The sequence below is a fragment of the Pseudomonas sp. B611 genome, from assembly GCF_055407965.1.
Map to the genome: position 1 here is coordinate 112810 of NZ_JBUZST010000007.1, position 56831 is coordinate 169640.

The 56831-nt window shown below is 61.5% G+C and carries 50 protein-coding genes, 4 tRNA genes, 1 pseudogene and 1 riboswitch (2 of these 56 only partly in view); of the genes and pseudogenes, 39 read left to right on the forward strand and 16 right to left on the reverse strand.

Features of this window, described 5'->3' with window-relative positions:
* The 4 genes from ACZRMO_RS17310 to ACZRMO_RS17325 form a co-directional block, all read right to left on the reverse strand.
* A protein-coding gene (locus ACZRMO_RS17310) for a hypothetical protein (protein ID WP_463973612.1) crosses the window boundary here: on the reverse strand, positions 1 to 299 show its 5' portion. The gene continues 961 nt to the left of window position 1, outside the view; only the first 299 of its 1260 coding nucleotides appear in the window; it begins with the start codon at positions 297 to 299; the stop codon falls past the left edge of the window.
* 70 nt (positions 300 to 369) lie between these two features.
* On the reverse strand, positions 370 to 732 hold the full coding sequence (locus tag ACZRMO_RS17315) for a hypothetical protein (RefSeq protein ID WP_463973613.1): 363 nt from the start codon (positions 730 to 732) through the stop codon (positions 370 to 372).
* A gap of 97 nt (positions 733 to 829) precedes the next feature.
* On the reverse strand, positions 830 to 1291 hold the full coding sequence (locus ACZRMO_RS17320) for a hypothetical protein (protein ID WP_463973614.1): 462 nt from the start codon (positions 1289 to 1291) through the stop codon (positions 830 to 832).
* A 126-nt stretch (positions 1292 to 1417) separates the two neighbouring features.
* The gene (locus ACZRMO_RS17325) at positions 1418 to 2281 is read right to left on the reverse strand and encodes a LysR family transcriptional regulator (protein ID WP_463973615.1); all 864 of its coding nucleotides are present in this window, start codon (positions 2279 to 2281) and stop codon (positions 1418 to 1420) included.
* 112 nt (positions 2282 to 2393) lie between these two features.
* Between ACZRMO_RS17325 and ACZRMO_RS17330 the strand changes: the two genes are divergently transcribed.
* Together ACZRMO_RS17330 and ACZRMO_RS17335 are read left to right on the forward strand one after the other, a co-directional pair.
* Entirely contained in the window at positions 2394 to 3002 is a 609-nt protein-coding gene (locus tag ACZRMO_RS17330; RefSeq protein WP_463973616.1) for a LysE family translocator, read from the forward strand.
* A gap of 106 nt (positions 3003 to 3108) precedes the next feature.
* A complete protein-coding gene (locus ACZRMO_RS17335; protein ID WP_463973617.1) occupies positions 3109 to 4947 on the forward strand; it encodes an ATP-binding protein in 1839 nt (612 codons plus the stop codon).
* A 120-nt stretch (positions 4948 to 5067) separates the two neighbouring features.
* On the opposite strand, the gene ACZRMO_RS17340 is transcribed toward ACZRMO_RS17335, so the two are convergent.
* The gene (locus tag ACZRMO_RS17340; RefSeq protein ID WP_463973618.1) at positions 5068 to 5310 is read right to left on the reverse strand and encodes a DUF6124 family protein; all 243 of its coding nucleotides are present in this window, start codon (positions 5308 to 5310) and stop codon (positions 5068 to 5070) included.
* Between the two features lie 503 nt (positions 5311 to 5813).
* Between ACZRMO_RS17340 and ACZRMO_RS17345 the strand changes: the two genes are divergently transcribed.
* Positions 5814 to 6788, forward strand: a complete 975-nt coding sequence (locus ACZRMO_RS17345; RefSeq protein WP_463973619.1) for a hypothetical protein — start codon at positions 5814 to 5816, stop codon at positions 6786 to 6788.
* Positions 6779 to 7147, forward strand: coding sequence for a hypothetical protein (locus ACZRMO_RS17350; protein ID WP_463973620.1), 369 nt, complete (start codon positions 6779 to 6781; stop codon positions 7145 to 7147). Before ACZRMO_RS17345 ends, ACZRMO_RS17350 begins: the two co-directional genes overlap by 10 nt.
* 46 nt (positions 7148 to 7193) lie before the next feature.
* Here ACZRMO_RS17350 and ACZRMO_RS17355 read toward each other — a convergent pair whose 3' ends face one another.
* Positions 7194 to 8183, reverse strand: coding sequence for a zinc-dependent alcohol dehydrogenase family protein (locus tag ACZRMO_RS17355; protein ID WP_463973621.1), 990 nt, complete (start codon positions 8181 to 8183; stop codon positions 7194 to 7196).
* A gap of 103 nt (positions 8184 to 8286) precedes the next feature.
* Here ACZRMO_RS17355 and ACZRMO_RS17360 point away from each other — a divergent pair, with 103 nt between their 5' ends.
* From ACZRMO_RS17360 to ACZRMO_RS17385, 6 genes and pseudogenes are all read left to right on the forward strand, one after another.
* The gene (locus ACZRMO_RS17360; RefSeq protein ID WP_124525755.1) at positions 8287 to 9192 is read left to right on the forward strand and encodes a LysR family transcriptional regulator; all 906 of its coding nucleotides are present in this window, start codon (positions 8287 to 8289) and stop codon (positions 9190 to 9192) included.
* Between the two features lie 75 nt (positions 9193 to 9267).
* Positions 9268 to 9501, forward strand: coding sequence for a hypothetical protein (locus ACZRMO_RS17365; protein ID WP_124525754.1), 234 nt, complete (start codon positions 9268 to 9270; stop codon positions 9499 to 9501).
* A gap of 233 nt (positions 9502 to 9734) precedes the next feature.
* Positions 9735 to 10298: a nucleotidyltransferase family protein gene (locus ACZRMO_RS17370; RefSeq protein WP_463973622.1), complete on the forward strand. Its 564-nt coding sequence runs from the start codon at positions 9735 to 9737 to the stop codon at positions 10296 to 10298.
* A 238-nt stretch (positions 10299 to 10536) separates the two neighbouring features.
* Entirely contained in the window at positions 10537 to 10977 is a 441-nt protein-coding gene (gene tspO / locus ACZRMO_RS17375) for a tryptophan-rich sensory protein TspO (protein ID WP_463973623.1), read from the forward strand.
* A pseudogene (locus ACZRMO_RS17380) lies at positions 10977 to 11882 on the forward strand (alpha/beta hydrolase fold domain-containing protein); the annotation flags it as partial. The gene tspO and the pseudogene ACZRMO_RS17380, both read left to right, overlap by 1 nt.
* Positions 11883 to 11972: 90 nt before the next feature.
* Entirely contained in the window at positions 11973 to 12392 is a 420-nt protein-coding gene (locus ACZRMO_RS17385; protein WP_463973728.1) for a GNAT family N-acetyltransferase, read from the forward strand.
* A 140-nt stretch (positions 12393 to 12532) separates the two neighbouring features.
* Here ACZRMO_RS17385 and ACZRMO_RS17390 read toward each other — a convergent pair whose 3' ends face one another.
* From ACZRMO_RS17390 to ACZRMO_RS17405, 4 genes are all read right to left on the reverse strand, one after another.
* Positions 12533 to 13297, reverse strand: coding sequence for an ABC transporter ATP-binding protein (locus tag ACZRMO_RS17390; RefSeq protein ID WP_463973624.1), 765 nt, complete (start codon positions 13295 to 13297; stop codon positions 12533 to 12535).
* A complete protein-coding gene (locus ACZRMO_RS17395; RefSeq protein WP_257781838.1) occupies positions 13294 to 14298 on the reverse strand; it encodes a FecCD family ABC transporter permease in 1005 nt (334 codons plus the stop codon). Before ACZRMO_RS17395 ends, ACZRMO_RS17390 begins: the two co-directional genes overlap by 4 nt.
* Positions 14295 to 15305 (reverse strand): ABC transporter substrate-binding protein, encoded by a 1011-nt coding sequence (locus tag ACZRMO_RS17400; protein ID WP_463973625.1) that lies wholly within the window; start codon positions 15303 to 15305, stop codon positions 14295 to 14297. The genes ACZRMO_RS17395 and ACZRMO_RS17400 overlap by 4 nt, the downstream gene beginning before the upstream one ends.
* Positions 15306 to 15422: 117 nt before the next feature.
* Positions 15423 to 15616, reverse strand: a riboswitch (cobalamin riboswitch).
* Positions 15617 to 15821: 205 nt separating this feature from the next.
* Positions 15822 to 17204, reverse strand: a complete 1383-nt coding sequence (locus tag ACZRMO_RS17405; RefSeq protein ID WP_463973626.1) for an aldehyde dehydrogenase family protein — start codon at positions 17202 to 17204, stop codon at positions 15822 to 15824.
* A 245-nt stretch (positions 17205 to 17449) separates the two neighbouring features.
* On the opposite strand from ACZRMO_RS17405, the gene ptrR reads away from it, so the two are divergent.
* The gene (gene ptrR / locus ACZRMO_RS17410) at positions 17450 to 18322 is read left to right on the forward strand and encodes a putrescine utilization regulator PtrR (protein WP_124525747.1); all 873 of its coding nucleotides are present in this window, start codon (positions 17450 to 17452) and stop codon (positions 18320 to 18322) included.
* Positions 18323 to 18430: 108 nt separating this feature from the next.
* Here the strand turns inward: ptrR and ACZRMO_RS17415 are convergent, their stop codons facing one another.
* Together ACZRMO_RS17415 and ACZRMO_RS17420 are read right to left on the reverse strand one after the other, a co-directional pair.
* A complete protein-coding gene (locus tag ACZRMO_RS17415; RefSeq protein ID WP_071486333.1) occupies positions 18431 to 18640 on the reverse strand; it encodes a hypothetical protein in 210 nt (69 codons plus the stop codon).
* A 99-nt stretch (positions 18641 to 18739) separates the two neighbouring features.
* Positions 18740 to 19936: an amino acid aminotransferase gene (locus ACZRMO_RS17420; protein ID WP_463973627.1), complete on the reverse strand. Its 1197-nt coding sequence runs from the start codon at positions 19934 to 19936 to the stop codon at positions 18740 to 18742.
* Positions 19937 to 20279: 343 nt separating this feature from the next.
* Between ACZRMO_RS17420 and uvrB the strand changes: the two genes are divergently transcribed.
* Positions 20280 to 22295, forward strand: a complete 2016-nt coding sequence (uvrB, locus tag ACZRMO_RS17425) for an excinuclease ABC subunit UvrB (protein WP_463973628.1) — start codon at positions 20280 to 20282, stop codon at positions 22293 to 22295.
* Positions 22296 to 22415: 120 nt separating this feature from the next.
* On the opposite strand, the gene ACZRMO_RS17430 is transcribed toward uvrB, so the two are convergent.
* Together ACZRMO_RS17430 and ACZRMO_RS17435 are read right to left on the reverse strand one after the other, a co-directional pair.
* Complete coding sequence (locus tag ACZRMO_RS17430) at positions 22416 to 23966, reverse strand: MDR family MFS transporter (protein ID WP_017737874.1); 1551 nt, start codon at positions 23964 to 23966, stop codon at positions 22416 to 22418.
* Positions 23956 to 25002: an HlyD family secretion protein gene (locus tag ACZRMO_RS17435; protein WP_463973629.1), complete on the reverse strand. Its 1047-nt coding sequence runs from the start codon at positions 25000 to 25002 to the stop codon at positions 23956 to 23958. Before ACZRMO_RS17435 ends, ACZRMO_RS17430 begins: the two co-directional genes overlap by 11 nt.
* A 196-nt stretch (positions 25003 to 25198) precedes the next feature.
* Here ACZRMO_RS17435 and gltX point away from each other — a divergent pair, with 196 nt between their 5' ends.
* From gltX to ACZRMO_RS17495, 12 genes are all read left to right on the forward strand, one after another.
* Entirely contained in the window at positions 25199 to 26680 is a 1482-nt protein-coding gene (gltX, locus tag ACZRMO_RS17440) for a glutamate--tRNA ligase (RefSeq protein ID WP_017737872.1), read from the forward strand.
* 147 nt (positions 26681 to 26827) lie between these two features.
* Positions 26828 to 26903 (forward strand) — tRNA-Ala (locus ACZRMO_RS17445).
* A 78-nt stretch (positions 26904 to 26981) separates the two neighbouring features.
* A tRNA-Glu gene (locus tag ACZRMO_RS17450) sits at positions 26982 to 27057 on the forward strand.
* Positions 27058 to 27107: 50 nt separating this feature from the next.
* A tRNA-Ala gene (locus tag ACZRMO_RS17455) sits at positions 27108 to 27183 on the forward strand.
* A gap of 81 nt (positions 27184 to 27264) precedes the next feature.
* Positions 27265 to 27340 (forward strand) — tRNA-Glu (locus tag ACZRMO_RS17460).
* 183 nt (positions 27341 to 27523) lie between these two features.
* Positions 27524 to 28063: a TetR/AcrR family transcriptional regulator gene (locus ACZRMO_RS17465; protein WP_463973630.1), complete on the forward strand. Its 540-nt coding sequence runs from the start codon at positions 27524 to 27526 to the stop codon at positions 28061 to 28063.
* 15 nt (positions 28064 to 28078) lie between these two features.
* The gene (locus ACZRMO_RS17470; protein ID WP_463973631.1) at positions 28079 to 28912 is read left to right on the forward strand and encodes an alpha/beta fold hydrolase; all 834 of its coding nucleotides are present in this window, start codon (positions 28079 to 28081) and stop codon (positions 28910 to 28912) included.
* A gap of 38 nt (positions 28913 to 28950) precedes the next feature.
* Complete coding sequence (locus ACZRMO_RS17475) at positions 28951 to 29385, forward strand: acyl-CoA thioesterase (protein WP_463973632.1); 435 nt, start codon at positions 28951 to 28953, stop codon at positions 29383 to 29385.
* Between the two features lie 55 nt (positions 29386 to 29440).
* Positions 29441 to 30409, forward strand: a complete 969-nt coding sequence (locus tag ACZRMO_RS17480; RefSeq protein ID WP_463973633.1) for a tRNA dihydrouridine synthase — start codon at positions 29441 to 29443, stop codon at positions 30407 to 30409.
* A gap of 424 nt (positions 30410 to 30833) precedes the next feature.
* Positions 30834 to 32387 (forward strand): hypothetical protein, encoded by a 1554-nt coding sequence (locus ACZRMO_RS17485; RefSeq protein WP_463973634.1) that lies wholly within the window; start codon positions 30834 to 30836, stop codon positions 32385 to 32387.
* A gap of 219 nt (positions 32388 to 32606) precedes the next feature.
* Positions 32607 to 33431, forward strand: a complete 825-nt coding sequence (locus tag ACZRMO_RS17490) for a hypothetical protein (RefSeq protein ID WP_463973729.1) — start codon at positions 32607 to 32609, stop codon at positions 33429 to 33431.
* Between the two features lie 97 nt (positions 33432 to 33528).
* Positions 33529 to 34827, forward strand: a complete 1299-nt coding sequence (locus ACZRMO_RS17495) for a hypothetical protein (protein ID WP_463973635.1) — start codon at positions 33529 to 33531, stop codon at positions 34825 to 34827.
* Between the two features lie 3 nt (positions 34828 to 34830).
* Here ACZRMO_RS17495 and ACZRMO_RS17500 read toward each other — a convergent pair whose 3' ends face one another.
* On the reverse strand, positions 34831 to 38109 hold the full coding sequence (locus ACZRMO_RS17500; protein ID WP_463973636.1) for a sensor domain-containing protein: 3279 nt from the start codon (positions 38107 to 38109) through the stop codon (positions 34831 to 34833).
* A 66-nt stretch (positions 38110 to 38175) separates the two neighbouring features.
* Positions 38176 to 39066: a LysR family transcriptional regulator gene (locus ACZRMO_RS17505; protein WP_463973637.1), complete on the reverse strand. Its 891-nt coding sequence runs from the start codon at positions 39064 to 39066 to the stop codon at positions 38176 to 38178.
* 140 nt (positions 39067 to 39206) lie between these two features.
* On the opposite strand from ACZRMO_RS17505, the gene leuC reads away from it, so the two are divergent.
* From leuC to ACZRMO_RS17580, 15 genes are all read left to right on the forward strand, one after another.
* Positions 39207 to 40625: a 3-isopropylmalate dehydratase large subunit gene (gene leuC, locus ACZRMO_RS17510; protein ID WP_463973638.1), complete on the forward strand. Its 1419-nt coding sequence runs from the start codon at positions 39207 to 39209 to the stop codon at positions 40623 to 40625.
* A 10-nt stretch (positions 40626 to 40635) separates the two neighbouring features.
* Positions 40636 to 41280 carry a 3-isopropylmalate dehydratase small subunit gene (leuD, locus tag ACZRMO_RS17515; RefSeq protein ID WP_463973639.1) on the forward strand — a complete coding sequence of 215 codons (645 nt, stop codon included), beginning with the start codon at positions 40636 to 40638 and terminating at the stop codon, positions 41278 to 41280.
* A gap of 144 nt (positions 41281 to 41424) precedes the next feature.
* The gene (locus ACZRMO_RS17520) at positions 41425 to 42189 is read left to right on the forward strand and encodes a class I SAM-dependent methyltransferase (protein WP_463973640.1); all 765 of its coding nucleotides are present in this window, start codon (positions 41425 to 41427) and stop codon (positions 42187 to 42189) included.
* A 53-nt stretch (positions 42190 to 42242) separates the two neighbouring features.
* Positions 42243 to 43325 (forward strand): 3-isopropylmalate dehydrogenase, encoded by a 1083-nt coding sequence (gene leuB, locus ACZRMO_RS17525; protein WP_017737859.1) that lies wholly within the window; start codon positions 42243 to 42245, stop codon positions 43323 to 43325.
* A gap of 64 nt (positions 43326 to 43389) precedes the next feature.
* Complete coding sequence (asd, locus tag ACZRMO_RS17530; RefSeq protein WP_159958745.1) at positions 43390 to 44502, forward strand: aspartate-semialdehyde dehydrogenase; 1113 nt, start codon at positions 43390 to 43392, stop codon at positions 44500 to 44502.
* 231 nt (positions 44503 to 44733) lie between these two features.
* Positions 44734 to 45744: an aspartate-semialdehyde dehydrogenase gene (locus tag ACZRMO_RS17535; RefSeq protein ID WP_463973641.1), complete on the forward strand. Its 1011-nt coding sequence runs from the start codon at positions 44734 to 44736 to the stop codon at positions 45742 to 45744.
* Positions 45745 to 45906: 162 nt separating this feature from the next.
* Positions 45907 to 48465, forward strand: coding sequence for a FimV/HubP family polar landmark protein (locus ACZRMO_RS17540; protein ID WP_463973642.1), 2559 nt, complete (start codon positions 45907 to 45909; stop codon positions 48463 to 48465).
* A 349-nt stretch (positions 48466 to 48814) separates the two neighbouring features.
* The gene (gene truA / locus ACZRMO_RS17545) at positions 48815 to 49639 is read left to right on the forward strand and encodes a tRNA pseudouridine(38-40) synthase TruA (protein WP_017737855.1); all 825 of its coding nucleotides are present in this window, start codon (positions 48815 to 48817) and stop codon (positions 49637 to 49639) included.
* A gap of 63 nt (positions 49640 to 49702) precedes the next feature.
* Positions 49703 to 50323 carry a phosphoribosylanthranilate isomerase gene (locus ACZRMO_RS17550; RefSeq protein WP_463973643.1) on the forward strand — a complete coding sequence of 207 codons (621 nt, stop codon included), beginning with the start codon at positions 49703 to 49705 and terminating at the stop codon, positions 50321 to 50323.
* Between the two features lie 244 nt (positions 50324 to 50567).
* Positions 50568 to 51488, forward strand: a complete 921-nt coding sequence (gene accD / locus ACZRMO_RS17555) for an acetyl-CoA carboxylase, carboxyltransferase subunit beta (protein ID WP_017737853.1) — start codon at positions 50568 to 50570, stop codon at positions 51486 to 51488.
* Entirely contained in the window at positions 51485 to 52792 is a 1308-nt protein-coding gene (folC, locus tag ACZRMO_RS17560) for a bifunctional tetrahydrofolate synthase/dihydrofolate synthase (protein WP_463973644.1), read from the forward strand. The genes accD and folC overlap by 4 nt, the downstream gene beginning before the upstream one ends.
* Positions 52776 to 53435, forward strand: coding sequence for an SPOR domain-containing protein (locus tag ACZRMO_RS17565; protein WP_463973645.1), 660 nt, complete (start codon positions 52776 to 52778; stop codon positions 53433 to 53435). The genes folC and ACZRMO_RS17565 overlap by 17 nt, the downstream gene beginning before the upstream one ends.
* 257 nt (positions 53436 to 53692) lie before the next feature.
* Complete coding sequence (locus ACZRMO_RS17570) at positions 53693 to 54250, forward strand: CvpA family protein (protein WP_003192538.1); 558 nt, start codon at positions 53693 to 53695, stop codon at positions 54248 to 54250.
* Between the two features lie 41 nt (positions 54251 to 54291).
* Positions 54292 to 55797, forward strand: coding sequence for an amidophosphoribosyltransferase (gene purF, locus ACZRMO_RS17575; protein ID WP_017737850.1), 1506 nt, complete (start codon positions 54292 to 54294; stop codon positions 55795 to 55797).
* A gap of 65 nt (positions 55798 to 55862) precedes the next feature.
* Positions 55863 to 56831: the 5' portion of an O-succinylhomoserine sulfhydrylase gene (locus tag ACZRMO_RS17580; protein ID WP_463973646.1), read on the forward strand. Its footprint extends 243 nt past the window's final position; only the first 969 of its 1212 coding nucleotides appear in the window; its start codon is at positions 55863 to 55865; the stop codon falls past the right edge of the window.

Consider the following 56831-nt stretch of genomic DNA (forward strand, 5'->3'; position numbering starts at 1 on the left):
GTGACTTCGTCGCTGTAAGACAACAGCTTCAAACCGGCGATAGGCGGCGCGCTGACCGGCACCAGATTGGCGTTGTGGTCGGTACGATTTTTAACCGCGATCCAGGTGAAGTTTTTTTCCTGCTTGAGCGGCGCATAGGCCTGCCAGGCGTCACGGTGAGTGTTCAGGCTGCTGAAGAAACTCGCATCGCAGCGGGTGAAGGCCTTGAGCGTGTCGGTCAGCGCGGCATCGGCGGCGTGGGCGAGGGTGGGCAGCAGCAGGGCGGTGGTTAGAGCAGCGGCGGAAAACGGCAACTTCATGGGGCGGGATTTCCGTATCAAAAAGGCGAGAGACAGGGCAGGGCATTATCCAGCAGTTGGGCGGCGGGCTCTAGTTGGCTGCGCGGGTCAGGCGCAAGCGCCAGTTGCCGCCGTGCTGGGTTTGGCACGCTTCTTCACTGTCAAGGTGCACACAACGCTTCAACGGCACGGGCGGGATATCCGCGGCGTGCAGGGCGATGGCGGTGAGTTCGTGGATGCGTGCGTCCAAACCTGTGGCCAGGACGTGATCCTTGTTGGCCCGCGTGTCGAACACCCAGGTGATGACAAGGCTCTGGGGGAAGTCGGCGTAGTTGACGGTGTGGGTCAGCCAATCGAAGCCCGGGATTTCCGCCTTGGCGGTTTCGCAGGCCTCAGTGAGCGCGGCGACCAAGCCGCGTTCGATACGGGCGCTGTCGCGTTTTGATAGGGCCACGGGAGGCTCCAGTTGAAAGCAAGGGCCGCAGGTTATCAGGGTGCGGGCGCAGTTTCAGCCGTGGCGAAAATCCAGTGTGGGGCTTGCGGCCTGATTTTCACCGCGTCGCGCTGAACACGGTGAACGGGCAGTCGCCCACCGAGCTTGCCCGGCAGAAGTCTTCCGGGGTCCAGTTCGAACCCTGTGCTTTAGGGCGCACAGGAAACTGCTGAGACATTCTCAAAAAAGCAAATTGCTCCGGCCCCTCATAATCACAGGCCACGAAGTAATACTCGCGCTCACCTGGGCCTGCCTGACCTGTTCGGATTGCGGTTGACTCGAACTTCATCCCCTTGAGGTAGTGTTTCTCTGCAAGTGGATTTTCACCTTTCCACCCGCTGCCCGGTGCAATGGCGAAATAGCTATAACCTTGTGCCTCCTCTCTCTGCTCAATACTCCCAATGGCTGGGCACATGTTGGCGGCAGTTGGAGCAATAACGCTTGGCGTGCAGGCTGCAAGGCTGGTCAGCACGGTCATGAGGGCTGTGCAAAGCAGCGTATGTGATCGGGAGTTGGGCATGATGAGGTCCTTGGTTGGCGTGTATTCACTCTGAGCGCCAATGACCAAGGCGGGCACTGTCATGTCTGACAGTTCTATAGATGGATTTGGAATAGCCGTCGAGGAGTTGACTCATTTGCCTGCACATCACCCCTGATGCCTCAGCGCACTGATGATAAACGCGTGCAGGCTGTTGACCGCCTTGGACCCCCGCGAGGCTCGGCTTCGTAGAATCGACACTTCCATGGGCTCGATACTTCCCAAGCCGTGCTCACTGCCCAAGACTTGCAGCGATGGCTGCACAGTGCACTGCGTGATTGCGGCGATCGCCAGTCCGCCTTCAACGGCCGCCACTTGGCCGGCCAGGCTGGAACTGTTGTACACCACCTTGAACTGGCGGCCCTGCTGGGCCAAAGAGTTCACTGCATAGCGCCGCGCCAGGCTGGCGCTTTCGTACACGGCAATCGGCACCGGGTCGCGCCGCCACAGTTCGAACTGCGGCGAACCCACCCAGACCATCGGCTCGTGGAATAGAAACGTGCCACTTTGCGGCGAGTCCCTGGACACCAGCGCCAGATCAAGCTCGCCGCTGCGCAACCGTGGGATGAGTGCGGTCGATTGTTCGCAGGTCAGTTCGATGTCCACCCCCGCGTGTCGCGGTGCAAAGCGTTTGAGCAGCGGCGTGAGGTACTTGGCGGCGTAGTCCTCGGCGACGCCCAGGCGGATGCGCCCCGTCAACGCTTCCCCGTGAAACGCCGCCTGGGTCTCGGCATGTAGAGCCAGCATGCGTCGCGCATAGCCCAGCAGCGTCTGGCCGTCATCGGTCAGTTGCAGGTGGCGCGGGCCACGGTTCAACAAGGGCCGCCCCAGCGCCGTTTCGAGTTTTTTCATCTGCATGCTCACGGCCGACTGCGATCGGTTGACCTCATGGGCCGCGCCCGACAGCGAACCGGCGTCCACCACCGCGACAAAACACTTGAGCCAATCAATCTGCAAATCGCTGGAAGGCATCGCGTTGACCTCTTTTCGTTAATCGAATGACTATGGTGTGAATTATGCGCTTTTCAGGACAGTTGTTCCCTCGCAAGATGCGGGCATCTATCAACCTCTGCCGGACCTGATCATGCCTTTCGAAACCTGGTTGCTGTACCTGATTACCTGCTGCGGCATCGCGGTCGTGCCGGGGCCCAATGCCTTGTTGGCGCTGACCCACGGCGCGATTCATGGGCGGCGCCGGACGCTATTCACCATCAGCGGCGGCGTGCTGGGCTTTGCCTTGGTGCTGTCGCTGTGTGCGTTGGGTCTTGGCGCGTTGATCCAGGCGTCGGCCGGCTGGTTCACGGCCTTGAAGATTGGGGGCGGTCTGTATCTGGTGTGGTTGGGCTTCGGGCTGTGGCGGTCTGCGCCCGTCAGCCTGGAGATGGCCGGCATGCCAAGCCTGCGGCGCTGGTCGCTGTTCCGCCAGGGGTTGGTGTCGGCCCTTTCGAATCCCAAGGCGTTGCTGTTATTTACGGCGTTTATTCCGCCGTTTCTCGACCCCCACAGGAACCTTATTGCGCAGACGGCGGCGATTGCGCTGACCTACGCCGTGGTGGAGTTTTGCGTTGAATACATGGTGGCCAGCGCTGCCCATCGCGTGCGGCCTTGGTTGGCGCGGACTGGGCGACGGTTCAATAAGGTGTGTGGTGGGTTTTTTGTGGTGTTTGGGTTGGCGTTGCCGATTCATAGTTGAGGTGGGTTAAAAGAAAGCTTTCACCGCCGAACGTCTCCCTGTTTCGTGTGGTCACAGCTTTGCTGATACGCTGCTAATAGCTCAATGCCAGCTCCCCGGAGCCCCCATGAAAACCCTACGCACCGCCTTTCCGGCCGCCTTCCCCCGTGGATCTTCCCGCGACTCGGAAACCGCGCTGTCGGACATCGAGTTCCTGCACCGCATCAGCCTGGACCTGATCGGCGAGCAAGACCTCGAAGCCCTCTACGGCAAGATTGTCGATGCCGCCGTGTCCATCACCGGCTCGCAATTCGGCACCATGCAGCTGCTCTGTCCCCAAGGCCATCCCTCCGGCCATGGCGGCGAACTGCAACTGCTGTGCTCACGGGGCTTGCCGCCCGACGCCGTAGGATTCTGGCAATGGGTGAGCCCAATGGCCTACAGCAGCTGCACCATGGCCCTGCAACTGGGCCAGCGCGCCATCATCCCCGACTTCGAAGAATGGGCCGACATCGCCGGCACCGAAGACCTGATCGCCTTCCGCCGCGCGGGCATCCGCTCGGCCCAGACCACCCCCTTGCGCTCCCGCGACGGGCGCCTGCTCGGCATGATCTCCACCCATTGGAGCGCGCCGCACCAACCGTCCGACCGCGACCTGCGCCTGCTCGACATCCTCGCCCGCCAAGCCGCCGACCTGCTCGAACGCACCATCGCCGACGAAGCCCTGCGCGACGCCGAAGCCCAGCTGCGCGCCCTCAACGAAACCCTCGAACAACGCGTGGCCGAACGCACCGCCATGCTGATGCAGGCCGAAGAAAAACTGCGCCAGTCACAAAAAATGGAAGCCGTCGGCCAACTCACCGGCGGCCTGGCCCACGACTTCAACAACCTGCTCGCTGGCATCTCCGGCGCCCTCGAACTGATGAACCGGCGCATCCACCAGGGCCGCCTCAGCGACGTCGACAAATACATGGTCGCCGCCCAAGGCTCGGCCAAACGCGCCGCCGTCCTCACCCAACGCCTGCTGGCCTTCTCCCGCCGGCAAACCCTGGAACCGCACGCCACCAACGTCAACACCCTGATGTATGGCATGGCCGAACTCATCCAACGCACCGCCGGCCCCGGCATCCAGATCGAAACCCTCGGTGCGGTCGACGCCTGGACCGCCTTCGTCGACGTCAGCCAACTGGAAAATGCCCTGCTCAACCTGTGCATCAACGCCCGCGACGCCATGCCCGAAGGCGGGCGCATCCAACTGCAAACCAGCAACCACTGGCTCGATGCCAACACCGCCCGCGCCCACGACCTCACCGAAGGCCCCTACCTGCGCCTGAGCGTCAGCGACACCGGCACCGGCATGTCGCCAGACGTCATGGCCCACGTGTTTGAACCCTTCTTCACCACCAAACCCATCGGCCAAGGCACCGGCTTGGGTCTGTCCATGATCTACGGGTTTGCCCAACAGTCGGGTGGGCAGGTGCACATCCAGTCCGCCGTAGGCGAGGGCACCTGCGTGTGCCTCTACCTCCCACGCCACCACGGCGCGGCGCCGGGGGATGAACTGACGCCAGGGCAGGCCCCGATTGAAGTCGCCCAACACGGCGAAACCGTGTTGCTGGTGGACGACGAATCCACCGTGCGCATGCTGCTGGCGGATGTGCTCGGGGAATTGGGCTACACCGTCATCGAAGCGGCGGACAGCGCGGCGGGGCTGAAACTGCTGCGTTCGGATGTGCATATTGATCTGCTGGTGACGGACGTGGGCTTGCCGGGCGGGATGAATGGGCGGCAGATGGCGGAGGCGGGGATGGAGCTGCGGCCGGGGTTGAAGACGTTGTTTATTACCGGGTATGCGGAGAATGCGGTGATGGGGTATGGGCAGTTGGGGGTAGGGATGGGGGTGTTGACGAAGCCGTTTGCGGTGGAGGTGTTGGGGGGGAGGGTTAGGGAGTTGTTGGGGAAGTAGAGTGAGTCGGGAGCGTCTACTCACGGCAGAGCTGAGAGTTTTGAACCGAGAGCCTAATCGCCGAGCCGATATATGCCATGTGACTCGGCGAACTATGGGGCTACTGAACTGAAGGGCTAGTCATCGGGCAGTGCAGGGCGCTTCGCGGTCGAGCAGTTTTGCTGTCATGAGCACGCCTAATTCACTTAGTTGGTGAATCGCCAGCGCAATGTCACGGTGTTTACCGCTTAGGTCTTCGGATAGGTCGAGCAAAAGGGTACTGACCGAAGCGAAGGTCTCGTAACTATTGGTAATGAGGGCTTCATTGCTTGCGTCTGGAGCAACGCAGAAGAGAGCAGTTGAATCCGGTGCGACATTAGACATAAAAGATATCCTGGCTTATGCCACCACCTCCCCGCTACTAAACGAGTGGGTGGCAGCTGTACGCAGGTTAGTAGACCGGTGGATATCTAAAGCCGGCGCGTCCGAGGACGCCCTGCGTACAGCCGCCATCAAGCACAGACTCAATGTCTGACTGATGAAGCTCGTGCACATATAGATAACCGATCCGGGCTACTAAACCCGATCACCGAGAAATTCAGCGACCGCGCAACCTTAGATTCGACCACCCCAGCACACAAGCCGGCGGATTCTGACGCAGGCGTAGGCAACGGAGCAAGGTGCCGGATGGCTTTGGGACTTATCCCGGCTTCAACTGCGCAAATGCGTGGCGCAGCGGCTGAGTTTTTGCGCCATTGCTGTAGGTATTGATCGGGCTTCTTGTAGCCCCTTTCTGAATTTCAACACCGTCTCCCAATCCCCGTCCAACCAGAAAACGCCGCTTTTATATTCCGACCTCTTCGTTATTTCGAGGTTGGAATTGCGCCATGTTAAAGACCCATATCAACCCGCGACTCAGCGACCACGCGAGCCTAAAGGCCAGGTACCTCAGCGGGGCATCGCCGATGGCCGTGCGCAAGTTCGATGCGCTGAACGCGCACTTGCCCCGGCTTTTTGTCGACGCGGGCCACATGATCATCGTGCCGAGCAACACGACCCTGGAAAGCACCGCCGAAGAGGCTTGGATGATGCGGGAGGCGCAAAGGATCAGCCGTTCGCTGGAGCTTGATCCGTACGTGGTGGAGATCACCGCAGGTGAATACGATTTGCTGCAAAGCGTATTGGGTTACACCTCGTTGGGCATCGGCAGTGCGGCGTCGGCCTGGAGTACGCACCTGAAGGATGTGCGCCAAACCATGGAGCAGATTCAGCAGGCTTATGCGCGGTACAAAAGTGGCGGGGTGGACAGGGAGACGTTTTTTCGGCAACGCGAAGTGTTGTTGAAACAGTTGAATAACCAGCTTCAGGGCGCGGCGCGGTTGGGCACGGGGTTGCGCGGTGGTAGTTCGTTGAAGTGGATTTTGGGGATCTCCACCAAGCGTTTTTTGGATAAAGGGGAGATCAGGGGTTACGCGGAGCGTCTTGAGCGTATGGCGGGCGTAGCGCGGCATTTGCGCAAGGGGACGTATATCGGGTTGGCGTTGGATATGACGGTGGCGGGGTTGGAGGTTAAGGAGGCGTGTACGTTGGGGCGGGAGGAGCAGTGTCGCAAGGCGCAGTTCGTGGAAAGCGGGAAATTGGTGGGCGGCGTCGCAGGGGCATACGGCGGGGGAATGGCCGGAGCGAAGATTGCGCCAGCGTTGTGTCGTTTGTTTCTGGGCATCGCGACAAAGGGGGCAGGGGGACTGTATTGCAGTGTCTTAGGCGGCGCTGCCGGCGGTTATTCGGCCGGGAAAGGTTTGGGTGTTGTTGGCGCAGAGCTAGGTGAAGAACTGTATTTAGGTGTTGATCTATGGATATAGCCGGCTACAGGTTCATCACCTGGCTCGTGGGCCTTGAGTCGCTCATTGGTGTGGCGTTGCTGCTGTACACGCACTATTTCAAGCTTGAAATGCTGGAGAAGTATTTTGAGAGCAATGAAATTGTTCAACTGAACAAGCAACGATGGCCGGGCAATCGGCCGATGGATAAAGCACTGCGCATGGGGCAGATTTCCTGCTTTTTGACGTTTCCAAAAAGTTATATCCGGTTAGGCGATGTGAGCGAAAAGGAGGTTGCGTCAGTTCCGCTCTCTCTCAAGCGCTGGGTGATATGGCCGGAACTTTTTTGGCTTCAAATATTTATGTGGATGGGTATTCGTTACGTTCTATATGCGTTGTAAAAACAACCGTGCCACTCGCAATGGCACGGTTGCTCATCCCGCTAACCTAAACCGTCACCACAATCTTGCCGATCTGCTGATTCGCCTCCAAAAACCGATGCGCCTCCTGCACCTCATCCAACCCAAACGTCTTGGCAATCACCGGCGCCAACGCCCCCGAAGCCAGCCCATCCACAATAAACGCCTTGGCCCGCGCCAACGCAGCCGGGTCAGCCACGATCTCCGCGTACAAGTACCCCTTCAGCGTCAAACATTTGCCCAACACCGTAAACAACGGAAACGGCGTCGGCTCCGAACTCAACGCGCCGTACTCCAGCAAAATCCCGCCCTGGGCCATGCTCTGGGTGAGCGCTTCAAAGCCCGGCCCGCCAATCGGGTCGAACACCACGCGGGCGCCTTGGCCGTTGGTGAGTGCCATCACGCGTTCCACCAGGTCTTCTTCATCGCTGACGATCACATGCGCGGCGCCGGCTTCCAGCAATGCCTGTTTTTTCGCGCGGGTGCGGGTCACGGCGATGGCGGTGGCGCCGACGCTGCGGGCGATCTGGAAGGCGGCCAGGCCGACGCTGCTGGAGGCGGCGGTGACCAGCACGAAGTCGCCTTGGGTCAGTTTGGCCTGTTCCACCAGGGCGCCCCAGGCGGTGACGTATTGCATCCACGACGCGGCGGCTTGGACGAAGCTGAGGTTTTGCGGGTGTTTGACGGTGAGGTAGGCGGGCACGTTGGCCACTTCGCCGTAGGTGCCCCAGCGGGCGATGTCGAGCGGCGGGATAACGCTGACGGCATCGCCCACCTGGATGTCGCGGACGTCGGCACCGATTGCGCTCACCACGCCAGCCGCTTCATAGCCCAGACGACTGGGGAATTCGACTTCTTGCAGGTAGGCGTGGTTGCGGAACATCACTTCGGCGCGGTTGAGGCCAAAAGCCTTGACCTGGATTTGCACTTCATCGGCCGCCGGTGCCGGGACGTCGATGTTTTCCAGTTGCAAGACGCTTGCGTCGCCGTAGGCGTGAATCCTGACAATGCGGGCCATGGGGTTGATCCTCGATGTTTACCAATGTGGCGTTCAATTTAGGCGTGGGACGGCGCGGAATAAAGGCCTAGGATGGCGCAACACTAGAAACAATGGGTTTCCAATGGATCGTCTTACCTTGATGGCCACGTTCGTCAAAGCCGTGGAGCTGGGCTCGTTCAGTGCGGTGGCGGATGAGCTGAACCTGTCGCCGCAACTGATCGGCAAGCAGGTGAAGATGCTGGAGCAGCACTTGGGGGTGTCGCTGCTGCACCGCACCACGCGCAAGCAGAGCCTGACCGACTTTGGCCGCACGTTCTACCAGCGCGCCAAGCTGATCCTGGCAGACATGGACGCCGCCGAAGAAATGGCCGCCGTCACCCGTGGCGTGCCCAGCGGGCGCTTGCGCATCAACGCGCCGGTGACATTTGGCGTGAGTTCGTTGGCCCCGCGTTTGCTGGAGTATATGGTCAAGTTCCCCCAAGTGGCGGTGGACCTGACCTTGTCCAATGAGCTGGTCGACCTGGTGGAGGATGGCTATGACGTGGTGTTCCGCATCGGCGAATTGGCTGACAGCGGCTTGAAGGCCTTGCCCCTCAAGCCCTATCAGATGGTGCTCTGCGCGGCGCCGGCCTACCTGGCCCGTCGCCCAGTGATCAGCAGCCCTTGGGATTTGCAGGAGCATGAATGCCTGGCGTTTGCCTATTCGGACGGGCGCTCGCACCTGCACTTCGAAGGCCCGCAGGGGCGGGTGGAGGTGCCGATTACAAGCCGTTTGACGATTAATCAGGGTGACCCGCTGCTGTCGGCGGCGGTGGCCGGGTTGGGTGTGGTGTTGTTGCCCCAGGAACTGGTGCATGACGCGCTGCGCAAAGGCACGCTGCTGGCGTTGTTGCCGGAGTACACCGTGCCGGCCTCACCGATGAACCTGCTGTATGCGGCGGATCGGCGGCTGACGCCGAAGGTGCGCAGTTTTGTCGATTTTGTGAAAGGCGCGTTTGGCCGGGATCTCATGAAAACAGCCCCTTGAGGCCTATATCGGTCTACCATGCCACCCCGGCAGTGGTTCCACGCGCTACCGATTCTTCTTTTACAGGTACTGCCCATGTCCATCGAGCAAATCAGTCTTCCCAAAGGTGTTGGCCCGCACGCCAGCAAGCTGCTGGACGCCATTACCGGCGCTTCCACCCATGAAGAACTCAACCGCGCGGGCGGCAAGGCCGAAGGGTTTGTGCTCGGCCTGGAATCGACCAAGGCCATCAAAAGCCAGATCGCCGAGGCGTTGTACGTGGCGTATGACGATGCAGCGGCGCATCGGGCCAGTGAGTTGAAGGGCTGATACACCAACACCTGTGGCGAGGGAGCTTGCTCCCGCTGGGCTGCGCAGCAGCCCCAAAACCTGCCAGCGCGCAGAATCAGGTAAAACTCAGTGGCCGATGGGGGCGCTTCGCACCCCAGCGGGAGCAAGCTCCCTCGCCACAGGGGAAGCTGCGGCGTTCTACCGTAACGAAAACCACCACACGGTGGTGTAGCGTCGCAGGCTCCAACACATAAAGTGTCCAAGGAGTACACATGACATTGACCGTCAAAACCCTGCTCGACCTGGCCATGGCCAACCCGATCAACGCCGAGATCACTGCGCGTCTGCCGGCCCTCGGCCTGGACCAGTGTTTTCTCACCGCAGGCTGCCTGTTCCAGGCGGTGTGGAATCATCAGTCGAACCTGCCTGCTGCCCAGGGCGTAAAGGACTACGACGTTTTCTACTTCGACACAGACCTGTCCTACGAAGCCGAGGATGCCGTGATTCGCGCGGCTGAGAGGTTGTTCGAGGATTTGGGCGTCAACGTTGAAGTGAAGAACCAAGCGCGGGTGCATCTTTGGTATGGCCAGCGGTTCGGCCGGCCGTATCCGCAATTGCTCACGGCCCGGCAGGGGATTGATCGCTACCTGGTGGCGGGCACCTGTATTGGCCTGGAAGTGGCGACGGGCGAGGTGTATGCGCCGTATGGCTTGGCGGATGTGGAGCAGGGTGTGCTGCGCATCAACCCGTTGCACGCGGAGCCGGAATTGTTTGCGCGTAAGGCCAGGAGTTATCAGGAGCGGTGGCCTTGGCTCAGGATTGTGGGGGCTACTTGACACGGGGGCGATGCGGGTAGGGTGTTCGGCAGGGAGTGCGCGGTGATCCCTTCGTAGCCTCGCTAAAGCTCGACAACTCCCACATTTTGATTTGTGAACACCGTTAAATGTGGGAGCTGGCTTGCCTGCGATGGCGCCAGCCCAGGCAACATCAAAACCCGCCTCCAGACCCAATCGGCAATGAACTTTTACCCGCCCACCCCCCGTCCAAGTTGAAACGCCCAGCCAAGGACCCGCCATGACCTTCTTCATCTTCCTGCTCGCCTGCGCCGCCGCCGCCAGCACCGGCATGCTCTTCAAGCCCGGCGCCTGGTATGAATCCCTTGTCAAGCCAAGCTTCACCCCACCCAATTGGCTGTTCCCGGTGGCATGGACGCTGATCTACCTGCTGCTGGCCTGGGCCGGTTACCGCCTCAGCCTGATCCCGGACAGCCAAGTGGTACTGGCGCTGTGGGCGGCGCAGATTGCCTTGAACACGTTGTGGACGCCGGTGTTCTTCGGCGCCCATCGCATCCTCGCGGGGATGGTGATTCTGGTGGTGTTGTGGCTGACCGTGGCGGCGATGGTGGTGTTGGCGGTGCGCCTGGACTTGATCACCGGGTTGATCCTGTTCCCGTACCTGGCGTGGCTGTGTGTGGCGGCGGCGTTGAATTTCTCCATTTTGAGAAATAACCGCTGATGACTCACAACCTCTGGCCCGCCAGCGAAACCGAACTGGCCGAGATGCGCCGCTTCAACAGGAAGCTCGCCTGGTTGCCGCGTTTCAAGATCCGCAATCGCGTCACGCCGCGTGTGATCCAGGCGTTGCTGCGTGCCGGTCAACGGTTGAAACGCGCCCCTGCGGCTGAAACCCGGTACGCCGGTTCGGTGCCCGTGCGCATCCTGCGTCCCAGCGGCAAACTCAAGGGCGTGGTGCTGGATATCCACGGTGGCGGCTGGGTGATCGGCAATGCGCAGATGGATGACGCGCTCAACCTGGACATCGTCAAGGCCTGCGACGTGGCGGTGGTGTCGGTGGATTATCGGCTGGCGGTCGATACGCCGGTGCAAGGCCTGATGGACGATTGCCTCACGGCTGCGCGTTGGTTGCTGACCGCCGATGAGTTTGCGGGCCTGCCGGTGATCATCGTTGGCGAATCGGCCGGTGGGCACCTGGCGGCGGCGACGTTGCTGGCGTTGAAGGATTGGCCGGAACTGCTCGCGCGGGTCAGCGGCGCGCTGCTGTATTACGGCGTCTATGACCTCGCTGGCACGCCCAGCGTACGCGCCGCAGGCCCAGACACGTTATTGCTGGACGGGCCCGGCATGGTCCAGGCGCTAAGCATGCTCACGCCGGGGCTGAGTGACGACGAGCGTCGGCAGCCGCCGTTGTCACCGCTGTATGGCGACTTCACCGGCTTGCCGCCGGCGTTGATGTTTGTAGGGGAACTGGACCCGCTCAAGGACGACACGCTGTTGATCGCAGAGCGATGGCCGGATGCGCAAGTGCAACTGGTGCCGGAGGCGGCCCATGGGTTTATTCATTTTCCGGTGGGGATGGCGGGTAAGGTGTTGGCCTATGGCCGCCAGTGGATAGTAGGCAAGACGGCCCTTGAAGACCCTTTCAGTATCCGCCTGGTTGCTGCGGATGATGTTTCACAGGTGCTGGCGTTTGTACAACAGGCCCGCGCCGAGATGTTTCCCAAGCTCAGCGACGCCGGTATGCCGAATGATCTGGCGCAATTTGAGGCGACCTACCTTCAAGGTGACGGGCGCTTTCTGATCGCCTGCAATGCCGGTCAAATCGTCGCTGCCATTGGCTACCTGCCGTATGACAACCGGTTCCCCCAGCTGAATTATCAGGGCCGCAAGACGGTGGAAGTGGTGCGCTTGTTTGTGCTGCCGGCGTTTCGGCGCTTTGGTTTGGCGGGGGCGTTGTATCGCGCGCTGGAGGCAACGGCGCAGGCGGATGGGGTGGAGGTGATGTACCTGCATACCCATCCGTTTTTGCCGGGGGCGATTGATTTTTGGCTTCGGCAGGGGTTTGAAGTGATTGATGTCGAGGCGGACCCGGTGTGGCAGACAACGCATATGCAGCGAACACCGCAGATCTAATGTGGAAATGATCATGTGGGAGCAGGCTTGCCTGCGATGGCGGCGGGTCAGCTTGCATCTCTTCAACTGACAGACCGCTATCGCAGGCAAGCCAGCTCCCACAGTTGAATTGTGTTGTTTGGGGGTCCGCGTTCAAGCCTCTAGTTCGAGCGCAGTCGCAAGATCTTCGCCCCATCAAACGGGTCCGTCAGGTAATGCGCCTGCACCCCGAACGTCTCCTGCAACCGCTGCGGCGTCAGTACGTCCAGCGGCTTGCCCAGCGCCACCAACCGCCCGCGATCCAGCACGGCCAAGCGATCGCAAGTCAGCGCCTGGTTAAGATCATGCAGCGCAATCAACGTTGTCACCGGCAGTGCTTGCACGCCCTTCAAAATGCCAAGCTGATGCTGGATATCCAGGTGGTTGGTTGGTTCATCCAGCAACAAGATCTGCGGCCGCTGCGCCAAGGCACGGGCGATGTGTACGCGTTGGCGTTCGCCGCCGGAGAGGCTGCGCCACGCGCGATGGCTCAGGTGGGTGGCGTCCACGTCGTGCAGGGCCTGGCGCACGATGCTGTCGTCGTCGACGGACCACGGGCTCAGCGCCGACAGCCACGGCGTGCGGCCCAGGGCCACGGCGTCGAACACGCGGATGGCGTCGTCGGTGTCGGCTTGTTGTTCCACCACTGCCAGTTGCTGCGCAATCACGCGGCGGGATAACTGCCCCAGGCGCTGGCCGCCCAGCCACACCTCACCGGACGCCGGTGTACGCAACCCGGCCAGCAGTTTGAGCAAGGTGGATTTGCCGGAGCCGTTCGGCCCGACAATGCCGAGGGTTTCCCCCTGCGCGACGTCCAGATGAATATCGCGCAGCAACTCGGCGTCACGCACCTTGAAGCCCAGGCCGCGGCAACTGAGCACGCTCATCGTGCGTTCCTCCGCCCGATCAGAATCAGCGCAAACACCGGCGCGCCGACCAATGCGGTGACCACACCGACCGGAATCACCTGGCCCTTGATCAAGCTGCGCGACAGCACATCCGCCGCAATCAAAAACAGCGCACCGCCCAGCGCACTGGCCGGCAGCAAGCGCGAATGCCCGGTGCCCAGCAACAGGCGCACGGCGTGGGGAATCACCAGCCCGACAAAACCGATAGAGCCGACAATCGACACCATCACCGCCGTCACCAGCGCCGCGCAGCCCACCAGCACAAACTGCACGCGCCGCACCGGGATGCCGAGGGATGCCGCCGAGTCGCTGCCAAAGGTGAACGCATCCAGCGCCCGACGGTGCCACAGGCACACCGCCAAGCCCACGAGCGCCACCGGCACGGCCAGCCACACCGAGGGCCAGCGCACGCCGCTGAGGTTGCCCAGTAACCAGAACATGATGCCGCGCGCCTGTTCAGAGCTGGCGGATTTGGTGATGAGGAAGGCGGTCAGCGCATTGAACAGCTGTGAACCGGCAATGCCGGCGAGGATGATCTGCCCGGTGCCGCTGGACGAACCGCTGGCCCGCGCGAGCAAAATCACCAGGGCGAACGCGGCCATGGCGCCGACAAATGCGCCTGCCGACAACGAAATCAAGCCACCGCCCACGCCGATCAACGCCACCAATACCGCACCGGTCGAGGCACCGGCGCTGATGCCCAGCAGGTACGGGTCGGCCAATGGGTTGCGCAGCAGCGACTGCAAGATCACCCCGCAGGTCGCCAACCCCGCACCGCATGCGGCGGCGACCAGGGCGCGGGTCAGGCGGTAGTTCCACACCACGCCTTCGTCGATGGGGTCCAGCACGTAGCCGGCGCCCCACAGTTTATTGGCCAGCACCTGAAGCACGACCTGCGGCGAGATGGCGGTTTCACCGATGGCCACGCCGGCGAGCACGGCGGCCAGGAGCAGGGCCAGGGCGAGGAGGGCACGAATCATTGCGGCAGGTCGTAGCCGTCGATGGCCGTGGCCAGTTGTTCAAGGCCATCGAACATGCGGATGCTGGCCTGCAACGCCAGGGCGTCGAGGACGATGATGCGGTTGTTTTTTACGGCGTCCATATTGCGCGTGACCGGGTCGCTGCGCAGGAAGGCGAGTTTCTTTTCGTGGTCGTCGGCGGGGTAGCGGCGGCGGTCCATGCGGGCGATAACGAGGAAGGTCGGGTTGGCCTTGGCGATGGTTTCCCAGCCAACGGCGGGCCATTCCTCATCGGACTGCACCACGTTATGCAAGCCAAGGGTTTGCAGCATGAATTCGGGGATGCCCTTGTGGCCGGCCACGTACGGGTCGCTGGCCATCTCGGCGCTGGAGAACCACACCAGCGCGCTGGCCTGCTTGAGGCCTTTGCTCTGCACGGTGGCGACGGACTTGGCCAGGCGTGCCTTGAGCTCGTCGTTCAGCTGTTGGCCGCGATCCTGTACATCGAAAATCGCCGCCAACTGGCTGATGCTTTTATAGATGGTGTCGATGCGGAACGGCTCCAGCCGCGTGCCGTCGGCGCCCACCAGGTTGTCTTTGCCTTCGCAGTCGGAGGGCAGCAGGTAGGTGGGGATTTTCAGCTCGTGAAACTGCTCGCGGGTGCCCACCACGCCTTGCGCACCGACCACCCATTCCAGTTCGGCGGCCACCAGTTGCGGGCGCTTGGCGATCACTGCTTCGAAGCTCGGCTCGTTATTGGCCAGGCGCTCGATGCCGTCGTTCAGTGTCTTGAACTGCGGCAGTACGTTGTTGAACCACAGCGACGTGCCGACCACTTTATCGCCCACGCCCAAGGCGTAGAGCATCTCGGTGGCGACCTGGCCGATGGTCACGCTGCGCGCGGGGGCTTGTTGGAAGGTGAGGGTGCTGCCGCAGTTTTCCAGCGTCAGCGGGTAGTGGGTCGGCGCGGCGTGGGCCAGGGCACAGAAACCCAGGCCGGTGAGCAGGGCGGTAACGCGTGGCAGCATGGGGCAATCTCCGTTTGGACCGTACAGTGGACTGGGGAGGTACGGTAGTGGAAATACACCCACGAATACGGCCGCCGGGGCCGCGCAAGGATGTCCTTCCCGGACACCCCGCCGGTTGGTGATAACACTGGGCCGGCAGGTCTCCTGACTGGTGCGTCGTCGCCACGCTCCGGCCTTCCCGGACAGTGTCCAGTGGCAGTGGGGAGCAGGCTCGGCACCTACAGTTGCGGGGGCAGTTCCGATTGGCGCGACGGGGCGCGCTTGGGATTCCCTATTAGTCCCCTTCGGGAACCGGCGCGCCATGGTAGTCGATCGGGCCCATGAAAACACCGGAAATCAACTGTGGAAGGGGGCTAGTCAGCCAGGAATTGGCAAGCGTAAAAAGCAACCTGTGGCGAGGGAGCTTGCTCCCGTTGGGCCGCGAAGCGGCCCCAGCTTTTAAGGGCTGGGACTGCTGCGCAGTCCAACGGGAGCAAGCTCCCTCGCCACAGGTGCAGCGTTCGTCCTGTCAGTGGGTTATTTGCGATCCAGCCACACGGTCTGCGCATTGCAGAACTCGCGCACGCCGAAGTGCGACAGCTCACGGCCAAAGCCACTTTTCTTGATCCCGCCAAACGCCACCCGAGGGTCGGAGACGCTGAACGAGTTGACGAAGATCCCGCCAGTTTCCAGCCTGTTGGCGATATCGCGGGCTTTCGCCGCATCGGTGGTGAAGATGCTGGCCGTGAGGCCGAACTCGCTGTCATTCGCCAACTCCACCGCGTGGTCGGCGTCGCGGGCGGTGATGATCGAGGCGACGGGGCCGAACAGTTCCTGTTTGAACGAGGTCATCTGGTCGGTGACGTTGGCCAGTACGGTCGGCTCATAGTAGTTGCCTGCACCTGCGACTTTATGGCCGCCCAGCAGCAGGGTTGCGCCTTCTTCCAGGGTGGCGTGGACCTGGCCGTGCAGCTCGTCGCGCAGGTCGAAGCGGGCCATCGGGCCGATGTAGGTAGCGGTCGAAGTCGGGTCGCCCATCACCAAGGCACGGCTGGCCTCGAGGAACTTGGCGGTGAACGCCTCTACCACGCCGGCTTCGATGATCAGGCGCTTGGCGGCGGCACAGACTTGGCCGCTGTTCTGGAAACGGCCGATCAACGCGGCTTGCACTGCGGCGTCGAGATCGGCGTCGTTGAGCACGATGAACGGGTCGGAGCCGCCCAGTTCCAGCACGCATTTTTTCAGCGCGGCCCCGGCCTGGGAGCCGATGGCGATACCGGCGCGTACGCTGCCGGTGAGGGTGACGGCGGCGATGCGTGGGTCGGCGATGGCTTTGGACACGCCGTCCGGGGTCACGTTGAGCACTTCGAACAGGCCGTCAGCGAAGCCGGCCTTTTTGAACGCTTGCTGGATCAGGTAGGCGCTGCCCATCACGTTCGGTGCGTGTTTGAGCACGTAGGTGTTGCCGGCGAGCATCGTCGGCACGGCGCCGCGCAGCACTTGCCAGACCGGGAAGTTCCACGGCATCACGGCGAGGATCGGGCCCAGCGGGCGGTATTCGATGTGGGCGCTGCCGTTGTCCACCAGGGTCGGTTCCGGTGCAAGCATGACCGGGCCTTGGGCCGCATACCATTCGCTGAGCAGGGCGCATTTTTCGATTTCGGCACGGGCCTGGGCGATGGGTTTGCCCATTTCCAGGGTGATCATCTGTGCCATGTCTTCGGCTTGCTCACGCAGGGCGGCGGCCAGGGCCAGCAACAGCTCGGCGCGCTGGCTGACCGGCTGGCGGCGCCAAGTGCGGAAGGCAGCGGTGGCACGGTCGAGGGCGGCGTCCAGTTGCGCTTTGGATTCGTACGGGTAGCTGCCGACTGTTTCGCCGTTGGCCGGGTTGATCGAGAGGGCGTGAGTGGTCGCGTTCATGGCACCGTCCTGCTGAATGAGTAAGTGGGGTTCAGCCTACGGGGCTAGCTCTTTTCTGGAAACTGAATAATATTAAGCAATACGCTCTCAAATGGAGAATGATGACTATGCGATCGTTCCCACGCTCCGCGTGGAAACGCCTCCTGTGACGCTCCGCGTCACGCTGTGGGACGCAGAGCGCCCCGGGCTGCATTCCCACGCAGAGCGTGGGAACGATCAGCGTGGGAACGATCATGGAGAATGACTTGGACCTGGTGCAGCTGGAAATCTTCAAGGCCGTTGCCGAGCAAGGCAGCATCAGCGCCGCCGCGCAGTTGATTCATCGGGTGCCGTCGAACCTGACTACCCGCATCAAGCAACTGGAGCAGGACCTGGGCGTGGAGTTGTTTATCCGCGAGAAGAGCCGCCTGCGCCTGTCGCCGGCGGGCTGGAACTTCCTCGGCTATGCGCGGCGCATCCTCGACCTGGTGCAGGAAGCCCGCGCGACGGTGGCGGGGGAGGAGCCCCAGGGCGCGTTTGCCCTCGGGTCACTGGAAAGCACGGCGGCGGTGCGCATCCCGGCCTTGCTCGCGGCCTACAACCAGAAACACACCAAGGTCGAACTGGACCTGAGCACCGGGCCGTCCGGCACGATGATCGAAGGCGTGCTGTCGGGGCGCCTGGCGGCGGCGTTTGTCGATGGGCCGGTGTTGCATGCAACGCTGGAAGGTGTGGCGGTGTTTGAAGAAGAGATGGTGGTGATCGCGCCGTTGCATCACGCGCCGATCACTCGGGGCCAGGATGTGAATGGCGAGAACATCTACACCTTTCGCTCGAACTGCTCCTACCGGCACCATTTTGAACGCTGGTTCTCCCAGGATGGCGCGGTGCCGGGCAAGATCTTCGAGATCGAGTCGTACCACGGCATGCTCGCCTGCGTCAGCGCCGGCGCGGGCTTGGCCCTGATGCCGCGCAGCATGCTGGAAAGCATGCCGGGGTTTGCGGCGGTGAGCGTGTGGCCGCTGATGGACAGCTTTCGGGTGTTGCACACCTGGCTGATCTGGCGGCGGGGCACGGTCTCGCAGAGTCTCAACAGCTTTGTAAAGCTGCTAGAGGAACGCAACCTAGTAGCGACGTAGATCCAATGTGGGAGCGGGCTTGCTCGCGAATGCGGTGGTTCAGTTACACATGTATCGCCTGACACACTGCATTCGCGAGCAAGCCCGCTCCCACATTTTTGAACTTCATCAGCCACCGAATTGGAGGGTGCCCATCGCCAGCTTGGTCATCAGTGCTGTCGCACCCAATTGCACCAGCCACAACGCCAGGCCACCGAGGAACACACCCAGGGCCACCTGTAACACCAGGCTCTTCTGCCGCTTGGCTTGCGGCGCACGCGGCGTGTAGTCATCCAGTTCGTCACGGTCGGCACGCAGGTCCAGGTCGTCGTTTCTCATAGGGTTCTCACAGCAAAGGGGCGGGCAAGGTTCAGTCTAGGGGCTGGCGACAAAAAAGGGGAAGCCATTGGCTTCCCCTTCTGTGCAACGGTGACCGGCTTACAGCACCTGAACGATTGCCTTTGTGACCGCGTCGATGTTCGACTGGTTCAACGCCGCCACACAGATGCGGCCAGTGTCGAGGGCGTAGATGCCGAACTCGTTGCGCAGGCGGGTGACCTGTTCAACGCTCAGGCCGGAGTAGGAGAACATCCCACGCTGGCGACCGACGAAGCTGAAGTCGTGGCCCGGAGCGGCCTTGGCCAGCTCACTCACCATCTGCTCGCGCATGCCACGGATACGCAGGCGCATTTCAGCCAGCTCGGCTTCCCACTGGGCGCGTAGCTCAGGGCTGTTGAGCACCGCAGCCACAATCGCTGCACCGTGGGTCGGTGGGTTGGAGTAGTTGGTGCGGATCACGCGTTTGACCTGGGACAGGATGCGCGCGCTTTCTTCCTTGGACTCGCCGACGATGGACAGCGCGCCGACGCGTTCGCCGTACAGCGAGAACGACTTGGAGAACGAGCTGGACACAAAGAAGGTCAGGCCCGACTCAGCGAACAGGCGCACAGCGGCGGCGTCTTCGTGGATGCCGTCGCCAAAGCCCTGGTAGGCCATGTCGAGGAACGGCACGAGGTTCTTGGCCTTGACCACGTCCAGCACGTTCTGCCAGTCGGCCGGGCTCAGGTCGACGCCGGTCGGGTTGTGGCAGCAGGCGTGCAGCACCACGATGGACTGTGGCGGCAGGGCGTTGAGGTCTTCGAGCAGGCCGGCACGGTTGACGTCGTGGGTGGCGGCGTCGTAGTAGCGGTAGTTCTGCACTGGGAAGCCGGCGGTTTCGAACAGCGCGCGGTGGTTTTCCCAGCTCGGGTCGCTGATGGCGACAACGGCGTCTGGCAGCAATTGCTTGAGGAAGTCAGCGCCGATTTTCAGCGCGCCGGTGCCGCCAACCGCTTGCACGGTGGTGACGCGGCTAGCGCTCAGCAGCGGCGATTCAGCGCCAAACAGCAGGGTTTGCACGGCCTTGTCGTAGGCCGCGATGCCGTCGATTGGCAAGTAGCCACGGGCGGCGTGTTGCGCCACGCGAATGGCTTCCGCTTCGGCAACGGCACGCAAGAGTGGAATCTTCCCCTCCTCGTTGCAGTAAACGCCTACGCCAAGGTTGACCTTGGTGGTTCGTGTATCGGCGTTGAATGCTTCGTTGAGGCCCAGGATAGGATCGCGTGGTGCCATTTCGACAGCGGAGAACAGGCTCATTTTTGCGGCAGCTCTATGGGGGAATGGAGGGACGTGTCGCGCTCCAGCCGAATGCACTAGAGCGGTGCACAAACGGGGAGCTAGTATAGAGGCCATCACCGCCTGAGGCGACAACGGAAACGGCTTTTCGGCCAAGTTTTTCGGTTTATTTGCTGACCGTTAGTCTTATTGCAACATTGGCCGGGCAAGGCATGTAAGACGATTGCCTTGAAACCCGTCACATTCGCCACCACTTCTACGGCTATCATGGTTTTTTCCTGCTGCCCGCTCTGATTTTTCGCGGGTGACGGTCTTTTTCGTTCCTGACGGGTTTACAGTCTGGGGTGACTTCAAGAGGTACGTTATGTCGGATTTCCAACTCGTCACCCGCTTTGAACCCGCCGGCGACCAACCCGAGGCGATTCGCCTGATGGTCGAAGGCATCGAGGCCGGCCTGGCCCACCAGACGCTGCTCGGGGTGACCGGTTCGGGCAAGACCTTCAGCATTGCCAACGTGATCGCCCAGGTCAACCGGCCCACCCTGGTGTTGGCGCCGAACAAGACCCTGGCCGCGCAGTTGTACGGCGAGTTCAAGTCGTTCTTCCCGAACAACGCCGTCGAGTACTTCGTTTCCTACTACGACTACTACCAGCCCGAAGCCTATGTGCCGTCCTCCGATACCTTTATCGAGAAGGATGCGTCGATCAACGACCACATCGAGCAGATGCGGCTGTCGGCGACCAAGGCGCTGCTGGAGCGCAAGGACGCGATCATCGTCACCACGGTGTCGTGCATCTACGGCCTGGGCAGCCCGGAAAGCTATCTGAAAATGGTCCTGCACGTGGATCGCGGCGACAAACTCGACCAGCGCGAAGTGCTGCGCCGCCTGGCGGATTTGCAGTACACCCGCAATGACATGGATTTTGCCCGTGCGACTTTCCGCGTGCGCGGCGATGTGATCGATGTGTACCCGGCCGAATCCGACCTGGAAGCGATCCGCATCGAACTGTTCGACGATGAAGTCGAGAGCCTGTCGGCCTTCGACCCGTTGACCGGCGAGGTGATCCGCAAGCTGCCGCGCTTCACCTTCTATCCGAAAAGCCACTACGTCACCCCGCGTGAAACCCTGTTGGACGCCATCGAGCACATCAAGGTCGAGCTGGCCGAGCGTCTCGACTACCTGCGCGCCAACAACAAGCTGGTGGAAGCCCAGCGCCTGGAGCAGCGCACCCGCTTCGACCTGGAGATGATCCTGGAGCTGGGCTACTGCAACGGCATCGAAAACTACTCGCGCTACCTCTCGGGCCGCGAATCCGGCGCGCCGCCGCCGACCTTGTATGACTACCTGCCCGCCGACGCGTTGCTGGTGATCGACGAATCCCACGTCAGCGTGCCGCAGGTCGGCGCGATGTATAAGGGCGACCGTTCGCGTAAGGAAACCCTGGTGGAATACGGTTTCCGCCTGCCATCGGCGCTGGATAACCGGCCGATGCGTTTCGACGAATGGGAAAGCATCAGCCCGCAGACCATCTTTGTCTCCGCCACGCCGGGCAACTACGAGGCCGAGCATGCCGGCCGGGTGATCGAGCAGTTGGTGCGCCCGACCGGCCTGGTGGACCCGCAGATCGAAATCCGCCCGGCGCTGACCCAGGTCGACGATTTGCTCTCCGAAATCAACAAGCGCGTGGCCCTGGAAGAGCGGGTGCTGGTCACTACGCTGACCAAGCGCATGTCCGAAGACTTGACCGACTACCTGGCCGACCACGGCGTGCGCGTGCGCTACCTGCACTCGGACATCGACACCGTGGAGCGTGTGGAAATCATCCGTGACCTGCGCCTGGGCACTTTTGATGTGCTGGTGGGGATCAACCTGCTGCGTGAAGGTTTGGACATGCCGGAAGTGTCGCTGGTGGCGATCCTCGATGCCGACAAGGAAGGCTTCCTGCGCTCCGAGCGCTCGCTGATCCAGACCATCGGCCGCGCGGCGCGTAACCTCAATGGCCGGGCGATTCTCTACGCCGACCGCATCACCGGCTCCATGGAGCGCGCGATTGGCGAGACCGAGCGCCGTCGCGACAAGCAGATTGCCTTTAACCTGGCCAACGGCATTACGCCCAAGGGCGTGTTCAAGGATGTCGCCGACATCATGGAAGGCGCCGTCGTGCCGGGCTCGCGTAGCAAGAAGCGCAAGGGCATGGCCAAGGCCGCCGAGGAAAGCGCCAAGTACGAGAACGAACTGCGCTCGCCGAGTGAGATCACCAAGCGGATTCGCCAGTTGGAAGAGAAGATGTACCAGTTGGCGCGGGACCTGGAGTTTGAGGCGGCGGCGCAGACGCGGGATGAGATTGGCAAGTTGCGGGAGCGATTGCTGGCTGTTTGATTTGTAGTGACTGGGCGGGCCTCATCGCGGGCAAGCCCGCTCCCACATTTGACTGCATTTCAACGTTGGAACTCGGTCAAGTGTGGGAGCTGGCTTGCCTGCGATGGCGGCACCACGGTCTCAATGACTCTCCCCAGCCTTCAATCCCGCCGGCAAGGCCTTGGTCAGCAACACCGCAACCATGCTGATCCCCAGCGCCAACCCGACAAAGTGAAACGCATCGTTGTAGGCCATGATCTGCGCCTGCTGGTGCGCTATCTCACTGAGCTTGCCCAGCGCTGCCGTGTCGCTGCCGAACGTCTGCGCCAGCGTCGCCAGGCGTTCCGCCACCTGCGGGTTGGTCGGTACCAGCGCCTCACGCAAGTAATCAAAGTAGGTCTTGGTGCGCGCATCGAGCAAGGTCGCCAGTAGCGCAATGCCGATGGCGCCGCCGAGGTTGCGCAGGATATTGAACAGGCTCGACGCCGAACCCGCATCTTGCGGCAGGATGTAGGCGGTGGCGATCAACGAGATGGTGACCATGATCAGCGGCTGACCAAGGGCGCGGATGATCTGGATCTGGTTGAACTGGCTGCCGGCGAAGTCCGGGTTGAGCACCCCCGAGGAAAAACTCGCCAGGCCGAACAGGCCGAATCCCACGGTGCATAGCCATTTGGGCGACACGTACTTCATCAGCTTGGGCACCAGCGGGATCAGAAACAGCTGGGGCACGCCCATCCACATGATCACTTCGCCGATCTGCAGCGCGTTGTAGTTCTGGATCTGCGCCAGGTACAGCGGCAACAGGTAGATCGAGCCGTACAGGCCCACGCCCATGCCCAGGCTGGCGATGCTCGACAGGCCGAAATTGCGGTTGGCCAGGATGCCCAGGTTGATCAGCGGGTTGGGCTTGGAGAGCTGCACGATGACAAAGGTGATCAGGCTGAGCAGGGCGATGCTGCCGAGGCTGACGATCAGGCTGGATTCGAGCCAGTCCTTGCGGTGGCCTTCTTCGAGGAACACCTGCAAGCAGCCAAGGCCCACCGCCAAGGTGACGATGCCCAGGTAGTCGGTGCTTTTCAGCAGGTCCCAGTTCGACGCCTTTTTCTCCAGGCCGTAGAGCAGCCCGGCGATCATCAGCAGGCCCGGCGGCACGTTGATGTAGAAGATGTACTCCCAGCCCCAGTTCTCGGTGAGCCAACCGCCGATGGTCGGGCCGATGGACGGGGCGAAGGTGGCGGTCATGGCGAACATCGCCATGCCTTTGGCGCGGTGGTGTTCGGGCAGCTTGATCAGGGTGAGGGTGAACGCCAGCGGGATCAGCGCGCCGCCGGTAAAGCCTTGCAGGGCGCGGAACACGATCATGCTTTCCAGGCTCCAGGCCATGGAGCACATCAGCGAGGCGATCAGGAACCCCACCGACACCCACACCGCCAGCCGCCGCGCCGAGAGCAGCTGCACCAGCCAGGCGGTGAGGGGGATCATGATGATTTCGGCGACAAGGTAGGAGGTGGAAATCCACGAGCCTTCTTCCAGGGTGGCTGACAGCGCGCCTTGGATGTCCTTGAGCGACGAGTTGGTGATCTGGATGTCGAGTACCGCCATGAACGCGCCGAGCATCACGCTCATCACCGCGATCCAGTCGCGCCGGGTCGGTTCGCCGACCGGGCGCAGCAGTTGATCACCGGCCATCAGGCTGGTCTTGGATGTTCACTTTGACGGTCACGGACATGCCGGGACGGATCTTGCCGTGCAGCGGGTTATCCGCCGCGAAAGTCAGTTTTACCGGAATCCGTTGTACGACTTTGGTGAAGTTGCCCGTGGCATTGTCTGGTGGCAGTAGGCTGAACTGCGCGCCGGAGGCGGCGAACAGGCTGTCTACCCGGGCGTCGATGGGCGTGTCGGCGTAGGCGTCGAAGGTCAGTTGGGCCTTTTGCCCGGGTTGCATGTGGCCGATCTGGGTTTCCTTGAAGTTGGCCTGGATCCAGATGTCCTGGTCGGGAACGATCGACAGCAGGTAGGCGCCGGCCTGCACGTATTGGCCGTTGCGCGCGGCGCGCTGGCCGACGAGGCCGCTGATGGGCGCGTGGATCTCGCTGCGGGTGAGGTTGAGTTCGGCCTGGGCCAGGTCGGTCTTGGCGTTGGCGATCAGCGCGTCGAGGCGCTTGATTTCGGCGTTGAGGGCGTTGACCTGCTGGCGCTGGCCCTGCAAATCCGCTTCGGCCATGGTCACCTGGGAGCGGGCGATGTGGTTGTCGGCGGACAGGGTGGTCACGCGTTCTTCCGAGACATAGCCGGGCTTGCGCAGGGTTTGCGCGCGGGACAAGTCGATCTGCGAGCGGCCCAGGCTGGCCTGGCTCGACGCCACCTTGGCCGCGCCGGCGGCGATCAGGCTGGCTTGTTGGGTGAGCTTGCTCTGGGCCTGGGTGCGTTCGGCTTCGCGCATGGCGAGGGCGGCGTTGGCGCGGTCGACGGCGAGGTGGAAGTCGTCGCCTTCGAGCTGCACCAGGAGCTGGCCCTTTTCCACGTGTTCGTTGTCGCCTACCTTTACGTCGACGATGCGTGCGCCGAGCTGGCTGGAGACGCGGGTGATTTCGCCCTGTACGTAGGCATTGTCAGTGCTTTCATAGAAGCGGCCCTTGAAGAACCAATGGGCGAAGAAGCCCAGGCCGATCAGGATCACGATAAACACGAAGATAAACAGGCGGCGCTTCAAAGGGGCTGGCATGGGGACAGTGTCTGTAACAAGAGGTAATGGAATATAGCCACCCAAGCATCTGTCCAATAGCCATGACTGGCGTTGAGACCGAAGCTTGGCCTAAATGCCATGCTCGATAGGGTGGGTGCTGGAGCCCAAGTACCGAGGGCTGTTACCATTCGCCCCTTGTTTCAATTCTAGTTTTATCGCCCATTCGAGACCCGCCATGACCACCGTCCGCACGCGCATCGCGCCATCGCCTACTGGGGATCCCCACGTCGGCACTGCCTACATCGCCTTGTTCAACTACTGCTTTGCCAAGCAGCACGGTGGTGAATTCATCTTGCGGATCGAAGACACCGACCAGGTGCGCTCGACCCGTGAGTCGGAGCAGCAGATTTTCGATGCCCTGCGCTGGTTGGGCATTACCTGGGCCGAAGGCCCGGACGTCGGCGGCCCGCACGGCCCATATCGCCAGAGCGAGCGCAGCGACATCTACAAGCAATACACCCAGCAACTGGTCGACATGGGCCATGCGTTCCCATGCTTCTGCACCGCAGAAGAACTCGACCAGATGCGCGCCGAGCAACAGGCCCGGGGCGAAACCCCGCGTTACGATGGCCGCGCGCTGCTGCTGTCCAAGGAAGAAGTGGCGCAGCGCCTGGCGGCGGGCGAGCCTCACGTGATCCGCATGAAAGTGCCGAGCGAAGGCGTGTGCGTGGTGCCGGACATGCTGCGCGGTGACGTCGAGATCCCGTGGGATCGCATGGACATGCAAGTGCTGATGAAGACCGACGGCCTGCCGACGTACTTCCTGGCCAACGTGGTCGACGACCACCTGATGGGCATCACCCACGTGCTGCGCGGCGAAGAATGGCTGCCATCGGCGCCGAAGCTGATCCTGCTCTACGAATACTTCGGCTGGGAACAACCGCAGCTGTGCTACATGCCGCTGTTGCGTAACCCGGACAAGAGCAAGCTGTCCAAGCGCAAGAACCCGACCTCGGTGACGTTCTACGAGCGCATGGGCTTTATGCCGGAAGCGATGCTCAACTACCTGGGCCGCATGGGCTGGTCGATGCCGGACGAGCGCGAGAAATTCTCGTTGCAGGAAATGGTCGACAACTTTGACCTGTCCCGCGTTTCCCTGGGCGGGCCTATCTTCGATATCGAGAAACTGTCGTGGCTCAACGGCCAATGGCTGCGTGACCTGCCGGTGGAAGAGTTCGCCAGCCGTGTGCAGCAGTGGGCACTGAACCCTGAATACATGATGAAGATCGCGCCGCTGGTGCAGGGCAGGGTGGAGACATTCAGCCAGGTCGCGCCGTTGGCCAGCTTCTTCTTTGCCGGGGGCGTGAACCCGGATGCCAAGCTGTTCGAGTCCAAGAAACTCTCGGGCGACCAGGTGCGCCAGTTGATGCAGTTGATCCTGTGGAAACTGGAAAGCCTGCGTCAGTGGGAGAAGGATGCGATCACCGCAACGATCCAGGCCGTGGTTGAATCCCTGGAATTGAAGCTGCGCGATGCCATGCCGCTGATGTTTGCCGCGATCACCGGGCAGGCCAGTTCGGTGTCGGTGCTGGACGCGATGGAAATTCTCGGCCCGGACCTCACCCGTTTCCGTCTGCGCCAAGCCCTTGATTTGCTTGGTGGTGTCTCGAAGAAAGAAAACAAAGAGTGGGAAAAGCTGTTGGGCGCTATCGCTTAATCAGCCTGCTGCAACGGCGAAACCCCGGTTTTCCGGGGTTTCGCCGGTAAGTGATTGTTATCCCGGCAAAAAACTTTGGAAAATGTTGAAAATAAATTTGACACACTTCCAAAGCGCCATTAAGATTCGCCCCGTCCTCACCGATGAGGGGCTATAGCTCAGCTGGGAGAGCGCTTGCATGGCATGCAAGAGGTCAACGGTTCGATCCCGTTTAGCTCCACCAATTTACAGGTTCAAGGTCTGGCCACACCGTCCTTGAATCGATCAGTTCTCAGCGCTGATCAGTTGTACAGAAGGTTTTGTCCCCTTCGTCTAGTGGCCTAGGACACCGCCCTTTCACGGCGGTAACAGGGGTTCGAGTCCCCTAGGGGACGCCAGTTTCAACAAGCAGCTCGAAAGGTCTGCTGCGCCGCGAGGCGAAAAATCCGGGGCTATAGCTCAGCTGGGAGAGCGCTTGCATGGCATGCAAGAGGTCAACGGTTCGATCCCGTTTAGCTCCACCAATTTACAGGTTCAAGGTTCCGGCCACACCGTCCTTGAATCAGATCAGTTCTCAGCACTGATCGGTTGTACAGAAGGTTTGTGTCCCCTTCGTCTAGTGGCCTAGGACACCGCCCTTTCACGGCGGTAACAGGGGTTCGAGTCCCCTAGGGGACGCCACGATTACCCGCTCTGCGGGATTTTTAAGGGTCATTCAATTATTGAATGGCCCTTTTGTTTGTCTGGCGTTTGGCCAATTCTTTTCTTCCCTTCCTGTTTTCTCTTCAGACCAATGGTCGTGTTAGTCGCTTGCCAAATATTATTATGGTAATAATATTCAACCCATGAGAACCGGAGGCTTTGATGAGCGATAAAAAAGCGCAAACCCGCGAACGCATTTTGCAGGCTGCCAGCGCGGCGTTGATCCAGCGTGGCCCGGCAGAGCCGAGTGTCGGTGAAGTCATGGGCGCGGCGGGGCTGACCGTCGGTGGTTTCTACGCGCATTTTGAAAGCAAGGACGCGCTGATGCTGGAGGCGTTCACCGAACTGCTGGGCAAGCGTCGTGCGGCCATTGACGATATGGATGCACTGTTGACGGGTGAAGAGCGCCGAGGCCTTGTGGCAGCGTTCTACCTGTCGCGCAAACATCGCGACTCTACCGTTCAGGCCTGCCCGATCCCGGCGACCGTCGGCGAGATGAGCCGCTTGCCCGATGAGTTCCGCCAAGCGCTGAACGAACACTGCGAGCTGATGGCCGCCCAACTGGCCGCCAGCCCCGAAGACACCGACAAGGCCCTGGCCGACATGGCGCTGATGATCGGTGGCCTGGCCCTGGCGCGTGCGCTGGGCCCAGGTGAATTGTCTGACCGCGTGTTGCGCGCCGCCAAGTCGGCCGTGCGCTAGAAGAGGGCTCTAAGGATGGGCACGTTAACCTGGATTCGTCGCTTCAACGGCGCCCTGGGGCATCTGGCGCCGCACACCGTGGCCAACAAGATGCGGCGTGCCTTCATGACCCCGCGAGATCTTCCACCGCGCGACTGGGAGTTGCCGCTGCTGGCGCAGTCCGAGCGCATCACCTTGCGTTTCGGCCTGTCGGCCCTGCGCTGGGGCCAAGGGCCGGCGGTGTTGCTGATGCACGGCTGGGAAGGGCGGCCAACCCAGTTCGCCAGCCTGATCACTGCCCTGGTCAATGACGGTTATTCGGTGATCGCCCTGGATGGTCCGGCCCATGGCCGTTCGCCGGGGCGTGAGGCGCATGTGCTGCTGTTCGCGCGGGCGATGCTGGAAGCGGCCGCCGAATTGCCGCCGCTGCATGCGGTGGTCGGGCACTCCATGGGCGGTGCCAGTGCGATGCTGGCCGTGCAACTGGGGCTGCGCACCGAAGCGCTGGTGAGTATCGCCGCGCCGTCGCGTTTCCTCGATGTGCTGCGTGGGTTCACCAAAATGGTCGGGTTGCCAGCACGAGCCCGTTCGGCGTTTATCCACGAGGTTGAACAGACCTTCGGCATGCCGCTGAAGCATCTGGACGTTGCCCACTATCAGATGAATATGCCCGGCCTGATCGTGCACGCCGAAGACGACACCTTCGTCCCCGTCAAAGCCGCCCAAGCCATCCACGAAGCCTGGTTCGACAGCCGCCTGCTGCGCCTGGAGCAGGGCGGTCACCAGAAAGTGCTGGCCGATCCCCGGGTGATCGAGGGCGTGCTGGCGCTGCTGGCTGGCCGTCGTCTACAGGCGCGACAAAGCGCCTGATACACTGCCCGGCCGAGATCAATCGACTGGAGCAAGGCATGGGCTGGGATTTGGCAACGCCGTTTATCATCGACCTGCAGGTCGGCGCCGAGGACATCGACGGCCTGGGCCACGCCAATAACGCCGTCTACGTGTCCTGGCTGGAGCGTTGCGCCTGGCGCCATTCCCAGCGCCTGGGCCTGGACCTCACCGAGTACCGCCGCCTGGACCGCGCCATGGCGGTGGTGCGTCACGAGATCGACTACCTCGCCGCCGGCTACGAAGGTGACGAGCTGCAACTGGCCACCTGGATCGTCGACTGGGACCAGCGCCTGAAAATGACCCGGCGCTTCCAGCTGGTCCGCCCCCGCGACGGCGCGACCTTGCTGCGGGCGCAAACCACCTTTGTCTGTATCGAACTGTCCAGCGGCAAGCCCAAGCGCATGCCCGCCGAGTTTCTTGACGGTTACGGCCCCGCCCTGACAGGGGGTTAACGGTTGCCGCAGGAAACCCAGTAAACTGCGCGACGATTTTTGTTGAGTGTTTCCCATGCAAATTGCTTTGGCGCCCATGGAGGGGTTGGTCGACAACATCCTGCGGGACGTGTTGACCCGCGTGGGCGGGATCGATTGGTGCGTGACCGAGTTCATCCGCGTCAACGACCGCCTGCTCACCCCGGCGTATTTCCACAAGCTCGCTCCTGAATTGCTGCACGGTGCCCACACCGCTGCGGGCGTGCCGTTGCGCGTGCAGTTGCTGGGCTCCGATCCGGTGTGCCTGGCGGAAAACGCCGCGCTCGCCGCTGAGCTGGGCTCCGAGGTGATCGATCTGAACTTCGGCTGCCCGGCGAAGACGGTGAACAAATCCCGGGGCGGCGCGGTGCTGCTCAAGGAGCCGGAGTTGCTCAACCAGATCGTCGAGCATGTGCGGCGTGCGGTGCCTGCACATATCCCGGTCACCGCCAAGATGCGCCTGGGTTTCGACAGCCCGGACGGCGCGCTGGTCTGCGCCACGGCGCTGGCCGAAGGCGGTGCGGCGCATATCGTGGTGCATGCGCGGACCAAGACCGACGGCTACAAGCCGCCGGCCCATTGGGAGTGGATTCCGCGGGTGCAGGACGTGGTCAAGGTGCCCGTGTTTGCCAATGGCGATATCTGGAGTGTTGAAGACTGGAAGCGCTGCCGCGAAGTCAGCGGTGCCGAAGACATCATGCTCGGTCGCGGCCTGGTGGCGCGTCCTGACTTGGCGCGGCAAATTGCAGCCGCGCGTGCAGGCGAAGAAGTGGTGGAGATGACTTGGGCGCAGATGCAGCCCATGCTCCAGGAGTTCTGGACCCAGTCAGTCGCCCAGCTCACTGAGCGCCAGGCGCCAGGCCGCTTGAAGCAGTGGCTGGCCATGTTGACGCGCAATTACCCTGAGGCGGTCGAGCTGTTTACTGCTATGCGCCGGGAAACAGATTTGCAACAGGTCAGCCGCCTGTTGGGTATGGCCCATCCGGGACAATACAGCGTGCCGTAAGATCTGTCCTGAGGTTCACAAAATGCCCCGTATCGAAAGATTCGGGGCATTTTGCGTTTTTGCGCTTGAACTAGGGGCTGCACACGGTGGTGGTATTTATATGCGCGTGGGATATCACACTAGGTCGGTGAGTTGGCTCTTGAAGTGTGTCGGTGAGTTGCTTTCTCGGCGGTTTATTAGTGAGTGTGTCTGTGAAAGTATCGTCAGCGCAGCCTGAATTAAGGCTTTCCAAAAAAAGCCATGGGGAAAAATCCGAAAAGCTGGTTTGGTTTCCTTATATGAGTTGCGATTATCGGAACTCAATCACGGCGCCCTCCACGAAAGTGGGGACTGCGAAGCAATGAGTGTTGTTTCCGTCAACTTGAAACTATCAAAACTTCGACCGCTTTTTTGAAGCAGGCACGTTGAATAAAGGACCATGCTAATGTCTCTATCGGTTAACAATCAGCCTTCTGTAAACGTTGATACATCTGCCTTGAATCAACCCGCTGTGCCCCCCCATCAAGGTGCATTTTCATCCACTGCCCATTTGGGGCGCCCGTCATTTCGTCATGACAGTTCTCAGGTGCCGCAGGGCGATGTGATGCTGAATGCCAATGCATTCGCCAAGTTGTTTGACATGTTCGAAGCTGTTTTCAAGGCAATGCGCGATATGTTCGCGGGGAAAAATATAGCCGCCGACATGACGCATTTGCCGAAGGTTGCACCCGACACGAGTACTGCACCCAAGTTGAAGCCTGAAGCGCAGAGCATGCCGCAAGCCGGTACCTTGCCGAAGGTGACGCCGGATGCAGGGACACTGCCAAAAGTGGCGCCCTTATCTGTGGATGTGCCCAAGGTTACACCCGACACGAGTACTGCACCCAAGTTGACGCCTGAAGCGCAGAGCATGCCGCAAGCCGGTACCTTGCCGAAGGTGATGCCGGATGCAGGGACACTGCCAAAAGTGGCGCCCTTATCTGCTGATGTGCCCAAGGTTGCGCCCGACACGAGTACTGCACCCAAGTTGACGCCTGAAGCGCAAAGCATGCCGCAAGCCGGTACCTTGCCGAAGGTGATGCCAGAGGCGGGCAAATTGCCTTCTATTTCCATTACGCCTGCCTCTGTCGTTCCGGTTGCGTCGAACGTGCACAAGCCAGAAGTCAACGTGACCAATGACGCCGCTTCGCAAGTCAAGGTCGAGGTCAATATCAACAATTGTCATTGCCCAGACACTCACGTTCGCCGTGGCAGCGATCTCAAGCCATGGCCAACACCAGGCTTGACTGTTTTACCGCCCATACCTGGTAAGGACCCAAAAGCCGAGGTCGTGCCGCAAACCGACACCACGCCTGGTGTCGTGCCCAAACCTGACGTGACCCCGACGCCTGCTGTGGTTCCACAGCCGCAGGTCAGCGTGGTGCCGCAGCCCGAAACCACGCCTGGTGTCTTGCCCAAGCCTGACGTGACCCCGACGCCTGCTGTGGTTCCACAGCCGCAGGTCAGGGTGGTGCCGCAGCCCGACACCACGCCTGGTGTCTTGCCCAAGCGTGACGTGACCCCGACGCCTGCTGTGGTCCCACAGCCGCAGGTCAGGGTGGTGCCGCAGCCCGACACCACGCCTGGTGTCGTGCCCAAGCCTGACGTGACCCCGACACCTGCTGTGGTCCCACAGCCGCAGGTCAGGGTGGTGCCGCAGCCCGACACGACGCCTGGTGTCGTGCCCAAGCCCGAAGTGGTTTCGCCGCCTGTGGCTACAGTTGTACCGAAAGCCGATCCCCAACCCGCGTTGGTACCCAAGTCTGACAAGCCGACTCTACCTGCAGTGACACCGGTGCCAACCCCGGGGGTCAAACCGGAAACGGAGACCCTTCCCAAAGTTACCCCGCCTACCCCGTTGCCCAAGCCTGAGCCTGACTTGACGAGCCCGGGACCGGCGCAGGACAGATTTGATCGCAGGGATTGGTATTCAGGTGCACGTAAGAGGAACCCGCTCTAAATAACATCGTGTCTTCTAGTTAGCTAAATATTAAACGGGTACTTCTCCAGTTGGTTTGGATTGGGGCGGTATCTGTTTGTAGGGGGGGTTATGTCTATTGGTTCAATTAAGAATATTGCAGCAGTGGTGGACGTGCGTCGGGTAGTACCGGTTGAATCGTTAGTTGCAAGTAATTATGTTCTCGAGCCGCGCAATGAGTCTCGGCCTGCCGCGATCAGAATGGATGCAGCCGTTGTTGATAGTAATACCGATATGCTCAATAAACTGGTGACGCTGTTTACTGCTTTCTTTAATCAGCTGACGGGTTTGATGGGCGAAAAGAAAGACTCACGCACCGTTGATATTGCGCCCAAGCCTGAGCCTGAGGTTGCCCCTCAGGTCACTCCAGTACCAGTACCAGTACCAGTGCCTGTGCCAGTGCCACCACGGCCCAAGCCAGAGGCGAATATTCCAGGCCTGTCGAGCGCGCGCAATGGAACAAAACCCAGGGATATCTGGGGCGGCTTCCGCCAGGGGCCCGACGGCAACTGTGTGACGGTGTCTGCCATCAAGGCGGCCATGCACCGGTTTGGGCAAAGCCCTACGGACATTTACAAGGAGGTCACAAAAATTGCCGAGGGGTACCGGGTGGTCATGCGGGACAACTACTCAGTCACCCTGACTGAGCTCGAATTGAAGCAAGGGGCACGGGGTGCACAATTTGTCGGGCCCGATAAAGAGATGCTCAAGGATGCGCAGTTTTTATTCGCCGTCAGTGCCAAGCGGGCCCAGATGGAGAACAACGACCGCACGGCAGGCCGCAACTACAACGCCGCGATTAGCAGCCTCAACAATGGTGAGGATGAGACGGGGCCGGGCGAGGGGTTCAAGCGTCTTGGGCTGACCAAGCATATGAAGCGGGTATCGGTAGGCGAGCTCGCCAGAGGCCAAGTGGGTATGTGCAACCGGACGGGGCACTCGGTGGCGGTGATTGATGGTCGTGAAGAGTTGTGGGGGCGCAAGGGCGGGGCACCGAGGCGAGGGGATGCCGTCGCCTTGATCTGACCGTCGTTTGGCTGTGTGGAACGTATCAAGCAGCCAGTGTTAGTCCTGGCTGCACGTTTTACGGGAGCCGTTTTTGTTTGTGCTAGGAACCCAGTGTATGAATACCTCTATGTATAACCCTTCTGTTTACGCGCCACCGCTAAATCCTGAGACCATGCCTGTGGTTGATCAAGCGGGTGCGGGGAAAAAAAACGCTGACATCCTCCGCGCGTTCAACGCAAGCGAACGGCGGTTCGGCGAGAACTTTGACTGCAGCACCCATGCCGCTGTGATCAAAATGATGATGATGACCTTTGGTAAAACGCCGCAGGATCTGTTTGACCAGGTCAGGCCTGTTGCCGGTGGGTATGCCGTTACCATGAAGGATGAGTTCAAGGTGCAATTCTCCCATGACGAGTTGCGGCAAGCATCCCTGGCGTCGCGCTTCAACGGTGAAGATCCAGAGGCTGTCAGTAATGCCAATTTCGTGTTTGCGGCGTTTGTAAAGCGCAAGCAAGTGGCCGGGGGATATCCCAGTTTCGAGGCGGCCCTGGCAAAAACCCTGGAGGGTGAGACAAGCCTCAGATGTCTGCAGGGGATGGGGGTGTACGGGCTGTCGCAATATGTATCTGCACAAGAGATGGTGGGCGAGGCTGTTGCGGGTGTGTTGGAGACCCATAACCGGGGGAGTGGGTTTGTGCTCAATGGTGTAATGCACAGCTACGGTGACCAGCGTCGTGTCGACCAGGGGTACGGGTATCGGCTGTTTAATCCTAACGCTGTGCCTGAGGCGACTTGGCAACGCAGAGACAATGCAGCCGAGTCCAGCCAGCGAACAGGCGCAAAACCCAAGGATATCTGGTCGGGTTTCTATCAAGGCACCCAGGGTAATTGCGTCACGGTATCGGCGATCAAGGCCGCCATGATGCGGTTCGGGCAGAGTCCCGCAGACATCTACAAAGAGGTTGGCGCCACGCCCACAGGTTATGACGTGATCATGCGTGATGGTGTCAGGGTGTCAGTGAGTCACGACGAACTGAGCAAGGCCAGGCGCGGGTCCCTGTTTCACGGCAGTGATCAGGCGCTTCTGGACGACGCCAACTTCCTGTATGCCGTGAGCGCCAAGCGTGCGCAACTAGAGAACAACGATTTCCGAGGCAGCCAGGGATTCGACGTGGCCATGGACACGCTCAACGACGGTGAATGGCCAGGTGAGGCGTTACGCCGGCTGGGGGTGTTCGGGTATGTGCGCGAAAGTGATGCCCGCGAACTGGCTGCCGGCGCGATTGGCACCCTGGCCGATAGCTGGCACTCGGTCGTGGTGGTTAATGGGGGGCTCGACCTCTATGGGGTAAAGCATGACCTGGGATCCTCACGCTGGATGAGCAGCGGGTTGCGCGCTTTGAAGTTAGTGTGACAGCTAGCTGAGCAGTTGCCTGAATTGCTCGATCGGCAACGGCCGGCTGTGCAAATAGCCCTGGAACACATGGCACCCCAGCATTTGCAGGAACGCCAGTTGCTCCGGGGTCTCTACGCCTTCGGCAATCACTTCCAGGTTCAAGCTGCGGGCCATGGCCACAATGGCGCGGATGATTTCCGCGTCGTTGGGGTCGTGGGTCGCATCGCGCACAAACGACTGGTCGATCTTCAGCGCATCCACCGGCAGGCGTTTGAGGTAGGTCAGCGACGAATAGCCGGTACCAAAATCGTCCATCGCAAAGCTGACGCCGAGTTTCTTCAGGCGGCGCATCTTGGCCACGGTGTCGTCCAGGTTCTGGATCACGATGCCTTCGGTAATTTCCAGTTTCAGCAGGCTGTAGGGCAGGTCGTGGTGATTGAGGCTGCGCTCCACCCGCTCGACGAAGTCGTTCTGGCGGAACTGTCGGGGGCTGATGTTGACGCACAGGCTGAACTTGAGCGGGTCGATCAGGCCGTCCGCAATCAATTGCTGGAACGCCGCGCAGGCCTCGTCGAGGATCCAGGTGCCCACCTCCAGGATCAGTCCGCTGTCCTCCAATACCTTGATAAATTCCGTGGGCGATTGCGCCCCCAACTGCGGATGCTGCCAGCGCACCAAGGCTTCGGCGCCGATGATCTGGTTGCCGCGTGCATCCACTTGAGGTTGGTAATGCACGCTGAATTCACCGCGGGACAAGGCCAGGCGCAGGTCGGTCTCCATGCGCAGGCGTTCGCTGGCGGTTTTCTGCATGCTGTTGTGAAACATCTGCGTGGTGTTGCGCCCGGAGTCCTTGGCGCGGTACAGGGCGATGTCGGCACGCTTGAGCAGGTCGGCCGGGGTAGAGCCGTGGTCGGGTATCAGTGCCACGCCGATGCTCGGCGTGACCTGCAAGCGATGACCGTCGAGGAACATCGGCTCCGAGAGCAATTCACGCAGGGTGTCGGCCAGTTCCTGCACCTGGTTGCTGACTTCGTTGCGGGTGCCATCCAGCCCGCTGAGCAGCACCACAAACTCATCGCCGCCCAGGCGCGCCACGGTGTCTTCCATGCGCACGCTGGCTTCCAGGCGGGCGGTGACGATTTTCAGCACGGTATCGCCCACCGGGTGGCCGAGGGAATCGTTGATGTGCTTGAAGTGGTCGAGGTCGAGGAACAGCAGCGCACCGCGCAGGTTGTGGCGCTTGAGCAGGGCGATCTGCTGGCTCAGGCGGTCCATCAGCAAGGCGCGGTTGGGCAGGTTGGTCAGTGGGTCGTGATACGCCAGGTGGCGGATCTGCGCCTGGGCGTTTTTCAGCAGGCTGACATCACGGGCCGTCAGCAGCAGGCAGGGCATTTCATTGAGGGTAATCGGTTCGACCGAGACTTCCACCGCCAGCACGTCCCCGCGTTTGTTGTGCCAGAGCATTTCCAGGTGATGGATGCGGCCCTTGATCTGCAACTCGGCGAGCAGTGCGGCACGCTGGTTCTCGTCGGCCCAGATGCCGATCTGGTACAGCGTGAGCCCGATGGCCTCTTCGGCGCGATAGCCGGTCAAGCGGCAGAAACCGTCGTTGACCTCCACATAACGGCCAGTGTCGCGCTCGGTAATGGAGATCGCATCAGGGCTGGAATGGAACGCCTTGGCGAATTTTTCTTCGCTGGCCTTGAGCGCCGCTTCCGAGCGTTGCTGCTGGGTAATATCGCGCAGGGTGGTGACGATGCACGGCTGGTCGCTGACCTTGATCAATCGGCTGGAGATCACGCAGGTCAGGCTCTGGCCGTCCTTGTGGTGGACCACGATGGCCACATTGCTCAATGACTGTTCGCGAATCACGCGCTCGATACGTTGCAGGCGCTTGCTGGAATCGTCCCACAGGCCGATCTGCTCGGCGCTCTTGTCGATGACTTCGGCGGCAGTCCAGCCAAAGGTCTGGGTAAAGGCCGGGTTGATCTCGATAAACATACCGCTGTCCAGGGCGGTGACACAGATGGGGTCGGGGCTGGCCTGGAACAGGCTGGCGAATTTCTCTTCGGAGGCGCTCAGGCGTTGTTCGCGTTCGACCTGATCAGTGATGTCCAGCAAGGTGCCGGCCATGCGCAGCGGCTTGCCGGCCTCATCGCGATAGAGGCGTGCACGGCTTTCCAGGTAGCGCGGGCTGCCGTCTTCGCCCAGCACGCGGTAGGTCAGCTGGTAGTTGCCGTCCGGGCCTTCGCGCAGGCTGCGGTAGGCGTTGCGCATGCCTTCGCGGTCTTCATCGGACATGCCCTCGAAAAACGCATCGAAGGATTCGTGGAACGGCTCGGGCGGCAGGCCGTGCAGTTGCGCGGCGCGAGCCGAGCCGTAGAGCATGCCGGTGGGGATGTGCCAGTCCCAAGTGCCCAATTGCGCGGAGTCCAGGGCCAGGTCCAGGCGTTCCTGGCTGTCCTTGAGGGCTTGTTCGGCGTTCTTGCGCTCGGTGGTGTCGAGAAAGGTGCTGATCAGGTACGCCTCGCCGTCCAGCTCGACCTTCTGCGCACTGAGGGTACCATCGTGGATCTGGCCGTTGCTGGCGCAGAACTGCACGTCCATGGTGATGGGTTCGCCCTTGCGCTGGGTGGCCTTGACCAGTTGCGCGCGTTGTTCGGGGTGGCGCCACAGGCCGAGGTCCAGGGTGGTACGGCCGATGATATCGGCGACTGGCCAGCCGAAGTGGATCTCGAAATACTGGTTGGCTTCGCTGATCAGGCCGTCGGCCTGGCGGGTCAGCAGCACCATGTTCGGGCACAGGTGAAACAGCGTGGCGAAGCGCTTTTCGGAATGGCCGAGGGCGTTTTCCCGCTCACGCTGGTGGGTGATCTCACGGATCACCCCGATCATTCGGCGGCGCCCGCTCTTGTCCGGCGCCAGGCTGCCGTTGATTTCCAGCCAATGGAAGGTGCCGTCGGGCCACTGGATGCGGTGGCGCATCGCCTGTTCAAACGGCTCGCCCGCCAGCACCGCATGGAAGGCACGCACGACTTTGGCGCGGTCAGCCGGGGCGAGCAGGTCGAGGTAATCCAGGTCCTTGGGTAGGGGCGCGCGGGGATCGAAGCCGAACAGCGCCTGGGTGCCCCGTGACCAGCTGATTTTTCCCGTGTCGATTTCCCAGCACCATGCGCCCAGCCGAGCCGCATTCAGGGCGGCCAGCAATTGCGGCGCACTGTCCCAACTTTGTTCCGCCTCTTGGGGGTCAAGGGCGTAGATGCGGGGCAACGGTGGCACGGAATCGACAGGGTTGCGCATTATCAAAGGGCCTTGGCTCGATGGGCGTAAGGCGCGGTTTTACGTAAACCTTGAGGCCGCACAGCTTCATGCCGGTATCCCTGGCAGATCGACCTGTGCATCCAATAGGCTCATGAAAGCCCGCGCAGCGTTCGACAGCGTCCTTTCGGTGTGCACGATATAGCCTAGCTGGCGACTGAGTTGTATGCCTGGCAAAGCGATACTTGCCACCTGATCATCGAGCATAGTGCGCGGCAAAACGCTCCAGGCCAGGCCGATGGACACCATCATCTTGATAGTTTCCAGGTAGTTAGTGCTCATCGCGATATTCGGCGTGAGGCCCTGGGCTTCGAACAATCGGCTGACAATATGATGTGTAAAGGTGTTGCCGCCGGGGAAAACCGCCGGGTGGCCGGCAATATCGGCCAGGCTGACGTGGCCGTTGCTGATCAGGCTGTGCTCGGGGGCCACGACAAAATCCAGCGGGTCATCCCATACCGGGGTGGCGCGTACCAGGTGGTGGGGCTCGGGCGCCAAGGTGATCACCGCCACTTCGGCGCGGCCGTGGAGGATTTCTTCGTAGGCCACTTCCGAGTCCAGGAACTGAATATCCAGCGCCACGTTCGGGTATTCCCGGGTGAAGGTACGCAATATGGGCGGCAGGCGGTGCAGGCCGATGTGGTGACTGGTGGCCAGGGTCAGGCGCCCGCTGACTTCGCCGGTGAGGTTGGTCAGGGCGCGGCGGGTGTCGTCCAGCACGTTGAGGATCTGATAAGCGCGTGGCAGCAGGGCCCGTCCGGCTTCGGTCAGGCCGACTTCGCGGCCCAGGCGGTCAAACAGGCGCACATTCAATTGTTGCTCCAGGCCGGCGATGCGTTTGCTGATGGCCGGTTGGGTCAGGTGCAGGCGCTCACCGGCGCCGGAGAAGCTGCCGGTCTCGGCGATGGCAATAAAGGCGTTGAGGTTGGCCAGGTCCATTGTGGTATTCCAGTTGGTAATCCAAAGCATAAAAAATATGAATTTGAGTTATTTAATGTAGCGCCATACCATCAGCCTCACAAGCCAAAGGGTTATTGAAATGCCCAGGGCATAGAAAGACCGATGATGAGGACCGACTGATGGCCGGCAAAACGCTTTACGACAAGCTTTGGGATTCCCATGAAGTGAAACGGCGCGACGATGGCTCGTCGCTGATCTATATCGACCGTCACATCATCCATGAAGTGACCTCGCCCCAAGCGTTCGAAGGCCTGCGACTGGCTGGGCGCAAGCCTTGGCGCGTCGATTCCATCATCGCCACCCCGGACCACAACGTACCAACGACTCCTGAGCGCAAAGGCGGCATCGACGCCATCGTCGACACCGTGTCGCGCTTGCAGGTGCAGACCCTCGACGACTACTGCGACGAATATGGCATCACCGAATTCAAGATGAATGACGTGCGTCAAGGGATCGTCCACGTGATCGGCCCGGAGCAGGGTGCAACCTTGCCGGGCATGACCGTGGTCTGCGGCGACTCCCACACCTCGACCCACGGTGCCTTCGGCGCCTTGGCCCACGGCATCGGCACCTCCGAGGTGGAGCATGTGTTCGCCACCCAGTGCCTGGTCGCCAAGAAAATGAAGAACATGTTGGTCAAGGTCGAAGGCCAATTGCCGTTCGGCGTGACCGCCAAGGACATCGTCCTTGCTGTGATCGGCAAGATCGGCACCGCCGGCGGTAACGGCCACGCCATCGAGTTCGCCGGCAGTGCGATTCGCGACCTGTCCATCGAAGGCCGCATGACCATCTGCAACATGTCCATCGAAGCCGGTGCCCGCGTGGGCATGGTGGCGGCGGACGAAAAGACCGTTGAATACGTCAAGGGTCGTCCTTTTGCACCGACCGGTGCCGATTGGGATGCCGCGGTCGAAGCCTGGAAAGACCTGGTCTCCGACGCCGACGCGGTGTTCGACACTGTGGTTGAGCTCGACGCTGCCCAGATCAAGCCGCAAGTCAGCTGGGGCACGTCGCCGGAAATGGTCCTGGCTGTTGACCAGAACGTACCGGACCCGGCCAAGGAAACCGACCTGGTCAAGCGCGGTTCCATCGAGCGCGCCTTGAAGTACATGGGCTTGCAGGCCAACCAGGCGATCACCGACATCCAGTTGGATCGCGTGTTCATCGGTTCCTGCACCAACTCGCGGATCGAAGATCTGCGCGCTGCGGCGGTGATCGCCAAGGGCCGCAAGGTGGCTTCGACCATCAAGCAGGCCATCGTGGTCCCGGGCTCGGGCCTGGTCAAAGCGCAAGCCGAGGCCGAAGGCCTGGACAAAATCTTCCTCGAGGCCGGTTTTGAATGGCGCGAGCCGGGCTGCTCGATGTGCCTGGCGATGAACCCGGACCGCCTGGAGTCGGGCGAGCATTGCGCGTCCACCTCCAACCGTAACTTCGAAGGGCGCCAGGGTGCCGGTGGGCGTACCCACCTGGTCAGCCCGGCCATGGCCGCTGCGGCTGCCGTCAACGGTCGTTTCATCGACGTTCGCGAATTGATCTGAGGAATACCCGATGCGTGCTTTTACACAACACACAGGTTTAGTCGCGCCGTTGGACCGTGCCAACGTGGACACCGACCAGATCATCCCCAAGCAGTTCTTGAAGTCGATCAAGCGCACCGGTTTCGGCCCGAACCTGTTCGACGAGTGGCGCTACCTGGACGTGGGCTACGCCTACCAGGACAACTCCAAGCGCCCGCTGAACAAGGACTTCGTGCTCAACGCCGACCGCTACCAAGGCGCCAGCGTATTGCTCGCCCGCGAGAACTTCGGTTGCGGCTCCAGCCGTGAACACGCGCCGTGGGCCCTGGAAGAATATGGCTTTCGCAGCATCATCGCGCCGAGCTATGCCGACATCTTCTTCAACAACAGCTTCAAGAACGGCTTGTTGCCGATCATCTTGACCGACGCAGAAGTCGACGAGTTGTTCAAGCAGGTGGAAGCCGATGTGGGCTACCAGTTGACCGTCGATCTGGCAGCGCAAACCGTGACGCGCCCGGATGGCAAGGTGTATCACTTTGAGGTGGATGCGTTCCGTAAGCATTGCCTGATCAACGGGCTGGACGATATCGGCCTGACCTTGCAGGACGGGGATGCGATTGCGGCGTTTGAGGCCAAGCACCGGGCGAGTCAGCCTTGGTTGTTTCGCGATGCCTGATTGGCGGTAACCGTGCGGGCCCTATCGCGGGCAAGCCCGCTCCCACATTGATCGGTGTTCTCCTGAACGACTCGGTCAACTGTGGGAGCTGGCTTGCCTGCGATAGCGCCCGTACAAGCACCCCAAAACCCAAGGAAAACCACCATGACCAGCACCGCCCACACCCAAGTCGTGCAAAAACAATTCGGCGAGCAAGCCTCGGCCTACCTGAGCAGTGCCGTGCACGCCCAAGGCACCGAATTCGCGCTGCTCCAGGCCGAGCTGGCCGGGCAGGGCAGTGCACGACTGCTGGACTTGGGTTGCGGCGCAGGTCATGTCAGTTTTCACGTCGCGCCACTGGTTAAAGAAGTGGTGGCCTACGACCTGTCCCAACAAATGCTCGATGTGGTCGCAACCGCTGCCAGCGACCGTGGCCTGGGCAACATCCGCACCGTCCACGGCGCCGCCGAACGCCTGCCGTTCGCCGATGGCGAGTTCGACTTCGTGTTCAGCCGCTACTCGGCCCACCACTGGAGCGACCTCGGCCTGGCCTTGCGTGAAGTGCGCCGCGTGCTCAAGCCGGGCGGCGTGGCGGCCTTTGTCGACGTCTTGTCACCGGGCAGCCCGTTGTTGGACACTTACCTGCAAACCGTCGAAGTGCTGCGCGACACCAGCCATGTGCGCGACTACTCCGCCGCCGAGTGGATGCAACAGCTCAGCGAGTCCGGTTTGCACGTACGCACCAGCAGCCGTCAGCGCCTGCGTCTGGAGTACAGCTCGTGGGTCGAGCGCATGCGCACACCCGAAGTGTTGCGCGCTGCGATCCTTGCGCTGCAACAGGCGATGGGCCAGGAAGTGCGCGACTACTACGAAATTCAAGCCGACGGCACCTTCAGCACCGACGTGCTGGTGGTCTTCGCCGAACGCTGATTGATTTTTCCCGACCTGCCCACGGGCGGGTCGCTTGATGAAATGAGGAACGCATGAGCAAGCAGATTCTGATTCTCCCTGGCGACGGTATTGGTCCGGAAATCATGGCCGAAGCGGTCAAGGTCCTGGAACTCGCCAACAGCAAGTACAGCCTGGGCTTCGAGCTGAGCCACGACGTGATCGGCGGCGCGGCCATCGATAAGCACGGCGTACCGCTGGCTGACGAAACCCTGGACCGCGCCCGCGCAGCCGACGCCGTACTGCTCGGCGCCGTGGGTGGCCCGAAGTGGGACAAGATCGAACGTGACATCCGCCCTGAGCGCGGCCTGCTGAAAATCCGCGCCCAACTGGGCCTGTTCGGCAACCTGCGCCCGGCGATCCTCTACCCGCAACTGGCCGACGCATCGAGCCTCAAGCCGGAAGTGGTCGCGGGCCTCGACATCCTCATCGTGCGTGAGCTGACCGGCGGTATCTACTTCGGCTCGCCACGGGGCGTGCGCGAGCTGGAAAACGGCGAGCGCCAGGCCTACGACACACTGCCGTACAGCGAGAGTGAAATCCGCCGTATTGCCCGTGTTGGTTTCGACATGGCCCGCGTGCGTGGCAAGAAGGTCTGCTCGGTGGATAAAGCCAACGTGCTGGCCTCCAGCCAACTGTGGCGCGAAATCGTCGAAGAAGTGGCCAAGGACTACCCGGACGTTGAACTGAGCCACATGTACGTCGATAACGCCGCCATGCAGTTGGTGCGTGCACCGAAGCAGTTCGACGTGATCGTCACCGACAACCTGTTCGGCGACATCCTGTCCGACCAGGCGTCGATGCTCACCGGCTCCATCGGCATGCTGCCGTCGGCGTCCCTGGACACCAACAACAAGGGCATGTACGAGCCTTGCCACGGTTCGGCGCCGGACATCGCGGGCCAAGGCATTGCCAACCCGCTGGCGACGATTCTGTCGGTGTCGATGATGCTGCGTTACAGCTTCAACCTGAGCGACGCGGCCGATGCCATCGAGCAAGCCGTGAGCCTGGTGCTGGACCAGGGCTTGCGCACCGGCGACATCTGGTCGCAGGGTTGCACCAAGGTAGGGACGCAAGAAATGGGCGACGCAGTAGTCGCCGCGCTGCGGAATCTGTAATCTCTCGGGCCCGCTTGCAGTTGTTGCTGCAAGGCGGCCCACTTTTTAACAAGGTGTAGTTGCGATGAAACGTGTAGGTCTGATCGGTTGGCGCGGTATGGTCGGTTCCGTGCTCATGCAGCGGATGCTGGAAGAGCAGGATTTCGATCTTATTGAGCCGGTGTTTTTCACCACTTCGAACGTTGGTGGCCAAGGGCCGTCCGTGGGCAAGGATATTGCCCCGCTCAAGGACGCCTACAGCATTGAAGAGTTGAAGACCCTCGACGTGATCGTGACCTGTCAGGGTGGCGACTACACCAGTGAAGTCTTCCCCAAGCTGCGTGAAGCGGGCTGGCAGGGTTACTGGATCGACGCTGCATCGAGCCTGCGCATGCAGGACGATGCCGTGATCATCCTCGACCCGGTGAACCGCAAGGTCATCGACCAGCAGCTGGATGCCGGCACCAAGAACTATGTCGGCGGCAACTGCACCGTCAGCCTGATGCTGATGGGCCTGGGTGGCTTGTTCGAAGCCGGCCTGGTGGAGTGGATGAGCGCCATGACGTATCAGGCGGCCTCCGGTGCTGGCGCGCAGAACATGCGTGAGCTGATCAAGCAGATGGGCGCGACCCACGCCGCCGTCGCCGATCAACTGGCCGACCCGGCCAGCGCGATCCTCGACATCGACCGTCGTGTGGCCGAAGCCATGCGCAGCGATGCGTACCCGACCGAGAACTTCGGCGTGCCATTGGCCGGTAGCCTGATCCCGTGGATCGACAAAGAGCTGCCGAACGGCCAGAGCCGCGAAGAGTGGAAGGCCCAGGCCGAGACCAACAAGATCCTCGGTCGCTTCAAGAGCCCCATCCCGGTGGACGGCATCTGCGTGCGCATCGGCGCCATGCGCTGCCACAGCCAGGCGCTGACCATCAAGCTGAACAAGGACGTGCCGATCGCCGATATCGAATCGTTGATCAGCTCGCACAACCCGTGGGTCAAGCTGGTGCCGAACAACCGCGACATCAGCATGCAGGAGCTGAGCCCGACGAAGGTCACCGGCACCCTGAATGTACCGGTGGGCCGTCTGCGCAAGCTGAACATGGGCAGCCAGTTCCTCGGTGCGTTCACGGTTGGCGACCAACTGTTGTGGGGCGCGGCTGAACCGCTGCGTCGCATGCTGCGGATCTTGCTGGAGCGTTGATCGCTTGAGGCAATACAGAGAACCCGCGACTGGTGACAGGCGCGGGTTTTTTGTTGTTCTTGAGAGGGTCATCGCAGGCAAGCCAGCTCCCACACTTGAATGTATTCACAAATCAAAATGTGGGAGCTGGCTTGCCCGCGATGAGGCCCTCAGCCCCACCACAAAAACTGGCCCAATTACCCCGCCACCCGGTAAAGTGCCGCTCCCCCCGCAATGCCCGAGGCAGCCCCCATGACCCAGACCTTTGAAATCGCCGTGATCGGCGCCACCGGCACCGTCGGTGAAACCCTGGTGCAGATCCTCGAAGAGCTGGATTTTCCAGTGGGCACCCTGTATCTGCTGGCCGGCAACAACTCGGCCGGTGCCTCGGTGCCGTTTCGCGGCAAGAACCTGCGGGTCAAGGAAGTTGACGAGTTCGACTTTAAAAAGGTGCAACTGGCATTTTTTGCCGCGGGGCCGGCAGTGACCTTGAGTTTCGCGCCCCGCGCTACGGCGGCCGGTTGTGCGGTGATCGACCTGTCGGGCGCCTTGCCGGCTGAGCAGGCGCCGCCGGTGGTGCCGGAAGCGAATGCGCACGTATTGAACGGCCTGAAAAAACCTTTCCAGCTCGCCAGCCCAAGCCCGTCTGCCACCAACCTGGCGGTGGTCCTGGCGCCTTTGCGCGGCTTGCTGGATATCCAGCGCGTGAGCGTTACCGCCAACCTGGCGGTATCTGCCCAGGGGCGCGAAGCCGTGAGCGAGCTGGCGCGACAAACTGCCGAGCTGTTGAATGTGCGCCCGCTGGAGCCGACATTTTTTGATCGGCAGATGGCCTTTAACTTGCTGGCACAAGTCGGTACGCCAGATGCCCAAGGTCATACAGCCTTGGAGAAACGTCTCGTACACGAACTGCGCGCTGTGCTGGAATCTCCTTTACTAAAGATTTCCGCAACTTGCGTTCAAGCCCCGGTGTTTTTTGGCGATAGCTTGACTGTGTCTTTGCAACTGGCCGCGCCGGTCGATCTTGCCGCCGTTAACCGAGTACTCGACGCAGCGCCGGGTGTAGAGCGGGTGGAGGAGGGGGATTACCCGACCGCCGTTGGCGATGCAGTAGGACAAGACGTTGTGTACGTAGGACGGGTTCGCGCCGGAGTGGACGATCCGGCGGAACTAAATCTGTGGTTGACGTCAGATAACGTACGCAAAGGCGCTGCACTGAATGCCGTACAGCTGGCGCAGTTGTTGATAAAAGACCTTGCGTAAAAGATACTTGGCGGCAATTTGTAGATTGATTCTAACCAGGCGCTATGCTTGGCCCCAAGCTGGAAAAGTTGCGCGTCGGTGACCTATCGGCTCGCCATGCCTAATGGCAGCGGTTACCAACCTTCTCGCAGGCCGGGGAGTGTTCAAACAAAGGATGAGGCTATGGTTCAAGTTCGCAAACTGGTGTTAGCAATAGCGGCCGCCTCGGCGCTGTCCTCCGGTATGGCGCAGGCGCTGCAACTGGGGGAAATGACCCTCAAGTCGCAGTTGAACCAGCCGTTGTCGGTGGAAATCGAATTGCTCGATGTCGGCGGCCTCACCGCTTCCGAGATCACGCCGAGCCTGGCTTCGTCCCAGGCGTTTGTGGATGCGGGCGTCGATCGCCAAGCGTTTTTGAATGACCTGGTGTTTACGCCGGTGATCAATCCAAGCGGTCGCAGTGTGGTGCGCGTCACCTCCAGCAAGCCGTTGCCTGATTCCTACGTACGTTTCCTGTTGCAGGTGCAGTGGCCCAACGGCCGCCTGATGCGCGACTACAGCGTGCTGCTGGACCCGGCCAAGTTTGACCAGCCGGTCGCAACAGCACCTGCGCCGCGTGTGTCGGCGCCGGCCAGTCCCGCGCCTGCCGCGAGCAAAGCGGCGCAGCACACCACCACTTCCCGCGACACCTTGTGGGAAATTGCCGCGAAGAATCGCAATGGCGGCTCGATCCAGCAGACCATGCTGGCGATCCAGGCACTTAACCCCGATGCCTTTATCGACGGCAACATCAACCGCCTGAAAACCGGCCAGGTCCTGCGCCTGCCGGACACCGTACAAAGCACCGCGCTACCGCAACCCGAGGCGATTGCCGAAGTGACGGCGCAAAATACCGCCTGGCGCCAGGGCCGTCGCGCGGCGACCAACCAGGTCGCAGGCAAGCAGCAACTGGATGCCACCAAGCGCACCCAAGCGGGCAATGCGCCGTCGAGCACCAACGCCAAGGACAACTTGAGCCTGGTCTCGGCTGAGTCTGCCAAGCAGGGCGCGAAGGGCAAGGCCGCTGATGGCCGGGCCCTGAGCGACAAGCTGGCGATGACCCAGGAAGAACTGGACACCACTCGCCGTGATAACGCTGAGCTGAAAAGCCGTGCAGCAGACCTGCAAAGCCAGTTGGACAAGCTGCAAAAACTGATTCAACTGAAGAACGATCAACTGGCGCGCCTGCAAGCTGAAAAAGGCGACCCGGCGGCAGTGCCTGCGGTGATTCCCGCGCAGTTGGCCGGTGATCCGGCGGCGGCAGCTCCCGCAGCTCCATCTGCGCCTGCAGCACCGGCAGCCACGCCTGCGCCGACGGCCCCGGAGCCGATCAAGCCTGAAGCGGCCCCGGCCAGTACCGATGGCAAATTCAATGAGCTGCTGACCAACCCGGTGGTCCTCGGCGTGGTGGGTGGCGCCGCTGCCCTGGTGGCGTTGTTGTTACTGCTGCTGGTGCTGCGTCATCGCAACGCCCGTCGTGAGGAAGAAAAACACCTGCGCATGGCCCGTGCCCTGGCCGAAGAGCCGGAGTTCACCTCTAACCTCGACCAGGACCTGCCACCGGATAGCTTCGAAGGCCTGGAAGTGCCGGCGCCGAGCGTCAAGCTGGCGGCAGCTCCAGCACCGGCTCCAGTGGTTGAGCCGGCCGTCGTGGTGCCGACTGTTGCCTCGGTGCTCGCACCGCTGGCGGTGGCCGTGGCTCCGGCCAGCGCCAATGATGCGTTGGCCCAGGCGCAATCCCTTCTCGATCGCGGCCACCTGAACCAGGCCGCCGATGTGTTGGAGCAAGCGATCAAGCAAGAGCCCAAGCGCGGCGACCTGCGCTTGAAGCTGATGGAAGTCTACGGCCTGCAAAACGACAAGGATGGCTTCGTCACCCAGGAGCGCCAACTGGTGGCCAATGGTGACAACCATGCCCAGGTCGAGCTGCTGAAGTCGCGTTTCCCGGCGATGGCCGTACTGGCGGCGGGCGTGAGCGCCGCAGTGGCCGCCGCTGCCTTGGATGCGCAATACGTCAAGGACCTGCTGGAAGACAAGCCAGCAGCGCCGGCGCCTGAGCCAGAGAGCTTCGACACTGATTTCGACCTGAGTCTGGATGATCTGGAGGCTGCATCGCCTGCCGAGGTCAATCCTGAAGATGTGCTGAGTTTCGAATCCGCGTTGCAGCAACAAGTTGAAGCGACAGCCAGCCCGGACGACCTGCCGGACTTCGACCTGGACCTGCAATTGGATGCCCCGGCGTCTGCGCAGCCCGATGACGATTTCCTGTCCGGTCTTGAAGCGCAGATGCAGGATGTACCTGCGGTCGAGCCGCCAACCCTGACGCCTGCTGCGCTGGATGACTTCGACCTGCCGGAAGACTTCGACCTGTCCCTGGCCGATGAGCCAGAGACAGCTGCCAAGCCTGACGCGTTCGCGTCCGAGCTGGACGACGTCAATGCCGAGCTGGACCGTCTGTCCCAGAGCCTGGAGCATCCGTCCATCGAACCGTCCTTTACCGCAGAAGACGCGGCGCTGGGGGGGGATGAGCCGGAATTCGACTTCCTGTCGGGCACCGATGAGGTGGCGACCAAGCTGGACTTGGCCCAGGCCTATATCGACATGGGCGATGCGGATGGTGCGCGGGATATCCTGTCTGAAGTGCTCACCGAAGGTGATGAGTCCCAGCGCGGCGAAGCCAAGGAAATGCTCGGCCGTATTTAAAAGGCGGCGATAGTCCACTGGTTGGGCTCGCCCGCCAGTTAACACAGATGCAGCTGAACCGCCGCCATTGCAGGCAAGCCAGCTCCCACAGTTTGATGGGGGCAAACCTGAACTGGCTTGCAAACCCAATCCCCTGTGGGAGCGGGCTTGCTGTGGCGAGGGAGCTTGCTCCCGCTGGGCTGCGTAGCGGCCCCAAAATCTTGGGAGCGCTTCGCACTCCAGCGGGAGCAAGCTCCCTCGCCACAGCAAGCCAGCTCCCACATTTGGGCGGCCACCTCTATAATGGCCGCCTTTGCGCAACTCATCAGGCTCTCAGTTCTTGGCAAATATAGATAACGCGGCCGCCGAAATGGCGGCCGCAGGCTTTTACCGCATCGCCCTGGGCGTGGAATACAAAGGTTCGCGCTATCGCGGCTGGCAGCGCCAGGCATCGGGCGTGCTGACGGTGCAGGAAACCCTGGAAAAGGCCCTGTCGAAAGTCGCTGATTCGCCGGTTTCGCTGATGTGCGCCGGGCGTACCGACGCCGGCGTGCATGCCTGTGGCCAGGTGGTGCACTTCGACACCCAGGCCGAGCGCACGATGAAGGCGTGGGTGATGGGCGCTAATATCAACTTGCCCCATGATGTCAGTGTCAGTTGGGCCAAGGTCATGCCGGCGCACTTTCATGCGCGCTTCAAGGCTATCGCCCGGCGTTATCGTTATGTGATCTACAACGATCAGATCCGCCCGGCGCACCTCAACGAAGAGATTACCTGGAACCACCGCCCACTCGACGCCGAGCGCATGGCCGAGGCCGCGCAGCATCTGGTTGGCGTGCATGACTTCAGCGCATTTCGCGCCGGCCAGTGCCAGGCCAAGTCGCCGATCAAGGAAGTCCACCACCTGCGGGTGACGCGCCACGGCAAGATGATCGTGCTGGATATTCGCGCCGGTGCGTTCCTGCATCATATGGTGCGCAATATTGCCGGCGTGCTGATGACCATAGGCACCGGCGAGCGCCCGGTGGAGTGGGCCAAGGAAGTGCTGGAAAGCCGTGTTCGCCGTACGGGCGGTGTCACAGCCCATCCCTTTGGCCTGTACCTGGTGGACGTGGAGTACCGCGACGAGTTCGAGCTGCCGGAACGTTTCATCGGGCCACACTTCCTCACAGGTTTCAGCGAACTTGGCGGCTGACGCCCGGAAAAGCTTTTGTTACCATCCGGGACTTTCTCGGCCCAACCCTGAGGTTTCCACGACATGCCAGCCGTTCGCAGCAAGATTTGCGGGATTACCCGCATAGAAGACGCGCTGGCGGCAGTCGAGGCGGGGGCGGATGCCATCGGTTTCGTGTTTTATGCCAAGAGCCCACGGGCGGTGAATGTGTTGCAGGCGCGGGCGATCATCGCTGCGCTGCCGCCGTTCGTCACCACCGTGGGCTTGTTCGTCAACGCCAGCCGCTGCGAACTCAACGAAACCCTGGATGCCGTACCGCTGGATATGCTGCAGTTCCATGGCGACGAAAGCCCTGACGAATGCGAAAGCTACCAGCGCCCGTATATCAAGGCGTTGCGGGTCAAGGCCGGGGACGATATCGCCGCCGCGTGCGCTGCCTATACGGGTGCTCGCGGGATCTTGCTGGACACTTACGTCGAAGGCGTCCCCGGTGGTACGGGCGAGGCGTTCGACTGGACGCTGATCCCCGAAGGGCTGAGCAAGCCGATCATCCTGGCGGGTGGGCTCAATCCCGTGAATGTCGCGGCAGCCATCGGGCAAGTGCGCCCGTATGCGGTGGACGTCAGCGGTGGGGTGGAGCAGGGCAAGGGCATCAAGGATCACAGCAAGATTCGCGCATTCATGCAGGCTGTGCGCGGGATGTGACGGCTGGCAGTCTGCCGCCGTCCATAACTACCACTGTGTAAAACAGCCCGGTGCCGCCTGCGGGTGGCCCGGAAATGAAGTGGCAACCCTGCACTGGCAGGTTGTCTGGAAGGCTGAGGATGCATGCGGGAAATGGCTGGTCGAACGTCTGACCCCGTCCAGCATGTGTCATCGCCACATATGAATTTAGCTCAAGGGCATACGCGGGGCTGTGTTCAAGCCACCGGTACTGGAGAAAGAAAGCATGAGCAACTGGTTAGTAGACAAACTGATCCCTTCGATCATGCGTTCCGAGGTGAAGAAAAGCTCGGTTCCTGAAGGTCTGTGGCACAAGTGCCCATCCTGCGACGCGGTGCTGTACCGCCCAGAGCTGGAAAAGACCCTGGACGTTTGCCCCAAGTGCAACCACCACATGCGTATCGGCGCCCGCGCCCGCATCGACATCTTCCTGGATGCCGACGGCCGTGCCGAACTGGGTGCTGACCTGGAGCCGGTTGACCGTCTCAAGTTCCGCGACAGCAAGAAGTACAAGGACCGCCTGACCGGCGCGCAAAAGCAGACAGGCGAAAAAGACGCGCTGATCTCCGTCAGCGGCAAGTTGCTGGGCATGCCCGTTGTGGTCTCGGCGTTCGAGTTCTCCTTCATGGGCGGCTCCATGGGTGCCATCGTCGGTGAGCGTTTTGTGCGCGCTGCCAACTACGCCCTGGAAAACCGTTGCCCGATGATCTGCTTCGCCGCCTCCGGTGGTGCGCGCATGCAGGAAGCGCTGATCTCCCTGATGCAAATGGCCAAGACCTCTGCGGTGCTGGCACGTCTGCGTGAAGAAGGCATCCCGTTTATCTCCGTGTTGACCGACCCTGTCTACGGCGGCGTTTCCGCCAGCCTGGCCATGTTGGGTGACGTGATTGTCGGCGAGCCAAAGGCCTTGATCGGCTTTGCCGGCCCGCGTGTGATCGAGCAGACCGTGCGTGAAAAACTGCCGGAAGGCTTCCAGCGCAGCGAGTTCCTGCTGGAGCACGGTGCAATCGACCTGATCATCCCGCGCGGTGAACTGCGTCCACGCCTGGGCAACCTGCTGGCACAAATGATGGGCCTGCCGACGCCTGTGTACGTCGCGCCTAAAGTAGAACCGATTGTCGTGCCGCCGGTGCCAGCAAACCTATGACCCAACGTACCCTGGGCGAATGGCTCGCCTACCTTGAGCAGTTGCATCCGTCCGCCATCGACATGGGCCTGGAGCGCTCGCAACAGGTAGCGGCCCGCCTCGGGTTGGGCCGGCCGGCACCGCGCGTGATCACGGTGACCGGCACCAACGGCAAAGGCTCTACTTGTGCCTTTGTCGCCGCGCTGCTGCAGGCTCAAGGCCTGAAAGTCGGCGTGTACAATTCTCCGCACCTGCTGCGCTACAACGAGCGGGTGCAGCTCAATGGCGTCGAAGCCACTGATGAGCAACTCTGCGAAGCCTTCGCGGCACTGGATGCCGGGCGTGGCGAGATTTCCCTGACTTACTTCGAGATGGGCACCCTGGCGGCGTTCTGGCTGTTCGAGCGTGCGCAGCTGGACGTGGTCGTGCTGGAAGTCGGCCTGGGTGGTCGCCTGGACACGGTCAACGTGGTGGATGCCGACCTGGCGCTGGTGACCAGCATTGGCGTGGACCATGCTGATTACCTGGGCGATACCCGTGAGTCCGTGGCCTATGAGAAGGCCGGGATCTTCCGTCAGGGCAGGCCTGCACTGTGTGGTGACATTGATCCGCCGCACACCTTGCTGGACAAGGTGCGCGAGCTGGATTGCCCGTTCTACTTGCGGGGCCGCGAATTCAATCTTGAAGTCGGCGAGCAACACTGGCAATGGCGCGGGCGTGATGCACGCGGCCAGGTGGTGGAGTTGCGCGACCTGCCGCTGCTGAACCTGCCGATGGAAAACGCCGCGTTAGCGTTGCAGGCCTACCTGTTGCTTGATCTGCCATGGGATGCCGGGCAGATTGCGGCGACCTTGCAGGCGACTCGGGTAGTAGGGCGCCTGGATCGCCGTGCGTTCGAGTGGGAAGGCAAGCGCCTGAACCTGCTGCTGGATGTGGGGCATAACCCGCATGCGGCGCAATACCTGGCGCGGCGCCTGTCGCGTACGCTGCCGGTCGGTCGTCGCCTTGCAGTATTCGGCTTGTTGGCTGATAAGGATCTGGAGGGCGTGGTTGCGCCTTTGCTGGGTGAAGTCCAGGCCTGGGCGGTAGCACCGCTGGATTCGCCGCGTAGCCGTCCGGCTGTTGAGCTGGCGGCGGCGTTGCAGAACCTTGGTGCGTCCGTGGCGTCGTATGCAAGCGTCACCGCCGCCCTTGAGGCGCAGTGCGCCGTTGCCACGCCTGACGACGAAATTCTGTTGTTCGGATCATTTTATTGTGTTGCCGAGGCGCTTGAGTGGTTGGCCCGGCGCTCCACGGAGGAAGCTGCACATGGCATTACTGGATAGCGCATACAAGCAGCGAATGGTCGGAGCCCTGGTGCTGGTGGCGTTGGCGGTGATTTTCCTGCCGATGCTGTTTTCCCGCGAGGATGAGCAGCGCCAAGTCGTCGTTGAGGCGCCCGCTGCGCCGCAGGTGCCTGTGGTGCCTCAAGTGCAGGTAGAGCCGGTGGTGGTGCCAGAGCCGCAGGCCTTGCCTGAGGAAGAACCGGTGCCGACCGATGCTGAGGTCGCCGCGCAAACAGCGCCGTCGATGCCCGTGCAGCCAAGCGTGCCGGTGGTCAAGCCGGCGCCGACGCCCGTTGTGGCGGCCAAACCTGCCGCTCCGGCACCTGCGCCCAAGCCTGTAGCGCCGCAACCTGCCGCGCCGGGCAAGCCGGATGTGGGGCAGAGCCGTATCGATCCGAATGGCCTGCCGATCAGTTGGTCGATCCAGCTGGCCAGCCTGGCCAACCGCGAGAGCGCCGAGGCCTTGCAGAAAAAACTGCGTGCCCAGGGCTACAACGCCTACATCCGCAGTGCCGACGGCAAGAACCGGGTGTTTATCGGGCCGCTGATCGAGCGTGCCGAGGCGGATCGCCTGCGCGATTTGTTGGGGCGTCAGCAGAACCTCAATGGTTTTGTGGTGCGTTTCCAGCCTGAGCGCGGCTGATTACCGCCAGTCTCTGAGTGAAATGCAGGCCAAGTGTGGGAGCTGGCTTGCCTGCGATGGCGCTGGGTCAGCCAATGAGATATTGACTGATAGACCGCCATCGCAGGCAAGCCAGCTCCCACATTGTTTTTGGGGTGGGGTTGAAATGGCATCAAACCATCACAAACTACTGATTTGCAAAGCGCGCACAATCACCGCTTACCGATAGCCCAGCGCTCTGCTAAAATGCGCCGCCTTATCTGTCTGTAGGCTGCACTGTGCCATTTACCTGGGTTGATTGGGCGATCGTTGCAATCGTCGCCATCTCCGCTTTGATCAGTCTAAGCCGCGGCTTCGTAAAAGAAGCTCTGTCGTTGCTGACCTGGATCATCGCAGGAGTCGTAGCCTGGATGTTCGGTGGTTCACTGTCGGTCTACCTGGCCGGATACATCGAGACACCTTCGGCTCGCGTCATTGCGGGCTGCGCCATCATGTTCATCGCCACGCTGCTGGTGGGGGCAATGGTCAATTATCTTATTGGCGAGTTGATACGTGTCACCGGCCTCTCCGGGACCGATCGATTTCTCGGCATGGCCTTTGGCGCCGCGCGTGGCGCGTTGCTGGTGGTTGTGGCGGTCGGGCTGTTGAGCCTGGGGCCAGTACAGCAGGATTCGTGGTGGCAGGAGTCGGTACTCGTGCCAAAATTTCTATTAGTTGCCGATTGGTCCAAAAACCTCATTCTGGGGTGGAGCAGTCAGTGGCTGGCCAGCGGAATCAGCGTACCCGCTGATCTTCCGTTCAAGGAACACCTCTTGCCGGCCAAAACGCCGCAGTAAGCTGTGTTCAGTCAAGATTCATTAAGTAGGGGTTGCGTCGCATGTGTGGCATCGTCGGTATCGTCGGTAAGTCGAACGTCAATCAGGCGCTGTATGACGCGCTAACCGTCCTCCAGCACCGCGGCCAGGACGCTGCCGGTATTGTGACCAGCCACGACGGCCGGTTATTCCTGCGCAAGGACAATGGCCTGGTACGTGACGTGTTCCATCAGCGTCACATGCAGCGCCTCGTCGGGCACATGGGCATTGGCCATGTGCGTTACCCGACTGCCGGTAGCTCGACTTCGGCCGAAGCTCAACCGTTCTACGTCAACTCGCCTTACGGCATTACCTTGGCGCATAACGGCAACCTGACCAACGTTGAACAGCTGGCCAAGGAGATTTACGAATCTGACCTGCGCCACGTCAACACCAGCTCCGACTCGGAAGTGCTGCTGAACGTGTTCGCTCACGAGCTGGCCCAGCGCGGCAAGCTGCAGCCTACCGAAGAGGACGTGTTCGCGGCCGTCACCGACGTGCACAATCGTTGTGTTGGTGGTTATGCGGTGGTGGCCATGGTCACCGGTTACGGCATCGTCGGTTTCCGTGACCCGCACGGCATCCGCCCGATCGTGTTCGGCCAGCGTCACACCGACGAAGGCGTCGAGTACATGATCGCTTCCGAAAGCGTGTCCCTGGACGTGCTGGGCTTCACCCTGATCCGCGACCTCGCGCCGGGCGAAGCGGTGTACATCACCGAAGATGGCAAGCTGCACACCCGTCAGTGTGCCGTGGCGCCGAAACTCACCCCGTGCATTTTCGAGCACGTCTACCTGGCGCGCCCGGATTCGATCATCGACGGCGTTTCGGTGTACAAGGCGCGCCTGCGCATGGGCGAGAAGCTGGCCGAGAAGATCCTGCGCGAGCGTCCTGAGCACGATATCGACGTGGTGATCCCGATCCCGGACACCAGCCGTACCGCTGCGCTGGAACTGGCCAACCACCTGGGTGTGAAGTTCCGCGAAGGCTTCGTGAAGAACCGCTATATCGGCCGTACCTTCATCATGCCGGGCCAGGCAGCACGCAAGAAGTCGGTGCGCCAGAAGCTCAACGCCATCGAGCTGGAATTCCGCGGCAAGAACGTGATGCTGGTGGATGACTCCATCGTGCGCGGCACCACCTGCAAGCAGATCATCCAGATGGCCCGCGAAGCCGGTGCGAAGAACGTGTACTTCTGTTCCGCAGCCCCAGCGGTGCGTTACCCGAACGTGTACGGTATCGACATGCCGAGCGCCCACGAGCTGATCGCCCACAATCGCACGACCCAGGACGTTGCCGACCTGATCGGCGCCGATTGGCTGATCTACCAGGATCTGCCGGACCTGATCGAAGCGGTTGGCGGTGGCAAGATCAAGATCGAGCAGTTCGACTGCGCCGTGTTCGACGGCAAGTACGTGACCGGTGATGTCGATGAGGCCTACCTGAACAAGATCGAGCAGGCGCGTAACGACTCGTCGAAGATCAAGACCCAGGCGGTCAGCGCGATCATCGATCTGTACAACAACTGAGTAGACACCGGCCCTGAGGGGCCGGTTTTGTATCTTAAATAAAGAATTGAGTAAGGAGTGGCAGCATGAGTCAGGAATGGGATGCCGGTCGGTTGGACAGCGACCTCGATGGCGTAGCTTTCGATACCCTGGCTGTGCGCGCCGGTCAGCACCGCACGCCGGAAGGTGAGCACGGTGACCCGATGTTCTTCACTTCCAGCTATGTATTCCGTACGGCTGGTGATGCGGCTGCGCGTTTTGCGGGCGAAGTGCCGGGCAACGTTTATTCGCGCTACACCAACCCGACCGTGCGCGCGTTTGAAGAGCGCATCGCGGCCCTGGAAGGCGCTGAGCAGGCGGTGGCCACGGCGACCGGCATGGCGGCGATCCTGGCGGTGGTAATGAGCCTGTGCAGCGCCGGCGACCACGTGTTGGTGTCGCGCAGTGTGTTCGGTTCGACCATCAGCCTGTTCGAGAAGTATTTCAAGCGCTTCGGTATCGAAGTGGACTACGTGCCGCTGGCGGACCTTTCCGGTTGGGATGCAGCGATCAAGGCCAATACCAAGCTGTTGTTCGTCGAGTCGCCGTCCAACCCGCTGGCGGAATTGGTGGATATCGCGGCGTTGTCCGAAGTGGCTCACGCCAAGGGCGCGATGCTGGTGGTCGATAACTGCTTCTGCACCCCGGCATTGCAGCAGCCGCTGAAACTGGGTGCGGACATTGTCGTGCACTCGGCCACCAAGTTCATTGACGGCCAGGGTCGTTGCATGGGTGGCGTGGTGGCGGGTCGCAGTGAGCAGATGAAGGAGATCGTCGGTTTCCTGCGCACCGCTGGCCCGACCCTGAGCCCGTTCAACGCCTGGATCTTCCTCAAGGGCCTGGAAACCCTCAGCCTGCGCATGAAGGCCCATTGCGCCAACGCGCAGGCACTGGCCGAGTGGCTGGAGCAGCAGGACGGTATTGAAAAGGTGCACTACGCCGGCCTCAAGAGCCACCCGCAACACGAGTTGGCCCAGCGCCAGCAGCGTGGTTTCGGTGCGGTGGTGAGCTTTGAA

Bases quoted from the DNA above. Each gene is read 5' to 3' on its own strand.
- ACZRMO_RS17320 (WP_463973614.1), bottom strand. From the start codon at position 1,291: ATGCCCAACTCCCGATCACATACGCTGCTTTGCACAGCCCTCATGACC.
- ACZRMO_RS17325 (WP_463973615.1), bottom strand. From the start codon at position 2,281: ATGCCTTCCAGCGATTTGCAGATTGATTGGCTCAAGTGTTTTGTCGCG.
- ACZRMO_RS17330 (WP_463973616.1), top strand. From the start codon at position 2,394: ATGCCTTTCGAAACCTGGTTGCTGTACCTGATTACCTGCTGCGGCATC.
- ACZRMO_RS17335 (WP_463973617.1), top strand. From the start codon at position 3,109: ATGAAAACCCTACGCACCGCCTTTCCGGCCGCCTTCCCCCGTGGATCT.
- ACZRMO_RS17340 (WP_463973618.1), bottom strand. From the start codon at position 5,310: ATGTCTAATGTCGCACCGGATTCAACTGCTCTCTTCTGCGTTGCTCCA.
- ACZRMO_RS17345 (WP_463973619.1), top strand. From the start codon at position 5,814: ATGTTAAAGACCCATATCAACCCGCGACTCAGCGACCACGCGAGCCTA.
- ACZRMO_RS17350 (WP_463973620.1), top strand. From the start codon at position 6,779: ATGGATATAGCCGGCTACAGGTTCATCACCTGGCTCGTGGGCCTTGAG.
- ACZRMO_RS17355 (WP_463973621.1), bottom strand. From the start codon at position 8,183: ATGGCCCGCATTGTCAGGATTCACGCCTACGGCGACGCAAGCGTCTTG.
- ACZRMO_RS17360 (WP_124525755.1), top strand. From the start codon at position 8,287: ATGGATCGTCTTACCTTGATGGCCACGTTCGTCAAAGCCGTGGAGCTG.
- ACZRMO_RS17365 (WP_124525754.1), top strand. From the start codon at position 9,268: ATGTCCATCGAGCAAATCAGTCTTCCCAAAGGTGTTGGCCCGCACGCC.
- ACZRMO_RS17370 (WP_463973622.1), top strand. From the start codon at position 9,735: ATGACATTGACCGTCAAAACCCTGCTCGACCTGGCCATGGCCAACCCG.
- tspO (WP_463973623.1), top strand. From the start codon at position 10,537: ATGACCTTCTTCATCTTCCTGCTCGCCTGCGCCGCCGCCGCCAGCACC.
- ACZRMO_RS17385 (WP_463973728.1), top strand. From the start codon at position 11,973: ATGTTTCCCAAGCTCAGCGACGCCGGTATGCCGAATGATCTGGCGCAA.
- ACZRMO_RS17390 (WP_463973624.1), bottom strand. From the start codon at position 13,297: ATGAGCGTGCTCAGTTGCCGCGGCCTGGGCTTCAAGGTGCGTGACGCC.
- ACZRMO_RS17395 (WP_257781838.1), bottom strand. From the start codon at position 14,298: ATGATTCGTGCCCTCCTCGCCCTGGCCCTGCTCCTGGCCGCCGTGCTC.
- ACZRMO_RS17400 (WP_463973625.1), bottom strand. From the start codon at position 15,305: ATGCTGCCACGCGTTACCGCCCTGCTCACCGGCCTGGGTTTCTGTGCC.
- ACZRMO_RS17405 (WP_463973626.1), bottom strand. From the start codon at position 17,204: ATGAACGCGACCACTCACGCCCTCTCGATCAACCCGGCCAACGGCGAA.
- ACZRMO_RS17415 (WP_071486333.1), bottom strand. From the start codon at position 18,640: ATGAGAAACGACGACCTGGACCTGCGTGCCGACCGTGACGAACTGGAT.
- ACZRMO_RS17420 (WP_463973627.1), bottom strand. From the start codon at position 19,936: ATGAGCCTGTTCTCCGCTGTCGAAATGGCACCACGCGATCCTATCCTG.
- uvrB (WP_463973628.1), top strand. From the start codon at position 20,280: ATGTCGGATTTCCAACTCGTCACCCGCTTTGAACCCGCCGGCGACCAA.
- ACZRMO_RS17430 (WP_017737874.1), bottom strand. From the start codon at position 23,966: ATGGCCGGTGATCAACTGCTGCGCCCGGTCGGCGAACCGACCCGGCGC.
- ACZRMO_RS17435 (WP_463973629.1), bottom strand. From the start codon at position 25,002: ATGCCAGCCCCTTTGAAGCGCCGCCTGTTTATCTTCGTGTTTATCGTG.
- gltX (WP_017737872.1), top strand. From the start codon at position 25,199: ATGACCACCGTCCGCACGCGCATCGCGCCATCGCCTACTGGGGATCCC.
- ACZRMO_RS17465 (WP_463973630.1), top strand. From the start codon at position 27,524: ATGAGCGATAAAAAAGCGCAAACCCGCGAACGCATTTTGCAGGCTGCC.
- ACZRMO_RS17470 (WP_463973631.1), top strand. From the start codon at position 28,079: ATGGGCACGTTAACCTGGATTCGTCGCTTCAACGGCGCCCTGGGGCAT.
- ACZRMO_RS17475 (WP_463973632.1), top strand. From the start codon at position 28,951: ATGGGCTGGGATTTGGCAACGCCGTTTATCATCGACCTGCAGGTCGGC.
- ACZRMO_RS17480 (WP_463973633.1), top strand. From the start codon at position 29,441: ATGCAAATTGCTTTGGCGCCCATGGAGGGGTTGGTCGACAACATCCTG.
- ACZRMO_RS17485 (WP_463973634.1), top strand. From the start codon at position 30,834: ATGTCTCTATCGGTTAACAATCAGCCTTCTGTAAACGTTGATACATCT.
- ACZRMO_RS17490 (WP_463973729.1), top strand. From the start codon at position 32,607: ATGGATGCAGCCGTTGTTGATAGTAATACCGATATGCTCAATAAACTG.
- ACZRMO_RS17495 (WP_463973635.1), top strand. From the start codon at position 33,529: ATGAATACCTCTATGTATAACCCTTCTGTTTACGCGCCACCGCTAAAT.
- ACZRMO_RS17500 (WP_463973636.1), bottom strand. From the start codon at position 38,109: ATGCGCAACCCTGTCGATTCCGTGCCACCGTTGCCCCGCATCTACGCC.
- ACZRMO_RS17505 (WP_463973637.1), bottom strand. From the start codon at position 39,066: ATGGACCTGGCCAACCTCAACGCCTTTATTGCCATCGCCGAGACCGGC.
- leuC (WP_463973638.1), top strand. From the start codon at position 39,207: ATGGCCGGCAAAACGCTTTACGACAAGCTTTGGGATTCCCATGAAGTG.
- leuD (WP_463973639.1), top strand. From the start codon at position 40,636: ATGCGTGCTTTTACACAACACACAGGTTTAGTCGCGCCGTTGGACCGT.
- ACZRMO_RS17520 (WP_463973640.1), top strand. From the start codon at position 41,425: ATGACCAGCACCGCCCACACCCAAGTCGTGCAAAAACAATTCGGCGAG.
- leuB (WP_017737859.1), top strand. From the start codon at position 42,243: ATGAGCAAGCAGATTCTGATTCTCCCTGGCGACGGTATTGGTCCGGAA.
- asd (WP_159958745.1), top strand. From the start codon at position 43,390: ATGAAACGTGTAGGTCTGATCGGTTGGCGCGGTATGGTCGGTTCCGTG.
- ACZRMO_RS17535 (WP_463973641.1), top strand. From the start codon at position 44,734: ATGACCCAGACCTTTGAAATCGCCGTGATCGGCGCCACCGGCACCGTC.
- ACZRMO_RS17540 (WP_463973642.1), top strand. From the start codon at position 45,907: ATGGTTCAAGTTCGCAAACTGGTGTTAGCAATAGCGGCCGCCTCGGCG.
- truA (WP_017737855.1), top strand. From the start codon at position 48,815: ATGGCGGCCGCAGGCTTTTACCGCATCGCCCTGGGCGTGGAATACAAA.
- ACZRMO_RS17550 (WP_463973643.1), top strand. From the start codon at position 49,703: ATGCCAGCCGTTCGCAGCAAGATTTGCGGGATTACCCGCATAGAAGAC.
- accD (WP_017737853.1), top strand. From the start codon at position 50,568: ATGAGCAACTGGTTAGTAGACAAACTGATCCCTTCGATCATGCGTTCC.
- folC (WP_463973644.1), top strand. From the start codon at position 51,485: ATGACCCAACGTACCCTGGGCGAATGGCTCGCCTACCTTGAGCAGTTG.
- ACZRMO_RS17565 (WP_463973645.1), top strand. From the start codon at position 52,776: ATGGCATTACTGGATAGCGCATACAAGCAGCGAATGGTCGGAGCCCTG.
- purF (WP_017737850.1), top strand. From the start codon at position 54,292: ATGTGTGGCATCGTCGGTATCGTCGGTAAGTCGAACGTCAATCAGGCG.